The organism is Streptomyces sp. NPDC090499, from assembly GCF_044769305.1.
GTDB lineage: Bacteria > Actinomycetota > Actinomycetes > Streptomycetales > Streptomycetaceae > Streptomyces.
Map to the genome: position 1 here is coordinate 1,050,456 of NZ_JBIVXP010000001.1, position 57,671 is coordinate 1,108,126.

General features: G+C 67.2%; 56 protein-coding genes and 1 pseudogene (2 of these 57 cut by a window edge). 7 read left to right on the forward strand and 50 right to left on the reverse strand.

Annotated elements, in window-relative coordinates:
• On the reverse strand, nt 1-39 hold the beginning of the coding sequence (locus ACIQVL_RS04865; protein ID WP_403474372.1) for an oxidoreductase. Its footprint begins 885 nt before the window's first position; the window shows 39 of its 924 coding nt (coding positions 1-39); its start codon is at nt 37-39; its stop codon lies beyond the left edge, outside the window.
• 143 nt (nt 40-182) lie between these two features.
• A complete protein-coding gene (locus tag ACIQVL_RS04870; RefSeq protein WP_403427930.1) occupies nt 183-656 on the reverse strand; it encodes a VOC family protein in 474 nt (157 codons plus the stop codon).
• A gap of 73 nt (nt 657-729) precedes the next feature.
• Between ACIQVL_RS04870 and ACIQVL_RS04875 the strand changes: the two genes are divergently transcribed.
• Nucleotides 730-1,332, forward strand: coding sequence for a TetR family transcriptional regulator (locus tag ACIQVL_RS04875; protein WP_403474373.1), 603 nt, complete (start codon nt 730-732; stop codon nt 1,330-1,332).
• A 996-nt stretch (nt 1,333-2,328) separates the two neighbouring features.
• Here ACIQVL_RS04875 and ACIQVL_RS04880 read toward each other — a convergent pair.
• The 24 genes and pseudogenes from ACIQVL_RS04880 to ACIQVL_RS04995 form a co-directional block, all read right to left on the reverse strand.
• On the reverse strand, nt 2,329-2,859 hold the full coding sequence (locus ACIQVL_RS04880; RefSeq protein WP_403474374.1) for a hypothetical protein: 531 nt from the start codon (nt 2,857-2,859) through the stop codon (nt 2,329-2,331).
• Between the two features lie 59 nt (nt 2,860-2,918).
• The gene (locus tag ACIQVL_RS04885; protein WP_403474375.1) at nt 2,919-4,028 is read right to left on the reverse strand and encodes a DUF4192 domain-containing protein; all 1,110 of its coding nucleotides are present in this window, start codon (nt 4,026-4,028) and stop codon (nt 2,919-2,921) included.
• Complete coding sequence (locus ACIQVL_RS04890; protein WP_403474377.1) at nt 4,025-4,567, reverse strand: hypothetical protein; 543 nt, start codon at nt 4,565-4,567, stop codon at nt 4,025-4,027. Before ACIQVL_RS04890 ends, ACIQVL_RS04885 begins: the two co-directional genes overlap by 4 nt.
• Nucleotides 4,564-5,598: an N-6 DNA methylase gene (locus ACIQVL_RS04895; protein ID WP_403474378.1), complete on the reverse strand. Its 1,035-nt coding sequence runs from the start codon at nt 5,596-5,598 to the stop codon at nt 4,564-4,566. Before ACIQVL_RS04895 ends, ACIQVL_RS04890 begins: the two co-directional genes overlap by 4 nt.
• 84 nt (nt 5,599-5,682) lie before the next feature.
• A complete protein-coding gene (locus ACIQVL_RS04900) occupies nt 5,683-5,973 on the reverse strand; it encodes a hypothetical protein (protein ID WP_403474380.1) in 291 nt (96 codons plus the stop codon).
• Between the two features lie 64 nt (nt 5,974-6,037).
• Nucleotides 6,038-6,664 (reverse strand): hypothetical protein, encoded by a 627-nt coding sequence (locus ACIQVL_RS04905; RefSeq protein ID WP_403474381.1) that lies wholly within the window; start codon nt 6,662-6,664, stop codon nt 6,038-6,040.
• Nucleotides 6,665-6,947: 283 nt separating this feature from the next.
• Nucleotides 6,948-7,577: a hypothetical protein gene (locus ACIQVL_RS04910; RefSeq protein WP_403474382.1), complete on the reverse strand. Its 630-nt coding sequence runs from the start codon at nt 7,575-7,577 to the stop codon at nt 6,948-6,950.
• A 74-nt stretch (nt 7,578-7,651) separates the two neighbouring features.
• Entirely contained in the window at nt 7,652-7,930 is a 279-nt protein-coding gene (locus ACIQVL_RS04915; protein ID WP_403474383.1) for a hypothetical protein, read from the reverse strand.
• Between the two features lie 373 nt (nt 7,931-8,303).
• On the reverse strand, nt 8,304-8,636 hold the full coding sequence (locus ACIQVL_RS04920; RefSeq protein ID WP_403474384.1) for an HU family DNA-binding protein: 333 nt from the start codon (nt 8,634-8,636) through the stop codon (nt 8,304-8,306).
• A 185-nt stretch (nt 8,637-8,821) separates the two neighbouring features.
• Nucleotides 8,822-9,232 (reverse strand): hypothetical protein, encoded by a 411-nt coding sequence (locus tag ACIQVL_RS04925; protein WP_403474385.1) that lies wholly within the window; start codon nt 9,230-9,232, stop codon nt 8,822-8,824.
• Between the two features lie 20 nt (nt 9,233-9,252).
• On the reverse strand, nt 9,253-9,954 hold the full coding sequence (locus ACIQVL_RS04930; RefSeq protein ID WP_403474386.1) for a hypothetical protein: 702 nt from the start codon (nt 9,952-9,954) through the stop codon (nt 9,253-9,255).
• A 25-nt stretch (nt 9,955-9,979) separates the two neighbouring features.
• Nucleotides 9,980-11,482, reverse strand: a complete 1,503-nt coding sequence (locus tag ACIQVL_RS04935) for a DNA cytosine methyltransferase (protein WP_403474387.1) — start codon at nt 11,480-11,482, stop codon at nt 9,980-9,982.
• Between the two features lie 181 nt (nt 11,483-11,663).
• On the reverse strand, nt 11,664-12,056 hold the full coding sequence (locus ACIQVL_RS04940) for a hypothetical protein (protein WP_403474388.1): 393 nt from the start codon (nt 12,054-12,056) through the stop codon (nt 11,664-11,666).
• On the reverse strand, nt 12,056-12,451 hold the full coding sequence (locus ACIQVL_RS04945; RefSeq protein ID WP_403474389.1) for a hypothetical protein: 396 nt from the start codon (nt 12,449-12,451) through the stop codon (nt 12,056-12,058). The genes ACIQVL_RS04940 and ACIQVL_RS04945 overlap by 1 nt, the downstream gene beginning before the upstream one ends.
• A gap of 85 nt (nt 12,452-12,536) precedes the next feature.
• Nucleotides 12,537-13,151: a hypothetical protein gene (locus ACIQVL_RS04950; protein WP_403474390.1), complete on the reverse strand. Its 615-nt coding sequence runs from the start codon at nt 13,149-13,151 to the stop codon at nt 12,537-12,539.
• 98 nt (nt 13,152-13,249) lie between these two features.
• Nucleotides 13,250-13,519 carry a hypothetical protein gene (locus ACIQVL_RS04955; RefSeq protein WP_403474391.1) on the reverse strand — a complete coding sequence of 90 codons (270 nt, stop codon included), beginning with the start codon at nt 13,517-13,519 and terminating at the stop codon, nt 13,250-13,252.
• 98 nt (nt 13,520-13,617) lie between these two features.
• Nucleotides 13,618-14,541, reverse strand: coding sequence for a helix-turn-helix domain-containing protein (locus ACIQVL_RS04960; protein WP_403474393.1), 924 nt, complete (start codon nt 14,539-14,541; stop codon nt 13,618-13,620).
• An 87-nt stretch (nt 14,542-14,628) separates the two neighbouring features.
• On the reverse strand, nt 14,629-15,762 hold the full coding sequence (locus tag ACIQVL_RS04965) for a PD-(D/E)XK nuclease family protein (protein WP_403474394.1): 1,134 nt from the start codon (nt 15,760-15,762) through the stop codon (nt 14,629-14,631).
• Nucleotides 15,759-16,346 (reverse strand): hypothetical protein, encoded by a 588-nt coding sequence (locus ACIQVL_RS04970; RefSeq protein WP_403474395.1) that lies wholly within the window; start codon nt 16,344-16,346, stop codon nt 15,759-15,761. Before ACIQVL_RS04970 ends, ACIQVL_RS04965 begins: the two co-directional genes overlap by 4 nt.
• A gap of 17 nt (nt 16,347-16,363) precedes the next feature.
• Nucleotides 16,364-17,329 (reverse strand): recombinase RecT, encoded by a 966-nt coding sequence (locus ACIQVL_RS04975; RefSeq protein WP_403474397.1) that lies wholly within the window; start codon nt 17,327-17,329, stop codon nt 16,364-16,366.
• Between the two features lie 27 nt (nt 17,330-17,356).
• Nucleotides 17,357-17,701, reverse strand: coding sequence for a hypothetical protein (locus ACIQVL_RS04980; protein WP_403474398.1), 345 nt, complete (start codon nt 17,699-17,701; stop codon nt 17,357-17,359).
• 395 nt (nt 17,702-18,096) lie between these two features.
• Nucleotides 18,097-18,666 carry a hypothetical protein gene (locus ACIQVL_RS04985; RefSeq protein WP_403474399.1) on the reverse strand — a complete coding sequence of 190 codons (570 nt, stop codon included), beginning with the start codon at nt 18,664-18,666 and terminating at the stop codon, nt 18,097-18,099.
• Nucleotides 18,667-18,887: 221 nt separating this feature from the next.
• A complete protein-coding gene (locus ACIQVL_RS04990) occupies nt 18,888-19,133 on the reverse strand; it encodes a hypothetical protein (protein WP_403474400.1) in 246 nt (81 codons plus the stop codon).
• A 310-nt stretch (nt 19,134-19,443) separates the two neighbouring features.
• Nucleotides 19,444-20,352: pseudogene (locus ACIQVL_RS04995) on the reverse strand (peptidoglycan-binding protein); the annotation flags it as partial.
• 817 nt (nt 20,353-21,169) lie between these two features.
• Here ACIQVL_RS04995 and ACIQVL_RS05000 point away from each other — a divergent pair.
• A complete protein-coding gene (locus tag ACIQVL_RS05000; protein WP_403474401.1) occupies nt 21,170-22,786 on the forward strand; it encodes a hypothetical protein in 1,617 nt (538 codons plus the stop codon).
• Nucleotides 22,787-22,834: 48 nt separating this feature from the next.
• Here the strand turns inward: ACIQVL_RS05000 and ACIQVL_RS05005 are convergent, their stop codons facing one another.
• The 24 genes from ACIQVL_RS05005 to ACIQVL_RS05120 all read right to left on the reverse strand — a co-directional run bounded on the left by ACIQVL_RS05005 (nt 22,835) and on the right by ACIQVL_RS05120 (nt 47,043).
• Nucleotides 22,835-23,275, reverse strand: a complete 441-nt coding sequence (locus tag ACIQVL_RS05005; RefSeq protein WP_403474403.1) for a hypothetical protein — start codon at nt 23,273-23,275, stop codon at nt 22,835-22,837.
• A complete protein-coding gene (locus ACIQVL_RS05010; protein WP_403474404.1) occupies nt 23,276-24,382 on the reverse strand; it encodes a hypothetical protein in 1,107 nt (368 codons plus the stop codon). It abuts the gene before it with no gap.
• Nucleotides 24,382-25,119: a hypothetical protein gene (locus ACIQVL_RS05015; protein ID WP_403474405.1), complete on the reverse strand. Its 738-nt coding sequence runs from the start codon at nt 25,117-25,119 to the stop codon at nt 24,382-24,384. Before ACIQVL_RS05015 ends, ACIQVL_RS05010 begins: the two co-directional genes overlap by 1 nt.
• Nucleotides 25,120-25,319: 200 nt before the next feature.
• Nucleotides 25,320-26,255 (reverse strand): hypothetical protein, encoded by a 936-nt coding sequence (locus ACIQVL_RS05020; RefSeq protein ID WP_403474406.1) that lies wholly within the window; start codon nt 26,253-26,255, stop codon nt 25,320-25,322.
• On the reverse strand, nt 26,255-30,523 hold the full coding sequence (locus ACIQVL_RS05025) for a phage tail tape measure protein (RefSeq protein ID WP_403474407.1): 4,269 nt from the start codon (nt 30,521-30,523) through the stop codon (nt 26,255-26,257). The genes ACIQVL_RS05020 and ACIQVL_RS05025 overlap by 1 nt, the downstream gene beginning before the upstream one ends.
• 35 nt (nt 30,524-30,558) lie before the next feature.
• Nucleotides 30,559-30,957, reverse strand: coding sequence for a hypothetical protein (locus ACIQVL_RS05030; RefSeq protein ID WP_403474408.1), 399 nt, complete (start codon nt 30,955-30,957; stop codon nt 30,559-30,561).
• A complete protein-coding gene (locus ACIQVL_RS05035) occupies nt 30,900-31,457 on the reverse strand; it encodes a hypothetical protein (RefSeq protein ID WP_403474409.1) in 558 nt (185 codons plus the stop codon). Before ACIQVL_RS05035 ends, ACIQVL_RS05030 begins: the two co-directional genes overlap by 58 nt.
• Nucleotides 31,458-31,459: 2 nt before the next feature.
• Nucleotides 31,460-32,131: a hypothetical protein gene (locus tag ACIQVL_RS05040; protein WP_403474411.1), complete on the reverse strand. Its 672-nt coding sequence runs from the start codon at nt 32,129-32,131 to the stop codon at nt 31,460-31,462.
• A 129-nt stretch (nt 32,132-32,260) separates the two neighbouring features.
• A complete protein-coding gene (locus ACIQVL_RS05045; protein ID WP_403474412.1) occupies nt 32,261-32,704 on the reverse strand; it encodes a hypothetical protein in 444 nt (147 codons plus the stop codon).
• Complete coding sequence (locus ACIQVL_RS05050; protein ID WP_403474413.1) at nt 32,701-33,129, reverse strand: HK97 gp10 family phage protein; 429 nt, start codon at nt 33,127-33,129, stop codon at nt 32,701-32,703. The genes ACIQVL_RS05045 and ACIQVL_RS05050 overlap by 4 nt, the downstream gene beginning before the upstream one ends.
• Nucleotides 33,129-33,560, reverse strand: coding sequence for a DUF6093 family protein (locus tag ACIQVL_RS05055; protein ID WP_403474414.1), 432 nt, complete (start codon nt 33,558-33,560; stop codon nt 33,129-33,131). Before ACIQVL_RS05055 ends, ACIQVL_RS05050 begins: the two co-directional genes overlap by 1 nt.
• Complete coding sequence (locus tag ACIQVL_RS05060) at nt 33,550-33,927, reverse strand: hypothetical protein (RefSeq protein ID WP_403474416.1); 378 nt, start codon at nt 33,925-33,927, stop codon at nt 33,550-33,552. Before ACIQVL_RS05060 ends, ACIQVL_RS05055 begins: the two co-directional genes overlap by 11 nt.
• Nucleotides 33,928-34,039: 112 nt before the next feature.
• A complete protein-coding gene (locus tag ACIQVL_RS05065) occupies nt 34,040-34,375 on the reverse strand; it encodes a hypothetical protein (RefSeq protein ID WP_403474417.1) in 336 nt (111 codons plus the stop codon).
• A 360-nt stretch (nt 34,376-34,735) separates the two neighbouring features.
• A complete protein-coding gene (locus ACIQVL_RS05070; protein WP_403474418.1) occupies nt 34,736-35,785 on the reverse strand; it encodes a major capsid protein in 1,050 nt (349 codons plus the stop codon).
• 12 nt (nt 35,786-35,797) lie between these two features.
• Nucleotides 35,798-36,214: a head decoration protein gene (locus ACIQVL_RS05075; RefSeq protein WP_403474419.1), complete on the reverse strand. Its 417-nt coding sequence runs from the start codon at nt 36,212-36,214 to the stop codon at nt 35,798-35,800.
• A 105-nt stretch (nt 36,215-36,319) separates the two neighbouring features.
• A complete protein-coding gene (locus ACIQVL_RS05080; protein ID WP_403474420.1) occupies nt 36,320-37,024 on the reverse strand; it encodes a hypothetical protein in 705 nt (234 codons plus the stop codon).
• 100 nt (nt 37,025-37,124) lie between these two features.
• Nucleotides 37,125-37,361 carry a hypothetical protein gene (locus tag ACIQVL_RS05085; protein WP_403474421.1) on the reverse strand — a complete coding sequence of 79 codons (237 nt, stop codon included), beginning with the start codon at nt 37,359-37,361 and terminating at the stop codon, nt 37,125-37,127.
• Nucleotides 37,362-37,544: 183 nt separating this feature from the next.
• Nucleotides 37,545-39,248, reverse strand: coding sequence for a hypothetical protein (locus ACIQVL_RS05090; protein WP_403474423.1), 1,704 nt, complete (start codon nt 39,246-39,248; stop codon nt 37,545-37,547).
• A gap of 144 nt (nt 39,249-39,392) precedes the next feature.
• Nucleotides 39,393-40,241 carry a hypothetical protein gene (locus ACIQVL_RS05095; protein WP_403474424.1) on the reverse strand — a complete coding sequence of 283 codons (849 nt, stop codon included), beginning with the start codon at nt 40,239-40,241 and terminating at the stop codon, nt 39,393-39,395.
• Between the two features lie 705 nt (nt 40,242-40,946).
• Nucleotides 40,947-42,413, reverse strand: a complete 1,467-nt coding sequence (locus ACIQVL_RS05100) for a terminase large subunit domain-containing protein (protein WP_403474425.1) — start codon at nt 42,411-42,413, stop codon at nt 40,947-40,949.
• A gap of 23 nt (nt 42,414-42,436) precedes the next feature.
• The gene (locus ACIQVL_RS05105) at nt 42,437-42,970 is read right to left on the reverse strand and encodes a hypothetical protein (protein ID WP_403474426.1); all 534 of its coding nucleotides are present in this window, start codon (nt 42,968-42,970) and stop codon (nt 42,437-42,439) included.
• 26 nt (nt 42,971-42,996) lie between these two features.
• Nucleotides 42,997-43,899 carry a ParB N-terminal domain-containing protein gene (locus tag ACIQVL_RS05110; protein ID WP_403474427.1) on the reverse strand — a complete coding sequence of 301 codons (903 nt, stop codon included), beginning with the start codon at nt 43,897-43,899 and terminating at the stop codon, nt 42,997-42,999.
• A 2-nt stretch (nt 43,900-43,901) separates the two neighbouring features.
• A complete protein-coding gene (locus tag ACIQVL_RS05115; protein WP_403474428.1) occupies nt 43,902-45,236 on the reverse strand; it encodes a hypothetical protein in 1,335 nt (444 codons plus the stop codon).
• A gap of 1,291 nt (nt 45,237-46,527) precedes the next feature.
• Complete coding sequence (locus ACIQVL_RS05120) at nt 46,528-47,043, reverse strand: VUT family protein (RefSeq protein ID WP_403474429.1); 516 nt, start codon at nt 47,041-47,043, stop codon at nt 46,528-46,530.
• 545 nt (nt 47,044-47,588) lie between these two features.
• On the opposite strand from ACIQVL_RS05120, the gene dpdE reads away from it, so the two are divergent.
• The 5 genes in view from dpdE to ACIQVL_RS05145 are tightly spaced (each overlapping or abutting the next) and all read left to right on the forward strand, a layout consistent with a single transcriptional unit that may run on beyond the window.
• Nucleotides 47,589-50,870 carry a protein DpdE gene (gene dpdE, locus ACIQVL_RS05125; protein WP_403474430.1) on the forward strand — a complete coding sequence of 1,094 codons (3,282 nt, stop codon included), beginning with the start codon at nt 47,589-47,591 and terminating at the stop codon, nt 50,868-50,870.
• A complete protein-coding gene (gene dpdF / locus ACIQVL_RS05130; RefSeq protein ID WP_403474431.1) occupies nt 50,860-53,457 on the forward strand; it encodes a protein DpdF in 2,598 nt (865 codons plus the stop codon). Before dpdE ends, dpdF begins: the two co-directional genes overlap by 11 nt.
• A complete protein-coding gene (gene dpdG, locus ACIQVL_RS05135; RefSeq protein WP_403474432.1) occupies nt 53,457-54,389 on the forward strand; it encodes a protein DpdG in 933 nt (310 codons plus the stop codon). Before dpdF ends, dpdG begins: the two co-directional genes overlap by 1 nt.
• Nucleotides 54,382-57,483, forward strand: coding sequence for a protein DpdH (dpdH, locus tag ACIQVL_RS05140; RefSeq protein ID WP_403474433.1), 3,102 nt, complete (start codon nt 54,382-54,384; stop codon nt 57,481-57,483). Before dpdG ends, dpdH begins: the two co-directional genes overlap by 8 nt.
• A protein-coding gene (locus ACIQVL_RS05145; RefSeq protein ID WP_403474434.1) for a hypothetical protein crosses the window boundary here: on the forward strand, nt 57,480-57,671 show its 5' portion. Its footprint extends 495 nt past the window's final position; only the first 192 of its 687 coding nucleotides appear in the window; its start codon is at nt 57,480-57,482; its stop codon lies off the right edge, out of view. The genes dpdH and ACIQVL_RS05145 overlap by 4 nt, the downstream gene beginning before the upstream one ends.

Here is a 57,671-nt window from a genome sequence, read left to right on the forward strand (position 1 = left end):
TCCGGACATGTCGGGGACTTGGGCTGCGGTCCATTTCACGGTTCGAGCCTTCCGGTGGTACGAAGGGCCGGATTGTTCCCGGTGGGATGTTGCTGTCGTGGTGGGGAGAGCGGCCGACAGGAGGGCCCGGGAGTCGGGCGATCTTCCAAGGGGCTGGGGCCCTCCTGTCGCCGGTGCTGCTGTCAGCCGACCTGGCTGTAGCGGGCGGCGGCCTCTGCGAAGTCGCCCGGAACCTCGATCAGCTCCAGCAGGGCGCCGGGCACGAGCCCCTGCGCGTACACCATCCGGCTGCCGTACGGCATCGGCGCGTCGACCAGCAGCTTCGCCGTGGGGGCGACGGCCAGGTGCTCCTCGATCGAGTCGACATTGAAGGCCAGGTGGTGCAGGCCCTCACCGAATTCCTTCAGGAACTGCGTGTACGGCGAGGGGGCACTGCCCACGGGCTCGATGATCTCCAACTCGGTGTTGCCGAGCCCGAGGAAGTGGTAGCGGGCGCTGAAGGCGCCGTGCTCGCTGCCATCGACCTGGTTGTCGAGGGTCAACTCGATGGCGGGGCGGATCTCCTCAAGTCCGTAGCGGTCTTGCAGGTCCTTCACGGCGGTGCGGGCGTCGTGCACGATCTGGCCGATGTGCAGCAGGGGCGGCAGCTTCGACATGGCGACTGCTTCCTTTCCATTGCGAGACTCCGTCTCTTCATGAGACCCAGTCTCACAACTACAGTATGGAGTCATGACCGAGTCGTCAACGCCGCTCCAGCCCCGCTTGCGCCAAGCCATGCGGGCCGAGGTCGCCCGCGTCGCAACGGCCCTGTTCGCCACGCGCGGCTTCGAGAACGTCACGGTGCCCGAGGTCGCCGCAGCCGCCGGCGTATCGCGCGCCACCTTCTTCCGCTATTTCGGCAGCAAGGAGGACGCGGTCCTCGCCGCACTCGAGGGATACGGCGCGAGGATCGCCGAAGCCCTGGCCGCTCGACCGGCAGGCGAAGACGCGTGGACAGCACTGCGGTGCGCCTTCGCCGTGATCACCGACGCTCGCAACGAGGACCCCGAAGGCGGGCTCGCGCTGGCCCGTCTGATCGAGTCGACGCCCTCGCTGCGGACGCGCGAGACGGAGAAGTACCGCCACTGGCAGGAAACACTCAGTGGCGTACTGGCCGAACGGCTCGGCCGCGGCAAGGACGACTTCGAGACGGTGCTACGAGCCGCGGCCGCCCTGACCGCTCTGGAGCTGGCCACCAGACGCTGGGCACAGAACGACGGGGCCGACGACCTGGGCACCCTCATCGACCAGGCGTTCCTGGTCATGCACGCACCCGCACCGGACCTGCTCTGACGTAACGGATTGCACGTCCTCGGTCTCGGGCACGCCAGGTGCCGCGCAGCGGCATCACACCTCGCTGATCACCGGCACCCGTCCGCCCACAGACGCCCGGCGCCGACAACAGACGATGTGGTGCCTTGCCTGCTCGCCCCTCCGCCTTCCGGGTTCTCCTGGCTTGAGCTTGGCGCAGAAGGATCGAGGTCTGCTCCCGCGCACCACCGACGGGTTGATCAGCGGGGTCACCAGGGCACCGACGGCAGCCGCACCTGACCGCCATGGCCGACCTTTCGCGCGGTTCGGCCATCGCGCTCTCACCGGTGCCGACGTCGCTCCGCGATGGCGGGAGCCGGAGGCACGCAGCGCGATGGCGAGCCGGGTCGTTTCGGTACAGGCCATCCGCATGGCGCCGACGCGGCCGCTTCCGATTCCCTACGCCCCATCAGCGTCCCAACTACCGCCGTCGGCCGCCTACCAGACCGTCCGTTCCAGCCCGCGAAAGCAACCGCACCAGGCATGACCACGGGCCAACGGAGCACCAACTGCGGATCACCACACCGCCGTTGAACTCACGAGCAGCGGATTCAAACCGTTGCCCCAAAGTCCTGAATCCACACCTCTGATGAGACGTCTCCACAGGTCACAGACCTGCACTGGTGGGGCGGGTGGGACTCGAACCCACGGCCGACGGATTATGAGTCCTTTGAGGTTGTTCCGACCTCGCAACGTTCCCGACTTGATCTTCCTGTTTTTGCAGGTCAGAAGGTTAGAGGCCGCTTGATCTTGCCTCGTCCTTCCTGGTCTTTCCGGGTCCTTCCGTCCACTGGGCGTCCACTACGAGGCCGTGTCGCGGCATTCCGCAGCGGTTCCGGCAGCGCGTCAAGGACAACGATGCAGGCAGTGGCGCACTGTGACGAGGGGTTCGAAGTATCGAGCAGCGGATTTCCTTACCGGCGCAAGCGGTAATTTCCCTCTTCGCCCGAGGGTCGAGCCATGCGGCATTTTCGCAGGTCAGCCGCTTTTCTCCAGACTACCTTCTGTTGCGCGAGGGGTCCTCGTTCCCCCGTCTACGGCTCCGAGGTCGCGGACCGCTGCTACCTCGGCGTCCAGCTTCTGGCGAGCCTGCTCCAAGCGAGCACGATGCTTCCGCAGGGCGTTTCGCGTGTTCGCAAGAGTCCTTGCCTGCCGTGTTTCCAGGTCCGTGAGGCGGGCGATCTGCCGTTCGTGGTGGGCGATCTCCTCGGATCGGATGACAGCTGTGGGTCGGTGAGGCCCTGTTTTCCGAGCAGTGCCAGGCTTCTTGTTCAGTTGTACCTGCGCGAAGGCGAGGAACTCGTTGCGGGGTATGTACTTCGCGCGCCCGGCGCCGATGCCCATCAACAGCGCAGTCTTCGGGAAGTTGGCATGGCGTTGGGCCCAGTTACTGACGGTGGAGCGTGTGACCCCTACGAGGTCGGCTGCGGCGGAGAGGTGGACCAACTCGTCTTCGCGGCCTTGGAATTCGGGGCGGAGCCAGACGACAGGTTCTGCTGGTGTGGTCATGCCGGTCTCTCTGTTCGGCGCGACCCCCGGTGGGTGCCGGGGGCCGCGGGGGTGGTCGGTCAGGTGTGGGTGGTGTCGGTCTGGGCGCGGGCGTGACGCTCGGTCTTCGCGTTTCGCGCGATGGGCAGGAGGCTGGCGGCGTCGGCTCCGTCGTTGATGGCGTTGTGGAGGGCGTCTGCGAGTTCGTCGTTGGGGTCGAGAGTCAAGGCGTGCTTGAGGGCGTAGCGGGCGGTGGGGAGGTCGTCCTGTCGCCAGGCGACCGCGGCGAGGAGGGTGAGTGCGGGAATGGCCGCGGTCTCGTACGGGGGGATGGCGTGGCGGGCGAGGAAGGCCCATAGACGCCGGGTGTGGGGCAAGTCGTCGTCCTCGATGTGTTCGAGGCCGTGGTCTCGGGCCCATTCGTCATTGAGGCCGTGGATGAGTCGGGCGGTGACGTCGTGGGCGAGTTCGGTGGCGCCGACGCGGAAGTCGTCTATCGCGGTTTCCAACAGGGCGTGAGTGGCCTGCAGGACGGTTCCGTCGTCGGAGGGGCTGGCGCAGTACTGGGCCCAGGCCGCGCCTTCGTTGTCGAGGGCCCGGCGCAGGCCGGCGGCGTCTTCCGGCTCTGCCGGCTGGAACTCTTGGGTGATCTCGCTGGTGCGGCGGCCGAGAGTCCAGCCGTGGCGAGCGAGTTGAGCGGCGACGCTGGTGGGGTCGTCGGGGCTGGGGAGCGGTTCGCCTTCGCAGCATCCGGGGAGGTGGCACTCGTATGCCCACCAGCGGTTGTCCACGAGGGCGATGGTCGACATGACGGGGGCTCGGCCGAGGTCGTCGAAGGCGTCGACGAAGTAGTCGGCCAGGGGCCGCAGAGCCTCGGCGGTCTCCTCGGCGCTCTGTCCGGGGCGCGGGGTGCGGCAGAGGAAGACAACGATGTCCAGGATGTCGTGGCGGCCGTGCTCGTGTGTGACGTGGTGGAAGTCGCTCGCGAGGGAGACGGCTACGGCTTGCCAGGTGGCGGGGTCGTCGGGGAGCGGCAGGGTCATGGTCGGTCCGGTGCCGGTCGCGGTGTCGAGGCGGCCGTGGAGGGCGATGCAGTCCTCCGGTTGGTGGCCGACGAGGAACGGCAGGAGCTGGGCGAATTCGGCGGGGCCGTCGACCTTGATGCGGGGGTGGGGGTTTGGCGTGGTCACTTCTGGGTGTCTTCCTTCTTGGTGGGGTGGGTTTGCCGAGGCTGGGTGTTGGCTTCTGGGTCGGGTCCGTACGCGAGGGCGCGGATGCGTTTGGGCTTGGTGGTGAGGGAGCGGATGAGTCCGTCGCGCAGGACGGTGTCGAGGGCTGCGGTGATGTCCTCGGTGTGCCGGACGGGAACGGTGCGGTGCCAGGAACGGCCGGGCTGAAGGCGCGCGTCGTTGGCGGCCTGGGCCTCGGCTTCCTCGTTTGCGGTGCCGGCGGGGACGGGTGGCAGGTGCGGGCCTGCGGTGATCCAGGTCTGGATGATCAGGTTGCTGCCCTGGAGGCGCAGGCCGATGCGGTGGCCTTCTGGATGGGTGTAGGTGGCGGTGCGGTCGGGACTGTCGGTGTCCTCCTTGGTCCAGGGCGGTTCGAGGTCCGGCGCGAGGTCGCCGAGCGGGTGGTCGAGGCCGGTGGGTGGCGGCTGGGCGAAGGCGGGGCGGCGCCTGCCCTGGGTGGGGGTGGCGCGCGGTCGTGCGAGGTCGTCTTCGTCGCTCACGCAGCGGTCGTCTCCTTGCCGGACGTGAGGTCGTCCAGGAGCCGGACGGCGCGGCGGGTGGCGACGATGCTGGTGGCGGTGTCCAGGTACCTGTCGCGGTCCGCGAAGGAGTCCTTGGCTTCGGCGAGCGTCTTGGCGTGGCCGCCGTCCTCGAGGGCGAGGGAGTCTGCGCAGCCGATGAAGCACTGGGGACCGAGGTCCCAGATGATGGCGTTGACGGCTGCGCAGGCTGCGGCGAGGGCGTCGATGTCGTTGCCGTACCAGTGGTAGTCGTGCGGGTTGAGGCCGAGGTCGCGCAGCCGTTGGGCGACGGAGCGGAGCATGGTGCCGGAGCCGACGGCGGGTTCGCGGATGGCCAGGTCTGGCTGGGCGAAGTCCTCGTCGACGAGCATGCGAGCCAGCAGGTCGGTGACGCCCGGCGGCGTGTGGTACTCGCCTCGCCACTTCTTGTCGCTCTTGTGGCGTAGTCCGGTCAGCAGCGGGCTGAGGACGTCGGTCTCGGCGCGCATGTACGGGTCGTCGTGGCCAGTGAGGTCCAACAAGCCCTGGTTGAGGGCGCGGTGGGTGACTGCCTGTACGGCACGGAGCTGCCGGGGGTCGGGGTCGGGGTTCCACGCCCAGTCGTGCAGTCGCACGGCGCGGTCGATCAGGTCGGGGCGCTTGATCCAGTAACCGAGGTAGATCTCCTTGAAGATTTGGGGCAGTTCATGCGGCTCGCGGCTCATGATCCAGTCGGCGAGTCCGTTGCCGGCCTCAGGGGGCTGGCGTAGGAGTGCGAGGGCGGCGACGGTGCCGAGAGGGACGTCGATGCTGCTGCCGCCGTGGCTCTGGTACCAGGCGTCGATGACGTTCTCGGCGATCTTCCGGGCGTGCTCGTGGGGGTCGCGCGGGGCGAGAGCCTTGCGCCAGGTGGCCTTCGCGGGGCGTACGGCGGCTTTGGACTTGGGCGGGGCTTTCTTCGCCCAGCTCGGTACGGGGCGGGCTGCGGCTGGTGCTGCGGCCCGCGGCAGGAATATGTCGTCGTCAGGCACGGGGGCTCCTCGGGGTGCGCGCATGGCGCCGCCCCGGTGCGCGGGGCGCTGCCGGGGCGGCGTGGGCAAGTGCGGTGCCGGGGTTCAGTCGGCCTGGAGTTTGGTGGCCAGGCCGCGTATCTCGACAGCGGCGGCCGCCTCGGGGTGGCCGGTGTGGCGTAGGCCGGTGGCCAGGAACATCAGGGCCAGTTCGTCGATGTCCATGTCGGTGGTGAGTTCGTCGAAGCTGCGATGGCGCAGGCAGGCGGGGCGGTGTGCGTAGCCCGCGTGCAGGGTCGTCTCGATCTCCTTGAGGACGTCGGTGGCCTGTTCTTCGGTGAGGCCGAGGAGAGAGGACCAGGCGTTGAGTGTTTCGTTGTCGACCGGGAGCTTCACGGTGCTGGTGGCCTTTCTGGAGGGGCCGTTGCCCGCCCGGTGTGCGGGCGGGCAACGGGCGTGGTCAGGAGGGGAAGGGGTTGCTCCGGTGGTCGGGGTGGACGACGGCCCACATTCCTGCGGGATGGGGTTCGGTGATGACGCCCCATCCGGCCCAGCGCATGACGGCGAGGTAGCCGAGCGGTCCGCCGGCGAAGCCGGTGCGGTCCTCGCAGTCGGGGTCGGGCGCGATGAAGATCCATCCGGGCAGCTCCGCGGAGGCGGGAAGGACCTGGAAGCCAGGGCGGAGTTCGTGGATGCCGTCGGTGACGACGGGCGGCAGGCCGGCGGCGTCGAGGACGCGGATCGCCTGCTGGATGTGGGGGTGATCGTGGTACTCGGGGAGGGTGCCGACACCCTTCCGGATGACCTGTCGGGGCGGCTTGGTGCCCTCGCTGGCGTGGTAGATGTCCATGAGGAGCAGCGCGTCTTCGATGCGTCCGGCGTAGCGCAGGGCGAGGTTGGCGACGACGGCGACAACGTGGCGGTCGCCGCCCATGAGGCGCCGGAATTGCTCGTCGTTCAGGTCCTGGAATCGGTTGGCGCGTATGACCGCGTGGGAGCGGGATGCCGTGCGCAGAGCACGGGCGACATATTCGGGTTCTGTGCCGATGTGCTGGGCGAGGATCTGAATTCCTCGGGTGTACGTCATGCGATGGTCTCCAAGAGGACGCTTGCGCGTATGGCTGCACCCCCGACCATGAGGCCGAGGGTGCAGTGGTGGTTCAGAGGGTGGTCAGCGGCGTCGGCCGCATCCAGCGTGGCCGCAACCGCCGCAGAATCCCCCGCGGTTGCACTCGCACGGGCAGCCGTTCATTTCCTCACCCTTTCCATTCGGGCATTTCCCGAATTCCTTACTTATATCTTAATGGCATATACCCCAAAAGCAAGGTCCACTCTTTTATATCCGCTTTTAATTTCCGCAATTCAATTCCTTAATTTGCGGATACCGGGATGAGGTCAGGCCAGCGCACCGCCTCCAGAGCCCGGCGGTGAGTGTCGGGGACCGGCACGGTGGGGTAACCGAGCCAGTCGAGACCCATCGCGGCGAGGATCGCGGCGTCGGCCTGGTCGTAGCGGCCCGGTCCCTCGCAGTCGACGCCATAGCGTTCGACGGCCACGTTGCGCACCATGCCCTTGGCCACGCGGGACCGCTGCTGGCGGGGGAGGTGCTGCGCCGGGTTGGCGCGTCCGGTGGCGTAGATGGTGCGGTGGTGGGGGTTGGCCACGGCGTACGGGACGTGCTGGCGCCACAGGTACTGCGTGACCAGCCACCACAGTCCCGCCAGTTCGTGATGGCCGGCCTGTCCGCCTTGCGCGTACGCGGCGCCCTCGACGACCACCAGGTCCGCCCCGTCCTCGAGGTACACGGCGATGGCGGCGAGCAGCCAGTCGAGCCGCTCGTGGCTGCGCCGCCTGCCGGGCCGCGCTGCAAACGCCCAGTCCGCTCCCGCGACCCCGGTCGAGGTCAGCGACAGGTCGAGGCCGATCACGCGCGGCTGCCACTCCCCTTCGGTCTGCACGCTGGGCAGGGTGATCGGGGCGCTCTGGGTCTCGGCCGTCACGTCGTGCCCCCGGCGCACTGGATCATCGCGGCCGGGGGGCGGGCCGCAACTGTCGGCGTGTTCGCCGTGGCTGTTCACCGCTTGGCCTCCGTGGCGGCCAGGCGCTTGGTGATCATCCGGTCGGCACCCAGGGTGGCGACGTCCTTCTGCCTGGCGATCCATTGGCCGGAGTCACCTTCGTCCGGCCCCCGCAGGTACCAGCCGGAGTCGCGGTAGCCGTCCTTCGGGTTCTTCTTGCAGTAGGCCAGCTCCCACCAGCCCTCGCGCCAGCGCCACAGGCGCCGGGGGTCGTTGTCGGGCAGCCAGCCTGCGCGTTCGACCAGGTTCTGGAAGCGCGCCAGGTCGATGCGCATCAGAGCGTGGTCACGGACAACGTCCTGTTCGGGTCGAGCCGAGGCGCCTGGTCGTTGGCCCAACCGGTGGCTCAGCCGGGCCACTTCGTCCAACCGCTCGGCCGACTGCATGGCGTGACGGTGGGCGCGATGGCGCGCAGAGCTCCACGCCGAGCGGTAACGATGCAGGCGGTCGAGTGCGACGTCGAGCTGATCGCGCGACCGGTCGCGCTGGTGGGCGACGCGGCGCAGGACGGTGGCGGCGCCGGCGGCGGAGTGAGCTTCAAGCCACTGGGCGGTGGCTTCTATTTCGGTTCCCACAGGGTGGTTCATCAAGGTCCTTCGGGTGGCTGCCGCCCCGGCGCTAACCGGGGCGGCAGCGTGGCGTGCGGGGCTATGGGCGAGGCGTCTTAGGGGCCTTCTTGATGCAGTTGCCGGACTCGGGCATGTCCGTGCGGCCGTCCACCAGGTCCTGGAAGCGCACGCCGGGGCGGAACTTCACGACGCGCAAGGCGTCGACCGTCACCGTTTCGCCGGTCTGCGGGTTGCGCGCGCGGCGCTGGGGGCGCTGGCGCGAGAGGAGGGTGCCGAAGCCGGTGACCGAGACCGGGTCGTTTGCGGCGACGGCGCGCACCATGACGTCGAGGACGGTCTCCACGGCCTCGGTCGGCGTGAGGTGGGGGCCGCTCTTGTCGGCGACGGCTTTGATGAGCTGGGCCTTGTTCATGGGACTTCCTTCACTTCATGGGCAGGGCTGGGCAGTTGGGGCGCCAGGCGGGTGGGGCGAAAAGTGCCGCGCCAGGCGGGTGGCAGGGGGTTGAGTCCGGCGCCCACGTCCTCCTCGCCGACTCCGGTCTCGGTGTTCGGTCCGCAAGGATCCGCATTCGTCAACATCTGCTCCACTCTTGTGACCTATCTATCGGGTGTGGTGCGTCGCTTTGCCCGCCGGTTGGCCTGGGCGATGCGTGCGGCTTCCCGGCACAGGGCGCAGGCGGGTTCGCGGCGACGGTTGTGGGCGCGGGCGCCTGACTCGGTGCCGTGGATGATGGGCGAGCCGCCTTCCGCGAGTTCGGCGGGGTCGGCGTTCTCGCAGGTGGCGCGGATCTGGCCGTTAAACCACAGGCGGCCGCCGCAGACACCGTCGAACAGTGAATGGCGCGGCAGGACGAGGCTGATGCACTCGGCCCGAAACGGACACCGCTGGCAGACCGCCAGCAGGGCCCGCATCTCGGGTGTCCTGAGCACCTGTTCGGAGATGTCGTCGGGGGTGAACCGCTCGTCCCCGCCGCACGGTGCCTCGCGGACCCACCCCGGGCCGCTCATCACGTGTCGCTCCCGGGCGGCTACGAGGTCGGCGGCAACGGCAACAGGAGCCTACGACCACCAGAGTCGTGGTCGGCCGGTACGAGCTGCCTCTGGGCCCGTGCCGGGAGCGCGAGGAGCTGGGCGACCATCTGGTTTAGGGTCTCGTCGCTCTTCCGCGGCCAGCGCGGGCAGACCAGGTTGTCGGCGCCGTCGTCGGTGATGCCTTCGACCACCTCGATGATCTGGCCTCCGGCACGGTGGCTGTCGATGACGGCCGCGGTGGCCTCGGGGTGGTGCTCGCGCACCAGCTCGGCGATACGCGTCGGCCGGTCGGGCGGCGGAAGTTCGACCAGCCAGAGGTTGCCCTCGCTGGCGCTGTTGCGCCGGACCGTGGCCCATGCCGGGGAGTCGTAGGGCTCCAGGGCGGTCTGGACGTCGGCTTCGATCTCAGCGGCGAGCTCGGCGAGACGATGTTCCTCGTCACCCCTTTCCCACAACCAGGGCAGGCCGCTGAGCGGGCTCGTCTGCTCGCCGAGCACGCCGAGCAGGCCTACATCCCGGGCCTGGCCGTCGTAAGCGAAGCCGACATACGCGGCCTCGGGGCAGGCGGCGCGGATCTGCGCCGTGATGTGGTCGAGCACGGTCACGCAGTACGCCTTCTGGATGCGCCGCCGCACGGCATCCAGATGTTCGCGCTGCCGAGCCAAAACGCCCAACGGATCGGATATGGCGGGGGTCATGATTGTTCTCCTTCTTCAGGGGTTGTCAGGCCAGGACGGGCATGAGGCATTCGCCGAAGTGGCGGGCGACGCTGACGGTCACGGCCTGGCCGGCCTGCATGGTCACTTCGGCCTTCGTGCCGACAGGCTCGAAGTCCTCGGGGAACCGCTGGGCCGAGAGCTGCTCGCGTGGCTGGATCATGCGGAAGTAGCAGTCCTCGATGGCGGGCGCGTTGCGCACCACGGCCGCCGAGTCGCGGGTGGTCATGGTGTGCATGGGCTCGCCGGCGGTCTTGGGCGCGTTGCCCTTGCGGTAGGGAATGACGAGCGTGTTGCGCTCGCGCTCCCGTACGGCGCCGTCCGGTACGACGAGGCCGTGGTGGCGGGCAGTAGCCAGGGTGCTGATCGGGTTGGACACCGGGGCGGCGTCGCAGTTGTTGCGGAACTCCACGATGAACGGGGCCGGATCGAGCGTGACCAGGGCTTCGCTCTCGCGCGTGGTGCGGGTGCGCATCGGCCCGTCGACCGGGTAGGCGGTGTCGTTCCAGGAGCCTCCGGCCGGTACGAGCAGGGCTTCGCCCTGCTTGCCCGTCCGTGTGGGCAGGGGGCGTTCGTGCGGGGCGAAGGCCCGATCGGTGCCGTCCTTGCCGTGGGTGAGGGTCAGGACGCTGGGTTCGAAGGGGTACTTCGCCCGTCCGGCTTCGATGCGCCGCATCGTGTTCGCCACCAGCGGCCGCTTACGGTCGCCGATCCGTGTGCCGATGTCGTGCCAGAGGATGATGTCCGAGGCCGGGCGCACGTACGGCTCGACCAGGGCATGGCCACAGCCGGTGTTGGGGCAGCGGTAGTCGTACTGCTGGCCGTACTTGCCGACCTTGACCTTCGGGTTGCGCCAGCTCTGGCGGGCCTTGATGTTACGCCCGCACGAGAAGCAGTACGCGAACGGCCGTGGGGCCAGATCCGGGCGGCGCACGCTCTTGAGCGTGAACACGATGTACACCCGGTCGCGCCACTGGGCTGCGTAGGGGTTGGTGTCGGAGCCGATGTGCGCGGAGGAGACGGAGACGATCTGGACGCGGTAGCCCAGCTTCCTCATGGACCTGATCCATTCGGGGAAGAACGGCCAGTCCGTGACGAACTCCACGACGTTCTCGACCACGACGCAGGGGAACTTCTTCACCGCCGCCGCGCCCAGCACGCACCACGCTGTGGCGCGGGTCATCTCGAAGGCTTCCGGCGGCAATTCGCGCCACTGCTCCTCTTCCTCGAAGAGGGCTTCCTGCGCGGGGTCCGGCGGGCGCCTGCGGCCGCCGGCTGGGCTGATCTCCGTGCAGATGACCGAGGCCCACAGGATCTCCGCCATCGGCAGCCAGCGCATGGGGTAGTTGCGCAGGTCGGCCACCCGCCCGGTGGCGCCGGGAAGGTTGCGCTCGAAGGTATCGATGGCGGTGGTCCAGTGGTTTATGCCGAGGAGAATGTCGAATCCGGCCTCCTTCAAGCCGAGGGCGTCTCCGCCTGCTCCGCAGAGCAGGGATATGGCACGGGGCAATGGGGTTGGTCTCCGGTGAGTGGGGCCGCCCGGCCCGGCGGTCGGGCCGGGCGGCCGTTGGTTCAGGACTGATCAGGAGCGCGCAGCGCGCGGTGGTGGCGGGTGTCCTCGACGCCGAGAGCGGTGAACGCCGCCAGGCCGAGGAGCAGGAGGCCGAGGAGCCAGATCACCGCCGCGCTCCTTACCGGGCATCGCGCCAGATGGAGACGTACGCGCCGACTTCCTCCGCGAGCGGTTCCAACGACATGTCGCCGGGCGGTTCGCCCTCGCCGGTCGTGGTGTCGTAGATGATCTTGGCGGTGCCGTGCGTCTGGTCGATGTGCTCGGCCTTCCAGCCGCCGATCTCGCTACGGTCGTCGTGCCAGGGCAGTGACGTGCGGCCTGCGATCGCCACGAACTGCTCGCCGTCGTCCGTGAGTGGGACGATGATGTTGAGCTCGTTGCCGGGCCAGTCCACGCCGACGTCCGTGCAGTGCTGTTCGAGGGCCTCGATAACATCCGCGTACAGGGCACGGGCTTTGGACTCATCGGCCTGGCGCAGGAGCCGCGCGGCACTGAGGTAGTGGAGGGCCATCACGCGCCCTCCGCATTCGGGTCCGCGTCATCGTCCGGGGCGGGGCCGGAGGTGTGATCGGCGCAGACAAGGGACAGCGGCTCGCCATCCACGGGAAGGTCCAGATCCACGTCCTGCTGCTTGCCGCACAGCAGGCACGGCAGGCCGACGGTGCGGATCATGCGCAGTGCCTTGAGGGGCGTGTTGGAGGGAAGGTGCAGCGGCTCTGCCTGGCCGTCGAGGGCGAGGACGACGAGGGCGAGGTCGGCTGTGACCTGAATCTGGGCGGTGCTGGTCACTGCCAGCGGGCTGCTCGGTGCGTCGGTGAACGCGAACAGGTCGCCGGGCTGCAGTTCGTGTGCGCGCACGGGACGGGTGAAGCTAAGGGTGACCACTGCGTGGGCGTGGTGGTTCATACGGCTGTGCTCATTTCGCTGAGGAGAAAGGGGCGTGGTGTCGGCGTGGGCCGTCTCGCGCGCGGCGCGGGGACGGCGCGGCTGGTCAGTCATGGCTGCGGGTGACGCGGACGGCGACGAGGTAGCCGTCTTTCTCGAACACTGCGAGTGGATAGCCATCGGGCTCGGGCCGCTCCCACGCGCGCTGATAGCCCTCGACGGTTGTCAGGTGCTGGCACCACTCGAAGTAGCGGGCCACCGCCATGCCCGGGGTCTCGCTCGCTCCGCCTTGCTGGGTGGTGAGGCCGTAGGGCGCGCAGTACGTGGCCGAGGTGACAAGCCGGAACGGGGGCTTGGGGGCGTTCAGCGCGTCGATGCGGGCGAACAGCGGAATGAGGTGGGTCGTGTGCTGGCTCTGCGGGCCGCCCGGTGCGGAGTCGTACAGGACGGTGTGCCGCGAGGGGTTGTCGACGTCCCGGCGTATGACGCGCCAGCCAGTCACCTCGGCTGCGTCCACGGGCACCTCGTGCTCGGTGGCGATGCACACTTCGGTGCCGTCCCCAAGGTTGGCGCGGATGAAGAACTTGTCGTTGACGTCGACGTCGGTGATCCAGCCGAGGTGGCGCAGCGGTGTGATGACGTGCCAGTAGCCGTTGAACAGGCGGTTCCACAGCGGGTCGGTTCGTCGGTCGTGGTCGGGCAGTGTCGCAATGGTGGTCATTCGGGTCTCCAAGAGGGGGTGTTGCAGACGGACCTTTAAAAGGTCACTTTTTCTGTAGGCGTGGCACCTATCTGAGGCGCGAAGCCAAAGGTGGCCGGCTACAGGATGGGCAGGGCTTCCACCCTCCACATCCGCCCATCTCTCGTGACGACGTAGCCGACGGGGCGGTTGTGGCGGCGCAGGATGACAGCCGCGCCCTGCTCGCTGGCGCTGAGTGAGCGCGTCAGCTGATACACGCCGACTCCAGCGCACTCGATGGAGCAGAACTGCCCCTCGCCGAGGACGGGGGCGGCGGGGTGGCCGTGGATGACGTCGGCTACGACGGCGTACGCCGCTCCGGCGAGCTCGTGGTCCGTGATGGCGTTCATGGCCTCTCCAAGAGGATCGGGTTCGAAGGGGTTCGAACTGTTACTTATATCTTATTCGCATACCTGGTGGCGTCAATGATGGCGATCTTTGACACCGCCTATGTGTCAAGGGAGTTGGTCCGTTGCGTGCGGCCCATGCGGGCGAGTTCGCGAGTCCGCTGGCGGGCCATTTCCAGCGCCACGGGATCGCTCTGTGCCACGCGGCGCTCCTGTTCGGCGAAGAACTCCCTCAGCCACTCCTGCTGGGCGATGCGCTCCCGCTCGGCGGCCTCGCGCCGCTCCTGCTCGCGACGCACGCGCGGGTTGGTGCCGCACCCGCGGCAGTTGGCAGCGGGTTGCGGATGCTTCGTGCAGCCGGACGGCGACCGCTCCTCGGCAGGCTCGTCCGCCCCCAGCCCCTCCCCCGCCGCAGGGGGAGGGGGGTGAGGAAGGCTAGAGGAAGAAGGAGGAAGAGAAGGGGTTGCCGTGGGGCAACCCTCTCGGTTGCCCTGGGGCAACCCATTGGGTTGCCGTCGGGCAACCCTCCCCTCGCCCCCTCCAGGGTTGCCGTGGGGCAACCCTCCCTGTTCCGGTACCGCGGTCGACGCCGCGCGTGCCTGCTCACGAGCCGACACATCTTGCTGTGTGCGTGCTGCGGCCGGCGGCTTGGGCCGCGGCTCCGACCGCTCCCGGGCCAGCCGAGGGTTCCTCGGCGCCCGCTGGACGGCGCGCCGCCGTTCGAGCAGCTCCTCGGTCGACGGGATCGGCGGCACGCCGTAGGGGAAGACGCGGTACTCCGCGCGGCGTCCCGCCCGGCCGATTTCGGTCCGCTCCACCAGGCCGAGGCCGACCAGTTCCGTGACGACCCTGATGACCTGTTTCTCGTGCACGCCGGCCCAGGCCATCATCCGGTCCAGGCCCGGGCGGGCCAGGCGGGTCTGGTCGTCGGCGGAGTCTGCGATCTTCATAAGGACGAGCTTCTGCGTCTTGTTGATCACCTCCTTGGGCAGGTACGCCGCCACCACCATCAACTGGATGCTCACCGGCACCTCTCCGTGTCGCGTCCGGGTTCGGGCCGCACTGGGGCAGGGGCAGGACCTTGCGCGGTCCTGCCCCTGCCGGGGCGCGGGTCAGAGTTTCTTGCGCGCGGTGACGTTGATGCTCACCGCAGTGCGCCGCTCGCGATCCAGGCGCTGGGGAACGGGGATACCGGCCTCCTGCAGCTGCACCTTCATCGCCGCGACGTCGGGTGCCATGGGGACCGGCAGCCGGGCCTGCCGGAAGAGCGCGACCATGGCGTCGACGTTGTCGAGCTTGGCCGGGTTGCCGCCGCTCCAGGACAGGACGTTGTCGCCGTACACGCCCTCCGCAGATCCGTCGAGCTGGGCGCGCAGTTCCTTCAGCCGGTCCTTGAGCGGCTTGATCTGCTCCGACACCTCGACGTACTCGGTCAGCGCCTGCTCCCGCTCGGCGTCGTCGCGGATGAGCAGGCTCTGCGGACGCTTGCCGGCGACATGCGGCCCCCAACAAGCCGTCTTGAACGGGCAGTTGTCGCAGACTGCCGACAGGCCCGGGCCGGGAAACGTGCGCGGCAGGTCCTCGGGTCTCTCGGCGGCGCGTATCTGCTCGACCCACCAGCGCGCCCCGCTGGCCCGCTCGGCGGTGAAGGGCATCTCCTGGACGTGGTCCTCGCCCGAGTCGCGGTTGATGAACCGGAAACGGATGCGGCCCACGGGCAGCGGTCCGAGACGGGCGAGCTGCCGCTGGCCATCGATGTCGGCGAAGCCCTGGCTGCGCAACAAGTCGGCGTACAGCAGGACTTGGCGAAGCTCGGCCTCGCTGGCCCCGTGCCGGACGATGCTGTCCCACTGGAAGGTGCTCTTGGTCTTGATGTCCTCCACGGTCACCTCCTCGGCGGGGAGACTCGGGCGTAGTCGTTTCGGCAGCCGCAGGGCGGTTGCGCCATCGAGTTGGACGGCGTCGATATGCCCGCGGATCGTGTCGTCCTCGACGCGGTGTTCGATGATCCAGCCGTATTCCTTGCGGACCGCATCGAGCGCGCCCTCGTGCAGCCAGGTGCCCAGGATCGCTTTGCGCTTGTCCCCGCCGTCGGTCGGCGTGCGGCCGTGCAGGAGGTATCCGGCGCGCCGCGCACACACAGTGTCGCTGGCCCCGATCTTTGTCTGCCGGGAGCGAGGGCGGCGAGCGTCGGCCGCGTGCGCCGCAGGCCACAGGCTGACGGGCCGCTCCTGGACGAGGGTCACGGGCGCTCTCCCGTCCGGCGGAGGGGTGCGGCCGCTGCGGACCGCGGCCAGACGGTCCGGCAGAACACGTCCAGTGCCTTTTGGATGACGCCGAGGAACTGCTGGCCTCCGTCAAGGGCCCGTCCGACGGCGGGCCCGGCGCTGCCGTCGGATTGCCGGTCAGCGGTCACGAGATACTGCTGGCCGTACCGGTCCACGGCGTGGAGCCACCGCTGTTCGATCCGCCCGGGGATGTCCTTGATACTCGGAGTCGAGCCTCCGGCTATGCGGCGCAGGGCTTCGTCCGCCTCAGGACTGGTGCCAGGGGTGATGGCGAACCCCTCAACGCGCAAAGCCAGGGCGACCGTGTCTGCCTCGGCAGCGATCGTTTTGGTCCGGGTCGCACGCGCTGAGGCGACGATCACCTCGTTGGGAGAGAAGAACTCCCACAACAGCGGCGATATGGGCAGTGGCCGAACGCTCAGCCCGGTGTCGCCATGGCGCTTGATGACGAGGAGTTCTGGCATCTCGTCCCAGCCGGTGCGCGCCGACAGGTGTGCCCGGGCTGCGGTCAGGATCTGGGTTTGCAGGTCGGTGCTGTTCATGGTTTTCCCCCCGTGGTTCACGACGTGGCCGACGACGTGCGGGCCGCGGTCGTCTTCTTGGTGACAGTGCGTTTGCGGCGCGTAGCAGGCTTGTCGTCTGCCGCCGGTTCGCTCGGCTCGTTCTTGGGTCGGGTCTGGGTGCGCTTGCGAGGCAAGGCAGGCATTTCCTGCGCCGGAGTGCCGTCGCCGGACTGGGCGGCATCGCTTTCCGACTCGCCCGTCTTGAGACCCGCAGACTCGCGCAGGCGGCGTGTGGCCTCATCGGACGCCCCGGCCACGACCTCGGCGTCGGCCTGCGCCATCTCCTCGTCCACGTACACGCCGGACAGATCCTGCGGGGCAGCCATCCGCAAGGAGCCGGCCTCGGCGCACTTGCGCAGCATGTGGGAGCCCATCTGGCGCCACATCTTGGCGACGACGTACTTGCTCTGCTTGGCATCCCAGTACTCGGGAGCGAACTCGCTCCAGCGGGCGATGAACGGGAACCGGCTCGCTCCCCGAAGGACGGTGACCTTCACGGCGGCCGGCGGGACCGGTGCCAGCCACACGTCGTGGGCGGTGCCGTCGGCGTCGTAGTAGACGGTGTCCTCGTACGAGATGCGCTCCCCCGTCCGCTCGGCCGCCCGGTGGGCGATCGTGCGGAAGCCGTCGATGCCGGTCTGGATGGTCCAGTTGACCGGGTTGTCCTCGCGGTCCTCACCTTTGTTCTTGCGGCCGATCATGTAGATCTGGCGGGCGAACGGGTCGAGTCCGGAGCGCACGCAGTAGTGGAAGAACACCGCCAACTGCGCACGGGGGGCGTGCTGGAGGCCGGGGCTGATCAGCGCAAGGGCGGACACCTGGCGCTCGTTGAACTCGGTCTGGTCTGCGCGCAGCACGACGGCGCTCTGGGTGACGGTGCGTCCGGGCAGCGTCTCAGTGCTGGTCGGGACAGGGACAGATGATGCGGCGTCGCCGCCCTGTTGCTCTGTCGGTTGGTTCATGGGGCGTTGGTCTCCAAGAGGGTTGGTTCAGTCCGTACGCAGAGCGCGGACCTCGAACGCGGGCCCCCACTCGGGGTGGTGCTCGATGAGCAGCCGGACGTAGCGGGAGCGGAAGTTGTTGTTGAGGCGGAACTCGTCGCCTTCGGTGGCTGTGGCATAGCGCCAGCGCAGGACCTCGAAGAGCATCCCGATGCCGACGCGGGCGGCGCCGCGCCTGAGGTAGTCGGCCGTCAGGGTCTCCAGCGCGCGCAACACCCAGGGGTTGAGGTGGTGGAACGCCTCGAACTGCGCCTGGATCGTGGCCGCTTGGCCGTCCGGGTGCCGGACGGTGTGGATCACCAAGCCCGGAATCTCGTCCTGGACGCCCTCCATGCCCACCACCTTTGCAACGACTCCAGTAGTGGAACCTATCTTGAGGGGTGAATGTCGGATGATCAACCCCGCTTTGGCGAGCGCCACTTCAGTCCGCCACACTCCCACCGAAATATCGACCGCGACTGGGGCTTCCACACGGAACTCTCGATCTCCACTGACGTCAGAAGAGTCCGCGAGCGTGCGAACGACGGGACGGGGGCGGATTTCTCCGGCGCGCAGCACGGCGGGTCGCGCCCGGCCAGCAAGACCTCCTTTGCCAGCACGGTGGCGACACTGCCACCGGAGGGGGTGTGCGTGAACTGCATGCGTACCTCCAATGCGAATGGACCCCTTTGAAGGGATATGCATATATCTTATTCGCATTCGAGATGTATGTACAGTATTCACGCAGGTCAGAGGCCCTTTCGTGCGTGCCGCCCCCGCGTCAGAACCTTCGAGCCAGGACCCTCGTACGTGCCGTCGCGGAGGGCGGCAGCGACTGTCTCGTCGACCTCCCAGGTGAGGCTGCGTGCACTCGCGCGCAGTCCGGAAGCCGCATCCAGCACCGTGTCTAGCAGCCACAGCCCCGACCCGGACAGTACCCAGTCCTCTTTAGGGAAGTTCCCCGCCGCAATGCGCATGGCCAGAGTGCCCTGCGACGGGAGACGGAACAGCTCGATGGTCTCCTGCTGGCCGACGATCGGGGGCAGCTGATCGCGGGAGTCGGCTTCCCAACCCGCCCCCTGCTCAGTGATGAGCCGTTCCTTGTACCGGACGTCCAGCGTCTTCGGCCTGGGGGTGGTCGTTCCGAAACGGCAGGCGAAACCGAGCGGCCAGTAGCGCACCCCTGAGACCACGATGGCGGTCTCCGGGTCCAGAACACCACGACTGGGGGACAGCCACTGCGACACCATCTGCGCCTCGACCCCGTACAGGGCAGCGAACTCCTGGTACCCCACCAGATACGGCTTGAGCCGATGCATCGCCCGTCCTCCGCAGTCTTCTCGCACGCCCAGGGAAGATTAACCGCGCCACGACTCCGACCTGTCTCGGCGGACGCTGCTATCGTGGCCAATGGTCTTCCAAGAGGCCCAATGGCCCCCGTCTCGACGGGGGCCATGCCATTTCTCGCCGCCGCGCGGACGTCGCCGCCCCGCGGCCGACACGGCTCGGGCAAACGCTGTTGCGACGAGGATGCGCTGTCTCAGCCCCAGAGCATTCCGAGCATCGTCAGCGCCACTGCGGTGACGGACGTCAGCACGGCAATGGTCGGCAATGGCCACCTCCCCCTCTCCAGAGCGGCGACACGTTGCTCCAGGTCCTCAACCGCCTTGTCGGTCTGGTCGCTTCGCTGCACGAGCAGTGCCAACTGGCCGTCAATCCGGGCAAGGCCGACTTCCAGCGCGCTGCGCAGTTCGGCCAGGGCGAGCGCGATCTCTCCCTCCGGCATGGAAACCTCCCGGTCAGTACTTGGGGGTGGCCGGGTCGTGCCGGCCCGGCAGCCACGAGGCCGTGCCGGTGCGGCCGAGCACCGTACCCAGGGTGGACTTCAGCGCCGACAGGCCTGCAGGGAGCGCGGATATGGCGGCAGCCTGCCACGCCGACAGCGACACCAGATCGGTGGTCGAGGACGCGGCCATCAGACCCAGGAGCGACTGGACGTAGGTGGCGACAGTGCGCTCCGCGATGTCGGCAAGAGCCTGCGGCACGGGATCGGTCTCCTTCTCGGGCTGGGTCGTCTTTGATTCGGTCGTGCTGGCCTGGTGCGGGACACGCAGCGTCTTCCACGTCGCCTGGCCCGGGATCCCATCGGCGTCAGAACCGCGGTAACCGCGCTTGATCTGATAGGCGGCATACGAGCGACGGTGCGCGTCGTTCCACACCGGCCCTGCAGGAGTGTCGTAGGAATCGCACCCCTCGGCGATCAGCCGCTTCCCCATGGCCTCGATCACCGGTGAGGACCGGCCGGCGTGGAAGAAACGCGTGCCGGGATAGGCGGCGTACTGAGCGACCGGCTTCGTAGTGGGCTTCGGCTTCGGCTTGGGGGCAGGCTTGGGCTTGTCCGGTGCGTTGCCGTCGTCCTTCAGGTGTCGGGCGACGCGCTCGCGGAAGTCGTCCATGTCGATGCCGCCCGGGTCGGGCTTGCCGGGTTGCCACTCCTTGTGGCCGATGACGCTGTGCTCGTTCCAGCCGTGCGCGCGGCAGACGGCCGCGGCGGCGCGGGCCATCGCGTCCAACTGCGCGGCAGGCCACTTCTGATGGCCGGTGTTGACGCACTCGAAACCATAGAAGTGCCGGTTGCCGTCGGTGTCGGCCTCGTTGTCGCGCGGCAGGCTCTTCCTCTCCGCGATGACCGCGAGCAGCACGTCAGTGTCGCCCATGCCGGCATGGTTGGTGCGGCCGTAGCCAACCAAGTGGATCGTCCCCGACCGGTCGATCACACCGTGGCAAAGCGGTCCGGGAAGGTCTTGGTAGCCGACCCGGCACAGTTCCACCATGTCGGCTTCGGACGAGTACGGACCTGTGTGATGGATCATGACCCCGTTCACGGGGCCCCAGTTGCCGTGGGTGTTGCGGTTGTGCGTACGCCAGGTGCTGTGCTCGACGACACCGAGGCCCGCGTGCTTCAGCGCGGACAGAAACCTGTCCGCGCTCAACGGAGTTGCCACGCTCGCTTCGCCTTCTCCCCTGCGCCGTAAGGCAGTCGGCCGGGCCCCTGTCGATAACGGGGCCGGTCCCTCGGGAGTTGGCTGCGAAGCACGGGATGGAGGGTCACCCAGACGTCATCGTATCGGGGAGATCCTCAACCGCAGCGCCCTTGCCTGTGGATAAAGCCCTCATGCGATCAACAGGCGGGCTGCGGTATCGCGGCGTATTGAAGCGCGGGGCCTGTGGATAACTCAGGCCTACGTTCCGGTCACTACCGCTCCGGCCCCACCCCGCTCCAGTCAATCCACGGTGAATCCGCGACGTTGACGACGCTAGGCCGGCCGAGAGTCTCACCGTCCACGGGCGTGCGTCGTCCGGCCGTCGATGACAGTGGGTGCACGATCACCCGGATCCGTCCGGCCGTGGCTTCAGGTTCATCCGGTGCGCGCAGCGGTGAGATCGGGATGAGGAAAGCGGACACCTGCGCACGGAGTCCCGGATACTCCTCCCCCGGCATGGGCAGCAAAGCGGTATTCGGCGTCACTACAAAGGGGGACTCGGGTGGCGGACGATGACGACCCGCCGACAGGGTGGGACGAGGGCGAGTGCCAAATGTGGGAGGCCTACCGGTGTGGCGAGTGGTGCGAGGGTGTGCCGGAGGTGCGAGGAGAGGCCGTACGTCGACTGCTGCTAGTCGCTCCGCCCCCGCGCCCGGGCCATCTCGCTCGGCTCCGGCTGCGGGGCGTGCGGATACGGGGGGAGTTAGACCTATCTGAGGCAGTCGTACGAGGGGCTCTACGTCTGCAGCGGTGCCGTTTCGACGAGGCGCCGCGGCTGGTGGGCGCGCAGTTGGAGGCGCTGGAACTCGATGAGTGTCGGCTTCCCGGGCTGCGGGCGCATAGTGCGCGGTTCGCCCAGGAGTTCAAGGCCACCCGCTGCACCGTGCACGGCACACTGGACCTGCGCTCCCTGGCCGTGGGCACCCGTCTGTCCCTCGAAGGCACGAAGGTCCGCCCGGCGCCCGGGGAGGCCGCCATCAATGCCCAGTCCGTCGCCGTAGACGAATCCCTGTGGGCAGCCGACCTGGAATGCGCGGGCACCTTCTACCTCACCAATGCTCGCGTGCAGGACCTCCTCAATCTCCGGGGAGCGACGATCAGTACCCCCAGGGGAAACCTCCAGATGTCCGAACTCACGGTCGGCGGCGGCCTGTACATGGGGCGTGGCTTCTCCTGCACCGGAACGGTCAACCTCTGCGGGGCCTCTATTGGCGCCTCGGTGGAGCTCCTCGACGCTACCCTCACCGGCCCGGGCCTGGACGCGGGCGACTACGCCCTCCACCTGGGCTGTGCCCAGATCGGCGGCGACATCCAGGCCGAGCGCGGACTCGTCGTCGACGGTCCCATCACCCTTGCCGACACCTCCATACGCGGGAGTATCGTCCTCAAGGGCGCCCGCCTGAATTACCCTTCGGGTACGGCACTCATGGCGGGCCGCGCGCACGTCGGCGGCGACCTCGACTGCCGGGGCGGCTTGTCCGCGCACGGCACGGTCGACCTGTGCGACGCCCGGATCGGCGGGTCGGTCCTGTTCGACGGCGCCGAACTGAAGGCCCCGAGCGGCGGCACGACCGCGCTGACCGCCAACGGCATCGACGTCGGCGGCGTGGTGCAACTCGGCCAAGGCCTCACCGCCTACGGCAAGATCGCGATCAGCAGCGCCGTCATCCGCAGCATCTTGTCCTTCAACGGGGCGATCCTGGACGCGGCCGGAGCCGAAGAGGCTCTTGTCTGCCGCGGTACGACGGCGGCGCAACTGTATTTGCAGTTCCGAGAGATACCCAGGGGCCTCATCGCACTCGCCCGAACCAAGGTGGCGCTGATCCGGGACGACCCCACCACCTGGCCCACGTCCCTCAGGCTGGACGGCACCGTCTACGACATCCTTCGCCCTCCCCTCCCCGCCGAGGAACGCCTCCCCTGGCTCGGCCGGGACCCGATGGGGTTCGCGCCCCAGCCATACGAGCAACTCGCCACCGTCTACCAGCGGCAGGGTTGGGACGCCGCCGCCCGGACCGTCCTCGTCGCCAAGCAGCGCAGTCTGCGGCCCACCCTCGCGTTCCCCGCCCGGCTGTGGAGCCTCCTGCAGGACGCGACGGTCGGCTACGGGTACCGCCCACTGCGGGCCGTGTGGCTGCTGGTGTGTCTCCTGGTCGTCGGATCCGCGCTCTTCGCAGCCCGGCCCCCCGAACCCGTGGGCGGTGGCCCGTATCCGCGCTTTCAACCGGTCATCTACACCCTGGATCTCCTGCTGCCACTGGTCGATCTGGGCCAGGAGCGGGCGTACGAGCCGTCCGGGGCCATGCAGTGGGTGGGAATCGTCCTCATCGGGACGGGCTGGCTGTTGGCGACCACCGTCGCAGCCGGTGCCGGCCGAGTCCTACGGAGAACCTGATTGCGCGCGTAGGAGGCGACTGCTGCGTTCGCCTCTGGGGTAAGTGGACTACCCCGCGTCGTCACCATCAACTCGGCACGAGGCGCTGTCGAGGCTGAGCCAGGTGGCTTTCACACTGCCGCCGTCCTGGACCCGCAAGGTGATCTGGCCCTCGGGATCGATGTCGAGGTGGAGTTCCCGGCGTGCAGCGTCGGAGGCGACGTCAACGGTGCGGGGCGCGGCGGGCCAGAAGCCCTCGGGCAGGATGGCGATAACCGCTTCGTCCACCGCCCGGTGGCCCGGCAGACCGATCCGTCCGCTGAACTCCAGTGTGTTCCACGGGTTGGCGCGGATCTGTGGCGGCTGTGCAGTGTCGGGGACTGCTGTGTTGCCGCTAAGTGGCAGGTCCCGCCACGGCGGGTACGGCGCCCTCCGGGCCCACTCCAGGAGTGCGACCCGCCGCTCCAGAGCGGCCATGCGACGTGCGAGTTCGGCGATCGTGTCCGGCATTTACGCCCCCTCCGTCTCGTCGCTGCTCACGTCCGGCTTGAGGGTGCGTTCCATCTGCAGCGTGACGCGTTCGGGGGTTTCGCCTTCGCCGGGGCGTACGGTCCAGCCTGTGATGCGGTTCCATCCGTCGTAGGCGGTGTGCGGCTCGTGCAGACGGATGCGGACATCGTCGCCGACGCGAAGCGCCTCGATGGGGGCTGCGGGATGATCAGTGATCTCCAGTTCGGTGAGCGTCGGCAGGATCTGCCGGGCCAGCCGTTCCCGGCGGGCGCGCTGCTTGAGCTTGGTGGCGTCCTTCTCGCTCGTCTCCAGCTTGTGTTCCAGGCGCAGTCGTCCGTTGCGGACGCCATCGAGCACGACCTTGCGCTTGCTGCCCTGGCCGGCGCCGAGGCCGATGACCCACTGGGCGTAGGAGTCAGCGTCCTTGATGACGTGGGGCTCGCCGGTCACGTTGGCGCCCGTGGCGAAGGTCAGGTCCTCGCGGCGCCGGCCGAGCCGGGGTGCGCCCAGGAGGATGCGCCGCTCGGCACGGCGCCCGCGCCAGGTGACGGTCTCGGTCCATTCGAGGCCGTCGTCGATGTCGGCCATCTCGTCCACGATCTCCCCTAGGTTGCGGGGGTCCGTCCTGGAGGTGGTGTAGGGGTCCTTGGCGGTGCCGGTCTTCGCCGTCGACTTCGTGTCGTCCACGACCACGCCGAGGTCGCCGTCGGGCTGTTGCTGGGCGTACGCCCAGACGTCGCGGATGACCTGGCACGGGTCGGCCTCGATGTAGGGGCCTCGGCCATCGAGGTTGCCGTGCAGGTCGAAGCGGCGGTGCAGGTAGCTGGTGAACCCAGAGGCCTCGATGGGGAGTTTGGCGCCCTCCGGTTCTGCCCGCCACAGCAGCCCTCCCCACGTGAGTCGCGCATTACGCTCGACGAGGATCACCGCGTCGCCGGCGTCGTCGAGCATGTCGCTGAGTGCACAGCGGAACGTCGGGTTGAGGGTCGCGTGGAACGAGCCCGGCCCGGACTTCTCCGGGCCGAACTCGACTTCGGTCAGCGGCAGGTTCCAGTGCAGGACCTCGCCAGTGGCCGCGCGGGCGAGGACGTAGCGGTAGTCGGCCATCACACCGGGCTTTCCGTGAACTGGACGTCGGCGGTCACCGTGGTGCCCTTGGCAACCGCAAGGTCGCCGTCGCCGTACTTGTCGATCTGGTTGATCTGCACGCCCAGGCGCTGGCGGGTGCCCCGGTAGGCGGGCGGCAGGGTGAAGGTGTCTGCGAGGGACACGCTGGCGCGGCGGGTGGTGGTGCCGTCGTCGTCGACCACGGTCGGCTCGGCGTTGTGCTCGCCAAGACGGGTGCGCAGCTCGGCGTAGATGTTGCCGGCCTCGGCGCGCAGGCCGGAGATGGTGACCACGACTGTGGCCCGGGTCGCCCAGTCAGGGATGTCCAGGTCCCAGGCGGCTTCCTTCGGCCAGTTCGCCCACTGGCCGTGCTCGGCGGGGACCTTCTCCGTGGTGCTCGGATGCACGGTGTGCAGGGTCCGCTCGGTACGAGGGTTCGCGAGCCGCCGAAGGTCGGTGATCATGTCGGCCGTGACCGCGGTGGTGTTGCGGGGCAGGGTGATGCGCGCCAGGGGGATGGCGGTCATCCCGCGCAGTACGGTCGCGTCCTGGTCCACGCCCTTGACGAGGTGGAAGTAGCCGATGTCCTGGGTGCGCGGGTCGCGTTCACCCTCGTACTCAGGGTCCTCGACGCGCAGGACGAGCAGGTCGGTGCGGGCGAACGGCCCGGTCGACGGAACGCCGACGATCGCGTCGCCGATGTTGCTCTGGGTGTAGGCGCCCTGCCACGGGCGCACCCCGTGGATGAGGGCCGATCCGTCGCCGACTCGGACCCCGGGTCCCGGCGCTTCCAGGGGCCGGACTTTGAGGTCGCCAGCTGCAGCGACACCCTGCCGGCCGCGCGCGAGATCGCGGATCATCAGGCGCATAGCGCGGGCGGAGTGGCGGCCGCCACGCACCGTCATCGGGGGCTGGACAAGGGTCACAAGTACTCCGTTCACAGGGCGGTGTAGGCCGACCGCCACGACACGCCCAGGCGCGCGGTGCCGGAGGGGTCCTCGCCGCTCCAGCCGATTTCGGAGCGGCCCCGGGGGATGTCGAAGAGGTCGAGACGGGAGGCGGGCGTGAGATCGTTCGCTACGTTGACCGTGCCGTTGCGCAGGGCCCAGCGGGTGCCGGGCCGGGTCTCCAACTCCACCCACTCACCGGCACGAAGCGACAGGCCGAGTTCGAGGACGCGGCGGGTGGCGGTGTTCCAGATCCGCGGGTTGGCGACCGGACCGTGAATGCGGAGGCTGGGCCAGGTCGACACATTGCCCTGGTTGGTGATCCACCCGGGCCGGTCGTCGGGGTCGGCGCTCTCACAGCCCACCAGCGCAGACAGGACCTGGTCCGAAGTGCAGTCCGTATCCTTGTGCCGCGCGGCCTGGTCCAGGCCCAGCGTGAGCTGCGACAGTTCGTCGTCGTACCAGCGCGGATCGAGACCGGCGAACTCGATGTCCAACGGGATCCACCCGTTGATCGCGGTCGCGGTGCTGGTGGCCTCCACCCGACGCAGCCGCCCGTACACGCGGCGGGTGCGGTGACCGGGCCAGCGGCCCCGCAGCACCGCCCGCCCCTCCGGCCGGGTCCGAACCGCGGGGTCGTCGACGGCGAGTTCCAGGCGGGCTAGCAAGTCGGCGGCCGCGGCCGGATCGCCGGGGGTCTTGATACCGGCCTCGAACCGCAGGGTGCGCGGCCCGTAGAAGTCCTGGCCGGGGTAGGTGCCGTCGCCCGTGGGGTTGTCCACGTCCTGTGGACGGGTAGGGGGTGCGCCGAGGCCATCGATGTCGCCGATCGGGATGCGGCTGCCGCGCCCGAGGACGACACCGCCGATCTCGAACTGCCACGGGGCCAGCTCGATGGGCGGGGACTGTTCTTCTCGTGTGGTCATCAAACTCTCCCGCCTCGTTGGGCGTTGCGCAGGTTGCGCATCATTTCGGTGCCGATCTGCTCGGGTGTGGCGGAGCTGTCGGTGACGGTGACAGGCATGGTGCCGATCAACGGTTGCTGCTCGCGGACGACGACGACCTGGACGCGCCCGCCCGCGCGGGCATCGACGACGCGGGTACGAGCGCGGTCGCTGCCGGTGCGGATGCCGAAGGCACGGACCACGCCCGCCATGACCTCCGAGCTGCGGGCCGCCTTGAACGAGCTGGCCAGAGCCGGGCTGTAGTCGCGGCTGCTGTGGCCTCGTACGCCGCCGTCGGCAAACCACTCGACCTGCCCGCCGAAGCGGTCGACGACGGTCTCGACGATGGCCTTGCTGCGTTCGCGCTTGGATGCGGCCAAAGGCACGTAGGCCTCGCCCCCTGTGGAGGGCTCCGCCCAGATGCGCCAGCTCCCGGCCGGGGCGATCTGCGCCACGTGCTGCTCACGGCCGCCGGGTCCGGTGACCCCTCCGTCGGCGTAGTAGTCGACGACGGCGCCATCGGCGTGCCGGTTGGCCTGCTTGCGCAGGTTTTCCGCCTGCCGTTCGAGGGCGTTAGCGGTTCCCCGACTGTCCGAGATGACCTGGTCGAGGATCGTGACGTGCCGGGTCGTGACCGTCAGCTGCTTGCCGCGCAGCGCGTCGATGCGGCGCTGGATCGAGTCCGCCGCCCTGCGAGGCCCGGAGGTCGGAACGGTGACCCTGACGTTCTTCGATCCGGGGACCTTCTCGACCCGAAAGCCCAGTGCCTCAAGTTCTTTGCGCGCTTGAGCTGTTGGTGCCCGCACGGTTATGGACTTGGCGCCCGGGGTGGTGCGCAGCTTGGCCTGGACGGCCTGAAGGCTTCTGATGGCGGCCGCGGTCGACGCGGACACCGGGATGTTCTTACTGTTCGGGGTCCGGCCTAGCGTGTCGATCAGGGTGTCGAGGTTCTTCTTCGCACCCTGGGTCGGGGCAGTGATCTTAATCTGCCGGGTGCCCGGGACCGTCTTGACCGTGAAGCCGAGCTCGCGGAGCTTCTGCTGTGCGCCGTCGCTGAGCGAGTCAACCTTGATCGTCTTGGCGTTGGGGAGCCGCTGGAACTCCGCCTGGACCGCGATCAGATTCGCGAGCGTGCTGTCCATGCCCTTGGTCTGCAGCAGCAGTGACACCTTGGACGGCAGCAGGCCGAGACTGTCGGCGACGCCCTGGGCCTGGGTGCGCGTCAGCCCGTAGCCCTGAGCGGCTTTGATCGCCTCGGTGCGGGCGCGGCTCATCTGCTCGCGGGCTTTGGCCAGTGCCGCCGGCAGGGTCTCGCCGTTACGCTGGGCCAGGTCGTACGTCGCCACGCTCGCGTCGGCCGCCGCATCCGACAGCGCGGTGAGCTGGGTGTAAAGCTGCTGGCCATTCCTCGTGGTGGTGTTGAGGGTCTTGTCCTCGTTGACGAGCTGCCTGCCGCCATAGCCCTGCTGGCGGTTGACGCCCGTGCTGCCCTCCTGCACGTCGAGTACCGCGGAGTTCACCTTGGCCTCGGCGGCCTGCAGGGAGATCTGCCCACCCGACAGCAGGTCGAGGGCACTCTTGAGAGAGCGCGTGCGGGTGTCGGCGTCGGCGGTTTCGTCGGCCAGCCCGCCGACCGCCGCCTTGAGCCGGTCGTAGGCGGAGGTGCCGTCGCCCGCGCCCCGAGTCGCCTGAGCCAGCTCCCGGGCGTTCTTGACCGACTCGGCCATCTCGCCCTTGACGCTGCTCAGCGCATCGGCGGCGTCCTTGTACTGCTGGCCGACGTCGGTGTAGTCGAGGACACTCGCCTTGCCACCGGCCACGTCCCTGTAGGCGCGGTGGGCGTTCGCCGTGGCCAGAAGCTGCTTTTGCAGCGACTCCAGTGAGGTGCCCTGGCCGAGGTAGGCGTCAGTCAGGGTCGCCAGCGGCACGCCGGCCCGGTCGAGGACCTTGGTGAGGTGGCCTTGACTGGTCTTGGTGTCCAGGAGGGTCTGGGCGGCCTGGTTGCGGACGTTGGCGTCGATCTGTCCGCCGGACTCGCGCAGCGCGGACGTGAGCGAGGAAACACGCTGCTGGTGTTCGGCGGCGGCCTGCGCGGCCTTCTGCTGCCGCGCGGCGAGCAGCCCCAGTCCGATCGACACGCCCGCCATGGCGACACCGAACGGGCCGCCGAGCGCGTTGGTGACGCCGCCGATCGCCGAGCGCAGCCCCGATCCAGCGGCCCGACCGATGCCGTTGAGGGTGCCGGTGAACGTGGTCCCAGCTCCAGTGGCGCTGCGGAACGCGCCGGTCATGGTGCCGAGGACGCCGACCCGGGCCTGGAGGGCTGCCCAAGCGGCCCCGTACCGGGACAGGGTGACGCCGGAGGCGGCGGCCAGGGACTGCTGCAGGCGCATCTGCTGATTGGCCGCGGCGAACCCTGAGCGGAACGGGCCGCTCACGGTGTTCGCGATGCCCGTCAGGGTCGGCTGCACGCGGCGGAACAAGAGCATCGCCAGGGCGGCGGACTGGATCGGGGCGGGCAGCGCGCCGAACGCGCTGACCAGACCGCCCACGAGGTGACCGATCGGCACCAGGACCAGGGACAGTCCGGAGACCGCGTCCATGGCCACGTTGGCGACAGTGGCGATGATGTCGAGCGTTCCGGCCGCCGCCCCGCCCTCGTCGCCGAGGCCGGATATGGCCTTGAGGAGAGGTTCGGCTCCGTCGGCGGCGTTGTCCAGGACATCGCCCAGGGTGCTTGCCGCGTTGAGCAGCAGGTTGAGGCCGGTGGCCAGGGAGTGCTCGCCGATGTCCTTCAGCGGCCCGATGAGCTTCTGGGCGTCATCGATGAGCGAGCCGATCCCGCTCTTCGTGGACTCCTTCAAATCCGGGCCGTACAGAGTGGCGATGTCGCGGCCGTAAGCGAGCGCGGTGGTCAGGTACGGGGTGGCGCCGGACAGGCCGCGGGTGAGCAGCCGGGTCACCCACTCCAGCCCCGGGGCCATCCCCTCGTACAGGGCGATGCCGGTCTGCCTGGCCTGGATGCGCAGCTGCGTCATCGCACCGGCGAGGCCCTGCCCGCGGGAGGCGGTGATGGAGGCGGCCGAACCGGTCTGCTGGAGGGCCATCGACAGGGCGTCAAAGCTCTCGGTGCCCTGGTGGGCGAGCGCGACCGCGCCGCTGAGGGCGGGTTTACCGAAGGCGCGGGTCACCGCAGCGGTGAAGTCCTGCCCGGACATGGTGTGTTCGGCCTTCGACAGGCCGTCGATCACCGTGCGCAGACCCCTGAATCGGCCCTGGGCGTCCCAGGCCTCGATGCCGAGGTCCCGTAGGGCCTTGCGCATGATGGGGGTCGGGGCCGCCAGGTTGGCGAAGAGCCCGCGCAGGCTCGTGCCGGCGGTCTGGCCGAGGATGCCGCTCTTGCCGAGCATGCCGACGGCGGCCGCGGTGTCCTGCAGGCTGACGCCGAGCGCGTTGGCGACCGGGCCCGCGTACCGCATCGAGTAGTAGATGTCGGTGATGGACCCGGACGCGTTGTTCGCGGTCGCCGCGAGGGTGTCCGCAGCCTTGGAGGCCTGGTCGGCGCCAAGGCCGAACTGGTCCATGATGTCGCCCAGGTAGCGGGCGGAGGTGGCGGCGTTGACATCGGCTGCGGAAGCAAGCTGAAGGGATGCGCGTACGGCGTCGATGGCCTGATCCGCGCGAAATCCCGCTCTGCTGAGCTCGACCATGCCCTCGGCTGCATCGGCCGAGGTCGCGGACGGCAGGGTCAGGTCGTTGCCAAGTTCCTGCGCGACCGCAGCGGCCCGCTTCATCTGTCCGGCAGTCGCGTCGGTCACCGCGCGGAAGAGGTTCATCTGCCGCTGGTAGCGGTTGCCCTCCTCGATGACCTCGCCAGTGCCGAGGAAGAAGGCCCCGCCGGCGAGCATGTTGGTGGCGGACAGGCTGCGCCGCCCGGCCCCGGCGGTGGCCCGCTGGAGCCGGGACATCGACCGGGTGCCATCGTCGCCGGCCGCCCGCAGGGCCGTCCGGGCGACTCCGGCGCGGGCGGTGATCCGGTCCAACTCGCCCACGGCCGCACGGGAGGAGCGGTTGAGCGCGGCAAACTGTGCTGCGAGTCGTGCCCCGTTGGCGTCCAGCCGTGCCAGCGTGCGGTTGGCGGCGTCGGTCCGGTCGGCGAGGGTCCGCATCTGGCCGGAGGCAGCACGGGTTCCCGCGATCAGGTCGCGGACCTCGGCGCGCATCGCGACCGTGAGGGTGAACCCGGCCACCGCGGGCGGCCTCCTTTACAGGTTGGTGGGTTGGATCAGGGGCGTGGTTCGTGCTGGTCGCGGGGCAGGAGCTGGATCTTCACGCCGTAGCCGGAGCGGTCGGCCGGGACGCGGTCGCGTTCCTGCTCGATCAGCTCGCAGCCGGGGCAGCGCAGCGTGTCGGTGACGTAGGCGTGGGGGTCACCGCCGCGTTCGTCGTCCCACTCCTCCAGGCGGGTGTGGCACTCGGGGCACACCGACCGCTGCCACTGCGCCCACGCCAGCGCCTTGGCCCGGTCCAGTTCCGTCCACCGGCCATCGCCGCCCAGGAACTGCGAGTGCGGGATGCGGTATCGCTCGCACAGCTCCAGCTCGGCCCGCAGCTGCGAGTCCCAGCTCAGCCTTTTCCCAGCTCCACCCGGCTTTCCTGCTGAACGGACCAGGCCGCCTCCCACAGCAACCCGGCATCCGGCGCCGACCACGTGGACAGCAGCTCGGCCGCCTCGTCCCGGCTCATGCCGTCGAACGACGCAGCCGCGATCAGCGCGGGAGGGAAGGTGTCGGGGTTGAACACCGATCCCTCTTCGGCCTGTTGCTCGGTCGGCGGATGCTGGGTGATCAGCTCCTCCAAGACCGGGCGCGGCAGAGCGAGGAAGGTGAGGAAGTCAGAAGCGTCGTTCAGCGCGGCACGCGCTGCCTCGAGCGCGGTCGCAGCCTCACCTGCTTGCTGGATAGCCCGCTCGTCGTCGGGGTTCGCCTCGGCGAGGAATCCGGCCCGCCGCGCAGCCTGCTCAGCGTCCTCGAACCGCTGTCTGAGCTGATCGTCGTCGCAGATGCGGAGCTTGTTTTGCGGCCGAGCGCGGTGGCGCAGACGTTCCATCCTGGCTGCCCACGCCCCCTCCGCCGCCGACGCGCGGGGCGGGGACGGGCGCTTGACCGGTGCGGTGCGCGACACGATCAGTCCTCGAAGTGCTCGTGGACGAAGCTTCGCAGCACCGTGACGTCGGTGTGCTCACCGTCGCGCGGGTGCTCATGACCACCGTGGTCGTGGTCGTGCCGGTCGTGGGCGTGGTCGTCGTCGCAGTCCTCGATCGGCGTGGGCAGCGGATGCGGGGCGATAGTCTCGGGCACCGGCGCATCGAGAGACGGCTCGTCGATGATGGTGAAGTCGACCTTGAACTTGGCCGCTTCGTTCCCGGTCGAGTACGTCGCGGCGCGGGTGGCGACCTGCGCCGGGAACACGTCGACCGAACGCGAGCCAGGGATATCGCCCTTACGGAGGAAGACGACGTAGCCCTTGGCACCCTTGGGCAGCTGCTGCTCGATTGCGTCGGAGAACCGGTCCTCATAGAAGGTCAGCGAGCTGCTGTCGGCCTTGTCGTTGCCCGGGATGGAGGAATTGAACGTGCTCCCCATGTCCGGGGTCTCGATCGGCTCGTTCTCCAGCGCCCAGCCCTCGATGTCGCTGACGGCCTTGGTCAGGTCGAACCGGTTGGGCTCGGAGAGCTCAGTGCGGCTGGGCCGCTCGTGGTTGTTGACCTTCTTGAGCCAGTAGATCTTGGAGATGCCGCGGCGGAGGAATCGCGTCTGGGTGGCCGGCTTGTTCGTGGACGGCTTCGTCAGGGACACAGGTCCGCTCCCACTTCTGGGGCAGCGTCCCGTGCCGAGGCCCTGCCCCTTGAGATTCAAAGGGGGTTCGCCTGGCCTGGGCCGAGCGTCCGCGCGGGCCTCCGCGGTGAGGGTGAAGAATGCGATTCTTCAGGCGGGTGTCACGGTGATCGTGAATCGCTGTACGTAGGACACGATAACGCCTGCCGCCGACACCGACGGCTCCCCGCCTGCGTCGTACGTCAACTCTCGGTCTATAACACGCACTTCGGGAACCCGAAGGTCATGAAGCCAACGGCCGTCGCTGCGGCCGACGACGCTGGCGCGTACGCGGTCGGCCAGCCACTGAACCTGGTCGCCCCGCTCACCGACCGAGGTGACCTGGTAGGACCAGGCGGCGTCCGCGTGCCAGTCCCACAGGGGCGGCCCGGAGAACGCGGCGGGCAGCGCGTCGAGGATCGTGTAGGGAGCCAGGGCGGGTTCCCATCCCGATTTCCCCTGGATCAGGGGAAGTTCACCGAGGCCGCAGGGCCGTCCGGTGGCCTGCTCGACCAAGTCGGCCAGCGCGCGGGTTACCGGCAAACGCGCGATCACGGCAACACCCCGTCCGCCAGGGCCTGGATGAACTCCGGCTCGGTTCGGCGGTAGGCGGGCTCGACGTGGGGAAAGGGCGGCTGCCGGTAGTGACGGCCGAGGCTGTCCACGCCGACGAAGCCGTACTCCAGCCTTCTGGCCTGCGGGGCGTCGGAGAATACCTCGGCGGTGACCATGCCACTCCCGCTGCGCATCCTGACGTCCCACGAGGCGCGGTACTGCCCAGTGATCACATTCGGGCCGGGCCGCCCGCTGGTGTTGCGCTGGATCCGGACCCGCAACAGCATCGCGTGATGCCGCGTGATCGTACGCGTACGAGCGCGGGTGGCCGGACCCATCCGCGCCAGCGCCGCAGCCAGCGCGATCGGGTCACGGAATGCAGTCGCGTCTGGGTGAGCGTTGGGGTGTTCGTTCAACAAGGCCATCAGTCGACCACCTCGACCCGCACGATGCGCACCACGCTGTAAGTGCCCACGGCCTCGTCGGAGACCCGGAACCGGCGGCCGACCAGATGAGGATCGCGGGGGCCCTTGGCTCGGACAGATCCGGCGACCCGGATCACGTCGTCGCGCCGCAGCACGGGAGCATCGACGGGCAGCACAGCTTGGTATTCGGTGACCGGCGGCTCGACAGCGACCGATCCGCCGACCGGTCGGGTGATCGCGGGGCGCCCATAGGGCATCACCGCGCCGAGCCCGTCCCAGATCAATTCCTGGTCCGGCGCGGGTGGCACAAGCTTGCCGGTGGTCTCGTCGAGCACTTCGTCCGTACGGCCTGCGCTATCGCGCCAGGCCTCCAGCTTGTCGTCCAGGATGCGGCCGACGACCCGGCGCACACCCTCCACGTCAAAGGCCACGAGCCCACTCCCCGAGCTGCACGAGCATCGCCTTCGTCAGCGAGAACGGCTCCGTGCCGAGGTCAGAGCGGGCCAATGCCGCATCCTCCAGTGCCTCCGGGTCGATCGCGTCGAGGAAGACGGCAGCCGCCAGACCTGGGTCGGGCACGTCGGCCACTGACACGCGAGCAAACCCAGACCACTGGGTGTCGCTCCGGTCAGCCACGTGCAGCAAGATCTCCGGCCGATCTCCGGCGAAGTGGCTGACGGAGTACGCCTTGACGGCACTCGGTTCAATGCGGGTGCCGTCGATCTCGATGTCGGCCCGGCCGCCCTGCGCCGTGATCTGTATGCGCCGGGCGACGGTCGTACCATTCGTCTGATCCATTCAGCCGACGCTAAGGCAGTTGTCGGACAGCACCAGGGAGCGCGTCGAATCACGATCAATTGGCGGATTTCGCTGCAGCTGACTGCGCCCGTGCATGACAAACGGCCCTCAGCTACCGGTAATGACGCGTGGGAGCCAGCCACGTCATCCCCATCATCGCCTCCGTCGCGTCGTCTTCCCCAGGCGGATCATCCGGGGCGGGGGCCTGGCGGACTTGTTCGATCTGTCGCTCAATACCGCGCAGGTTTTCCTGAAGATCCATGGTCACCACACCATCGACGGTGACCTTCAACGGATCGGCTAGCAGCTTGGCGCGTCGCTCGCCCAGGACCTCAAGCGCAACCGCGCGCGCCAAGCGCAGCCGAAAGAAGCGGCGCTCCAGGTCGGCTGGGTCAGTGTCCGGACCGAGCTGCGCCAACAGCCACGACCGCTGGAACTCGTCCACCATTCAACTTCCCTCGCAGTAATGCACGGTGCGGAGCCGCACAGGGATGAGCGGGCCCCGCACCGTGCGCATGGGCGAATTACGCGGATGACGATCGCGTCCGGCGGGACTGCGTCTTCTTGGCGCCCCCGCCGGTCTGCCCTGGTTCTGGTCCGGAGCCGTCGGCTTCCACACCTGGGCCCTGCTCGGTGGACGGCGTCGACTCGATGCGGTCTTGGGACGGTGGGCCTTCCCAGGCGGCGGGGTTCGTCACCAGCGAGGCGATGTCCGGTACCGGGCTGTCTCCCGGCAGAAGGATCAAGTCCTCATGGGTAGCCGGATCCTTCACATACACGGCGGCTTTCAGCCGCCCGCTTCCCGCCATCAGAGGACCTTCGCCACGATGTGCGCGTCCGGGGTGTGCATGACCGGCATGCCGACGGCAGCGCCCTTGGTCCAGATCTGTACGGGGTCGTCCTGGACTCCGCGGGTGATGATCAGGCCAGGTGCTTCCTCGCGGACGATCTCCGGGTTCGACCCGCGTGAGAGCACCAGGGCCTCGGCCGTCACCCCGTACAGAGTCTGCGCCCATTTCTCACGCTCCGGCGGCACCAGGATCCACAGGTCCTCGGGCAGCACCTTGCGGGGCTTGCCATCTACCCGGACCTGCGCCTTGTAGAAGTGGATCGGCGGCAGCGAGTAGTTGCCACGCACCACGTTGATCTGCTGCGGCGTGAGCGTCGCCGATGGCGTCGCTGACGGACTCACCGACCCGTAGTAGGCGGCCCGATAGGCGTTGTTCGCCGCCAGGAACGAAGAGGCCTTCCGGCTGGTGACCACCAACTCGGGTTCCGGAGCACCGATATCGTCCAGGTACTGAATCCACCGCAACTCGTCCGCGATCGGATCGGATTCCGGGTCCCACCACGGCCGCGCCGCGACAGGCATGTTCTCGGCGGGAACGTTCCAGTCGACTTCCAGCGTCAGGCCATTCTCCTGCCGCAGCGAGAACTTGCCGTCCGCCAGGACGTCGCCGGCCGCGAGTTCCATCCGGGACCGGATGGCCTCCACGTGCCGTTCCACGTCGTCGTAGAGCAGGTCGATCAGCCGGTCCTGGTCCGAGCCGTGGGATGCCTCCAGCAGGATCTGTTCCTGCTCGCCGACGACGAGCTTCTGTCCCAGCGCGGGCAGCGCGCCCTCGCGGGAGGTCTGCCACGCCTCGCGGGTCGCAAACGGCACGGAGGCGTTGAACGCTCGGTACTTGGCCACGTTGACGTACCGGCCAGAGTCCTTCGTACGCCACTTCACCTCCCGCATCTCGACGGTCGGGAAGATCGTCTGAGTGAGCAGGAAGTCCTTCGGGGACGGGATCGCGCGGGCGAACGCCGTCAGGTCCATGACCGAGACGTCCTTGAGCAGGTCCTGAATCGTCACAGCGCCCCCCGCTCACACAAAGCGGATCTGCGCGGCCCGCGGGTGCCACGCCAGCTGGGACACGTCGAGGCCGCCCGGGACCTTCGACACCTTCACCGCGCCGTGCCACAGCAGCGCGGCCGGCACCCTCGTCTGCCCCGGCGCGAACGGCGCCTCGGCGATCACGAAGCCGCGCAGGATCTGGCGGCCGCACTGCGCTTCCGGATCGTACGGCCCGTACAGGCCCGACTCGGCTACCTTGCCGACCGGCACACCGGACAGCACCCGGCCGTACGGGTCGCAGCCGTCGCCGCACACGTAGTGCACGCCTTCGGTGAACAGGTTCAGGTCGATAGTGATGGTGTCGACAGAGTCGGTGCCGTGCAGGGACGCCAGCCACTCGCGATTGGCGGTCGTGTACTCGGACTTCGAAACGGGCTGGATGGACATGTGGGGTCTCCATGGACGCTGCGGTCAGATTCCGCACACCGCCCACGGAGGCGATGCCGTCCACGAAGTCGAAAGGGGCGTGGTCCCCACAATCAGTGCCCGGCGCTACTGGGCACCTGAGCCGCTGAACTCGGGTATCAAGCCCCTTCGTTTGGCCACCTCCAGCCCGGCCGCGCCGGGCCTGGACACCGCGGTCGTGCGGGTCGGACCCCGCCCGGCCGGTGCACCCGCCGGAGCCGCCGGCACAGCAGTGCGAAGCTCGCCAAACAGCTCCGGACGGCGGATCCGCAGGGCTTCAGCCGCCGACTGGATCTGTGCCTCGTCCGCGTCCTCCTCGTCCACGGCCAGCAGACGCTCCGCGTCCACCAGGTCGTCGCCCACCGCGCCGAGCGCCACCAGAGCAGCGCGGCGAAGCGCCGCCCGCTCCCGCTCGGTGGCCAACTCCTCCCGACGTGCGGCCTGCAACTCCCTGTCCTGGGCAGCCTTTTCCCGGCGCTCCACCTCCGACAGCGCGGCCCGCTGGGCCCCCCGCTGCGCGGTCACGAACTCGGTAAGCGCCTTAGGGGAGTCAAACCCGAGCGTGACCAACAGCCGCTTGACTGCGGCTCGTTCACCCTGCGCCTTTTCCCGGGTGAGCATCTTGCCCAACCGATCCTGAGTGACCGTGACCTGCGGCTCCTGACCAGTCTCGGCTGTGTCATCGAACTGGTCGTTGCTCTCGTCCTCCGACGAGGCGCCGAGAATCGGGTAGATCGGCCGCCCATCACGGCGGAAGCCAACAGGGCGGCGAGATAGCAGGGGCCGGACCATACATCTCCTCCAGAGCGCGCCCCCGCGCTGAAGATCAGTGTAGCCATATCCACCGACGCCGAACCGGAGAGCCGACTCCCCGACATCTCCGCTTGATCGGCTATGCGACGCCTTCTGCCGATGCAGCGTGGCGAACGGCCTTCTTCACGTCCGTCTCGACGGAGACCCGGACCTTGCCCTCCGCGTTCACGCACTCTGTCACCTTGGCCTGAAACGTTGCGGCAGTGTCGAACCAGGGCCTCCCCTCCGCACTGTAGGGCGTGCTCTTGACGGCGTCCTGAGCCTCCAGGGCAGTACGCTCCACGTTGATCAGGTCATCGAACGAAATAGCGGCCACATCGGAGCGTTCGACGTCTAGGCACGACAAACACCCAGTCGACACTGGTGGGCATCAAGACCCGGCCCCGGCCACTGGCCAGTACCGGACCAGGTGGGTTGGTTGGGAACAAGGTCCTGTGAGAGATCAGCTCGCCCAGGACCGGCGGACATTCACTCTCCTGTCGTAGCCGCACTCAGGCTGCTAGGCCGCCGCTGGGGCATCATCCCGATCCTGGTCCTCGCCTGCGTCCTTGTCGCGCCCGCGCCGAGCAGCGTTGTCTGCGATCCGAATCGCTGCATCCTGCTCCGTCCTCGCCCGGATCCGCGTCACCTCCTGCGAGGCGTCTTCGATCGGATACCCGGCCTTCACGAGCATCGCCACCGCGGTCTCCAACGACAGAACCCCTGCCCCGTACGCAGTGACAACCTCGTCCAGGACCGCGGCCCGGTCCGTCGGCGTGTGCGGAGCCCACACCAGTCGTGTTGGCAGCGACTCCCCAGCCGACCATCCCTCTGCCCGTCCAGCCTGGTACAGCCGCTGCACCATCTTGAACAGCAGCCGGTACTTGTGCTCCCTGGCCAGTCGCATCATGCCGATCAACGCGTCCAGCGGTCCCAATGCCAGCTTCAAGGCATACCCGGATGGAACCTCGGTGGCGTCCAGCGTGCCGAGCCCGGCTGCCGTCACCCGGGAGTTAGACGCAATCCGCTCCAGCAAGTGGTCTACTCGTGCCCGCAACTCGGCCAGCTGCGGCGACGTGTCCAACGCGTCCATCCGCCCCGTCTCGCCGAGCTGCCAGACCGCACCGGCTTTCACCTGCAGCTCCAACGGCTGGCCCGTCGCCCGGTCCACCGGCAGCCGTGCACCGGCCAGCCCAATGATCGGCGTGCCAGTCGTCGCCGAGGCTGCCGAACTGTCCGAGTCCGTCGCCGCGAGTTCGTCGAGTGCCTGCAATACCCGCGCGAGCACCGACCGTCCCCAGTGTTCCCCACCGTCCGGGATCGTGTTCGCGATGTGCACGATCGGCACGAAGTCGATCATCAGGTCCAGCCGGTTCAACTCCGTACCGTCCGGCCGTACCCGGTACGCGGCCTTGCTCATCGGCAGCCGATCCAGCGTCTCGCCGTTCTTCAGGTCCTCCAGCAGCCACTCCGCATCGGTCAGGTAGCACGTCACACTGGAAGTCCGGCCAGGCTCCCACGGGTACTGACGCGTCCCGGCCTCGTCTCCTTCTTCGCCGTGCCCGGCGATGGGGCCCAGTTCGTAGGTGACCCGCCGCACACGGGCCTTCAACCCGGCGTCGTCGTCCGCCGGCAGTTCCCACGCCAGATGCACCCGACTCGGGAAGTCGTCATCCTCGTCGGCCCACTGCGGGAAGAAGAACCCCGGGTCGTAGACCCGCAGCGTCGGCCGCTGCTTCTGCGGGTTCCACGCCAGCACCATTACGCTGTCGCCTAGGAGGACCGCCGCGCGTTCTGCCTGCTGTACACGGAGCGTCAGCAACTCCTTGTCCGCCCACGTTCTCAGACGTTCCTGCACCACGGCGGCCTCCGCCGCGCCAGGCGTCGGCGTCTGGTCGTCGGCGTGCTCCGCCCCCTCGACCGCGACTTTCTGTTCCGAGCCCAGGAGGTAACCGAGCGCGGTGTCCACGAGGTTGGCTGCGTCGCCCAACTCCCTCCGCTCGAACGCTCCCGCATCGCCGCAGGCTGCCGCAAGCTGCCCGGCTTGGTTGTTGTCGTAGGACGCGAGGACCTTGTACGCGGCCAGTCGCCGCAACTCATGCGGCGGCACCCACGTCCTGGCCAGCTCCGGAAACGCGCGGTTCCCCGGACGGCCAGCATCTGCCATCACCGGCTTGTAGTTCAGCCACGACCAGGCATCGATCAAGAATTGGCGCAGGCCCATACAGGACCGTTCCCTCCGTTGACAGCCCCACGCCGATTGATCAGCCTAACCGTCCCTCGGAACTCCCAGATGAAATACCTCGACGTCTCCAACGGGAGTGACGCACCCAACCAGCGGGCCAGTTCGGATTCGTGTGCCTTCGTATCAAGCCGGAGGCTGCGCCCTGTATCGGTCGAGTGCTGCGGCTCGTTCGTGATACGGCAAACGGGACAGGCGACAGACGAGCGTCCACATGGACCGTTCCTCTTCTAGTGTTGCTGGGAGCGCAAAGCCGAGCGACTCTGCGAGTGGCTTGCGCCCCAGGTTGACCAGCGCCCTGACCGCAGCTGCCCACTCGTCAGTTGCGCTCACGGCAGCCCTGTACCAGAGCGGTATCAGACCAGCAAGGCAGATGGCGGCCAGCGCCTGGGGAACGATGGCAGTGCGTGTTGAGGTCGTCGACAAAACGACGACGCCCGAGAGAGCCACAGCGCCGTGACCGTAGAGGAGCGCCACGAAGAAGTCGACTCGGGTACGAGCCAGTTCGACTTGGCGCCTGATGGAGTCGGGCGCTGCGCCGGTTAGCTCGTGCCAAACCACCTGAGTGTCGAGCCGGTACCTGTCGTAGCCATACTCTTCGAGCCGGCGAATGGCGTTGCCGAGTCGTGTCGGGGCAACCTGATCGTCATTTACAGGATAGCGGGCGAGTTGCTCCTGCAGCATGGCTCGCTGTGCAGCCGTCCGGATCCGGTCTCGTCCTGCTAGCCGGGAGGTTCTTGAATTGCCGCGGCGTTGAGCCAGCTGTGCAGCCTCCTCGGGGCGCAGCGAGCCTTCCTGTTCACGACGCTCCAGTCGCATCACGGCGATTCGATCACCTAGATCACATTTCAGCTGCTTTTGACGAGCACACCCGTATTGATAGAGACGTCTCGGCCACAGCGCGTAGCCTTCAAGGACTCGGTACAGAGTGTTTTGCAGAGCGTGGAGGATCAAGCCGACCAGGATCGACCCCACCAAGAGTCCTACGGACGCGCTCACGCCTCTTGTCGGCCATATGCGAGCGATGCGGCTGACGTGACGCACTCCAGGGGCGATGATCAGCCAGAAGAGCATGAGGTTGACGGCGGTTGGCATGATCCAGCCAACAAGTAGGGCCCAAGCACCCCCCCAGAACCCCTTTGGCGATGTCACCCACGCCGAGAGCCCCTTTCCCGGCAGGGACTCGGCCTCATTCGTCTTCCCAGTCGTCGTCGCCCAAAGGGGGTCCCGGCGGTGTGCTGCTGGGCGGACCACCAGGCCCTGGGTCCTTTGGCAGTTGGCTTTGGGACGTTCTCCAAGCGCGGATCGCCCGGCCCCATGACTCGAGGAACGTCGGAAGCTGATCCAACAGGGCCGAGATAACGAATGTCGCAACGCCGACGCCACCGACGACAGCGAGTGCGACAACGGTCCCAAGCGTCACTCCGTCCACGGTTCCCCCATCCTCGCCGGTGAGGGTGAGCCCCCTCCGCGCGAGACCGTATCTGACGTCGAAGACCCATCTCCCCCACATTCGAGCACCGGGACGGCGCTACTCGATAACGATCAGTCGATCACCGGGAAGGCGCGCCTTTCGCCCGTTTCTTGACCTCTTGGACACGGGGCTCGTACGTCTCGCTCACCCACAGCGAAGCAGCTCTCGCACCTGACACGCGGCGCTTATAGAACGTCTCCTTGTCATCACCGACGCCCGCTCAGCCGCTGATCATCCCCACCACGCGGCGGAGGCATCGCCGGGTCGAGAAACAGGTCCCACAGCGCCCACACCGCGCTGTCGAGCAGGTCCGGCGAGTCCTCTGTCTCTCCCTGGCCGACGAACGTCGTCATCTGCTCCTCCAGTTCCGCGAACACTCGCGCCGACCCCACGTGATGCACCCGCACCTGCTCGTACAGTTGCGCCGCCGGGGCAGCCCGCGCCCGCTTTCCCCGCGTGGCGTGAACGATGCGCCAGTTCACCGTCGGGTCCACCTGCTCCAACAGCGCGGGCAGATAGTCACCACCGTTGTTGGCCTCGATGACCACACAGTCCGCGCGGTGCTCGTGATAGAGCTTCGCTGCCCGCTTCATCGCCTGCGTCGGCGTGTACCGACCCTGCTCGCAGTGCAGCAGATACCCGCGGGGCCGATCGTCCCCGAACATCGACTCCACCGGAAAGCCCCGGCCCGCCACCGTGAACGCCGTCATGTCCGCGTTCTCATGGGACTTCGTGGCCGGGTCTACAGCCACCACCACCCGCTGAAAGTCCGGCAGGTGCTCAGGTCGAGGGCGGAAGCCCTCGACCTCCAGCATCCACCCCTTCCACAGCGCGCCCTCCACGTCTTCGAGCAACTCGCCCGACAGCTCCTGCCGGCCCAGGCGGGTGCCGGCGTACTCCTCCTCCAACTCCTCCCGCGCTGCTGCCGACAGGTTCGCGTCGTTCTCCCGCATGTGCCCGCGGGTCAGCACCACCCGCGGCGGCACTCCACCTTCCTGATGGGCCTTGTCATGGGCACGGCCGCGCTCGACCAGCCGCTTCACGTGCGGGAGCGGCTTCGGGGTCGTGGAGATGACGACCTGCGGGGTGTCTGCCTCGCGCAGACAGAACCACAACATGTCGTAGACCTCTTGCGCGGTATACCGCGACCAGGCCGCGTACTCGTCGCACCACGCCTTATCGAAGGCCCAGCCGCGCAGGTTGTCCGGCGTCTCCGCCCCGAACCCACGGATCAGCGTGCCGTTCGTCAATTTGAGCGTCGTCTCACCGAGCGACGAGTTGTACTTCGCCACGTCCTCCGGCGGGATCACCGACAGCAGCCCGGACTTTGGGGACTCGAAGCAGATGTCCCGCACCAGCGTGGCGTTCTTCGCGACCACTGCGATCTGCAGCCCCGGCGTCCGTGCCCACCGACGCACCGCCTCCGCCGCCGTCCGCGACTTTCCCCAACCACGACCGGTGAGCAGCATCCACACTGTCCACAACCACAGCGGCTGACGCTGCGCGGCACGGGCGTGGTGATGCAGCCATCCCTTATGGGGCAGCCCGTCACAGTCCGGAACCTCGCATGCCCACCGCCGCGCCGCCAGCTCATCGGCTCGGATCAACTCCCGTATCTCCTCCTTGAGCCGTTCGTCGCTCATCACCGACGGGTCAGCGAAGTCTTCGATCATCCGGCGCTTGCCCCGCCCCCGGGTCACTGCGGGTCCTCCGACAGACGACGCTCCAACTCCTTGCGCAGCTGACTCATCCGGGCTCGGCGCTCCTCGTCCGTCAAAGCAGACATATCTGCCCCCTGGTCCCGGTCCTCGACGGTTCCGCTCGTCGGTGCTTCACCCACGGCTCGGCGCTCGATCTCGGCCGCGACCTGGAGGTACCGCAACAGTTCCGACGGCGACAACTCCCTAGGGTCCAGCGTCTGGAGCCGTGCCACTGCCTTGCTCTGCACGGCCTGTGCCAACTTTGCGTGCCTGCGGGCGATTTCGCGGCGCGCCTGCGCTTGCTCTGTGAGGAACAGCCGGTCCTGTTCCCGGTCGTACGCCATCGCCCGCACAACCCATGCGAACTGCCGCGACCACCGGCCAACCAGCGTGCGGGATTTATCCAACTCCCGTGCCACCTTCGTGACACTCCGCGACGGGCCTAGATCGCGGTACATGGCGAACGCCTCGAACGCCTGGACCGACTCCCCGCTCTGCCGCTCCCAGGACTCCACGGTGCCCTCGGTCACCGCTCACCTCCTGGCCAACGGCCGTCCTAGTCCTGCTGTGCGACCAGGACGTCAAGTGCCCGCCACGGCTCGTCGGCCGGCACAGCGCCGTCCTTCACCAGTCGGTCGATGGCCGCCCGTACGACGGCCGCCGTCTCCACTGGTACGACCCGCGCACCGAACACGGTCTCCAGCGGTGCCGTCCCCTTCCGGGTCGGCTCCCCAGAGGTCTCGTCGAACCAGCCCTCAGCCAGATCACCCACGTGCCGCTCGAACACGGTGAGGATCACGCCGAGCGCCGTCGCACTGTTGCCGATCTTGTACGCGGCCCGAGAGGTTTCCAGCGCATCGAGCACCGGCTCGTACTGCTCTAGCCCGGCAACCCATCGCTGATCCGCGGTCGCCGTCGCACGAGCGGCATCGAAGGCGGCTTCCGCCCGCTCCAGTTCGTCGGGCAAGAACATGAACTGGACGCTGGCGAAGTCAAGGTTCGCCTCGCCTAGAGAGGCGACGTCCACCTTCTCCAGGAGGTCCAGCACCTTGTCGTCCAAGCCTGTGTACTGCCGCCACTCCACCGACTCCAGCTCGTCGTACAGCTCCTTGAGGATGGCCGGATCATCCTGGCCTGCGATCGCGTTGTGCGAGAGTTGGAGCGCGATCTGCCGCTGGCGGGGGAGTGGCTCGTCGATCTGCATCCACCAGATCTCCGTCAGGCCAGCCTCGATCGCAGCAAGTGTGCGGTGATTGCCTGACATCACGACCAGCCGCCCCGACTCAGCGTCGTTCCATACCAGAGGCGTCGAGGTCAGGCAGCCGTCGCGCTCGATGTTCGCGACGAGCCGCCGGAACTGCTCATGCGGCAGGAACCGTGCGTTGACATCGAGGAGCGTCAGCGTGCGCGGATCACCCTGCACCATCTGCGGCGGGGCAAGGCGGTTGAGGTCTTCCATGGTCAGACTCCCGTCTGCATCGTCGGGGCGCCCCACCGCTTCGCCCACACCTCCAGGGCCTCCGCCAGCGTGTGCTGGCCCATGGCCCCCTGGTACTGGAGCTGGAACTTCCAGCCTTCTTCGTTCGACGGGCTGCGCTTGTTCAGCCGCAGCAGCCCGCGGTACTTCATCGACACCGGGTTGTTGCTGAACGCCGTGGTCGCCACCCTCCGGATCCGCCGCGAGAACGCCCGCTGGCAGAGCAACTGCGCTTCGCTGGAGGTGGCGGCGAGGACTATCAGCTTCGACAACCGTGGGTAGTCGGTCGGCGCGACTGCGAAGTCCGAGAGCACGTACGCCTCGTCCGGCGTGAACGTGCTGGGCGTCATGGCGAACACGCCGAGCAGCCGCCCGCCACCGTCACGAACCGCGACGGCCAGGTTCGCCGCACCTGGGGTGATCTTCGGATTGAGGTATCTGGAGCGGAGGGCGTTGAACTGGCCGGGCTTCAGAAGCGACAACGTGAGCGGGCCGACCAATTCGTCATTCTCACGCAGGCGGGGAGCCTTCACCGGATCGATCGGCTGGCGCGGGGCGACGATGCGGGTCCGAGCTTTGCTGGCGTACACGTAGAAGGGAGCCGCACGCGGCGTCGTCTTGATCACGCCTCGGAGGTACGGGTGCAGCTCCGGCACGTCGTGGTTGGAGGCCGTCAGCCAGTACGGTCGGTTCGTTATTGCGCCGAGCACATCGACCAGGTCCGTGTCCGACAGCGGTTTGTATTGAGGCGCGTCCCAGGTGAAGTGAGCCTCCAGCGGCTCGTACAGCTTCTCGTACCCGCCGCCGTAGAAGGGAGGGAAGCTGCATACCGGAGCGTCGCGTGGCACCTTCTGAAGCCAGGTGCGGACGTCTTCGACTTCATAGGAAGCGAGCTCCACGTCCGCGCGTGACAGCCGTTCGACCGTTTCCGTGTGCTTGGACGTCCACTGATCACGGTAGGAGCGAACCGTCCGTTCGTGCCAGAGCCCTTCGCGGCCGACGCTCGCGAGAAACCGAGTACCGAGCATCATCGTGGCGACCGTGCCGACACCATCGTCCAGCGAGTCACCCAGCCAGCCCAGTTGGTCCGCGCTCTCGTCGCACAGACGGATTCCCACTGGCTGGCCGGTGAGCCACCGGCCGATGGCGGTGGTGTAGATGGACACGTCCGATGAGTGGAGAGTGAAACCCATGCCGGCCAGTGATCGTTCGATAGTGAAATTGCCGCAGCAAGGCACGTAGACAGGTCCTCTGGGCCAACCGGCCGCTGTCTCACGGACGATGGCTCGCATGGGGCCTGGGATCGTGCCCTGGAACATCTCGCCTCCTGGGTGCGCGGCTGCACTGGACGGCAACGCCCGTCCCAACGAGTGGCCGGCCGGCCGCCCGGAATTTAGCACGAGAAGTGCCACGTCAATTTCAATAGTGTCACCTACCTTGCTGTGCGGCTCGATGGCGTCCCGCCGGGTGGTGCAGCCGATCAACGGACCGGAACGCGCAGGTCACGCCGGGGACTTCGACCGGACGGGTACTCCCGGCGCCTGACCGGGGCACTTCGCGTGCCGCATCTGCGCAGAGATCATCGCGATGCGGGTACCGGAGGGCAAAGCGCATGATCGCTTGCACCACCTCGCGGGACGCGACCTGCGGCTCCATCCCCAGTCGAGGCTGCAACGTGATCGGCAACCTGGGTCATTCGCACCGCGGCTGCGCCGAGATGTCCGATCGCCACCTACGCGCATGGTCGTGGGCGGCCGAGCGCGATACCCCGATGACCTCGCTCGGCCGCGAGCGGATTCGGCATCACTTGAGCCGAGGGAGAGGAGCGCACCCGACGACGTGCTCAGTTCGTGCGGACGGATCGCAGGCGAACACGGGCAGTTAGGCCTCAAGGCTGCGAGACAGGTATCCCGCAGCCTTGATCACATCAGCCGCGCCTACCAGGGCCAGTGACCCCAGCCCAACAGGCCGGCACCGACCGACACCGCCGTCACGATTACGGGCGAGACGTACACAGCGAAGACCGTGCGGCCTCCGACCTGCAGCCGCACGTCGCCGCGCCGCATAGGCGCGGGCGCCGACGGCAGCGTCGGCCAGGCGTCGCCCCCCGGCTCGCCGGCAGGTGACTGCTGACTGGAACCTGTGTCATGGTGGGTACTCACCAGTTGTCCTTTCGCATGCTTCGCAGCCGCCGCCTCCCTGGCCTCGGAAACCTGAAGACGGTGATGCGACACTCGGTGCCCCCGGGGTCGAGAGGACACAAAAGGGCCCCACCAGCACCTAGGCGTGGTGGGGCCCTCATTGATGGGACGACCGTATCGGAGGCGGTGCGAGCGAGGCAAGTTGACCGTGCGACACCTGTCGTTGCCTCATATGACCACGCCTTGACGGACGTTCGGGTGCCCAACCCCTTCCATGACCTGCCCGTGCGCGGAAAGAGTTGACGATCCCTCACTTCCCGAACTGACTCACCTTCGCCCCCATGCGCCCGCCGATGGGGTCGGCGTTCTCGACGGCCAGTGGCATCGGGGTCTGGACCCCGGCGGGTCGGAGCTCATCCCGGCGGCAGAGGAAGAGGCGCCTCGAATCCTGGCCAGCCTGACGGGCGGCTCAGGCCGTCACTTGCTTGCGACGTCGAACCAGGGCCAGAACGCCGATCGCGGCGAGGGTCATCCACCCCTTGCCGAGGATCTGGCCAGGCAAGTAGTCGAAGGAGCCAAAAGCCAACTTAAGGAAGAGGAGGCTGTCTGCGAGCAGGCCGACCGCGTTCGAGGCGAGCATCGCGAGCAACAGGCCGCGCTTCCGAAGGGGTTCGTAGACGACGAAGTCCATGGTCTCGGCGACCGCGAAGGCGGCGGCTGATGCGCCGGCGAGTGCAGGGTCAGCGAGGAAGTACGACAGGATCGTGCCGACGGCTATGGCTGCGAGAACAGCGCCGCGGCCGGCGGATTCACGCGCGAGGTCACGAAGGACCAAAGCGAGGCCCACCATGTAGACCCCAGCAGGGGCGGCGTAGCCGAACCCGACGGGGACGGCTCCGAAGTGGGTGACGGCGAGGTTGGCCGCGGGGATAGTGGCGATGTAGGCGACGAGGGTCGCGATACCGGCAGGGGCGGGGAGTTTCACGTTCTTCTTTCTGTGTCGGTGAAGCGGTCGTTGCGCCGATACCACGCCGCGGACGGACAGCGAGGCGAGCGCCCAGACAGTACAGCCCAGGCCGCTGACACTGCGTACCGGGCCTGGAGCCCAGGACTTTGGCCGAGATCGAGTGCACTGCCAGAGGCATATGCACGTTCAACCTCATGTCGCGGGCGGCACCTACACGCCGACGCCGCCTTGAACTGGCGCAGGTCACGCGGCCCGTTCCTCCCGGCAGCAAGATCGAAGCAGTGTGCGCCGCACGACTGCGCAGCTGAGCTTGCCTCGTGGAGGAAGGTTGCATTTCAGTCGTATTTTCTGGCCCGTTGCATCTCGCAAGACAGGCTCGATCATGTCTTTTGCGTAGATTGGCCCGCTATGTCGCATCGAGGTAAGGCCGTCAGGGGTGCACTCATTCTCTGTTTTCGAATGCGCATGCGATTTTCAGCAATAGTCTGTCGCCCGTGTTGTCAGTGGGGGCGCCTAAGCTCGTGTCAGTTGTTAAACGAGCAGGTGGGGGGGCGAGCAGAAGAATGTCTTCGGGCTTCGCGGTTGGGCACCTCGTCGAGTTCCAGGGCGGTCCTGGGATCGGGCGAGTGGGCGCGGTCACCGACGGCTTGCTGCGGGTGGACTTCTTCGAGTCCATGGCCGAGCCCAGGATTGAAACCCAGGCCGTCTCCGAGGCTGCCTGCCGACGCGTCCGGCTGAAACCCGAAACACGCGTATTTCGCCACAACTCCAGCACTGGCGAGTGGATGGCCGGCCGTGTAGTGCGCCACGACCACGAGGGCTATTTCGTTCGCTTCCCGAACTCCGACTACGACATGCCAGTCCCCGAGGCCGAGCTCCACGTGCGCTGGAACAGGCCAGTACGCGACCCCCTCCAGGTTCTGGTGTCCGGAGGCAACGAATCCGGTCACCTTTACAACGCGCGAATCCCGATGCTGCACGACCTGGTCGCCCAGCGTGCCGCCAGCGCCAGCACCCCCGCATTTCTCGCAGCTGCTGCCGAGATCTACCCGCACCAGGTCCGTGCCGCGCTTACCGTGCTGTCCGACCCGGTCCAGCGGTACCTCCTCGCCGACGAAGTCGGACTCGGCAAGACGATCCAGACCGGCTACGTGGTTCTGCAGACGCTGATCGACAACCCCCAGGCGCGCGTGGTCATCCTCACCCCCGACTCCCTACGCCGGCAGTGGGTAGCAGAGTTGCGCACGAAGTTCTTCACCGATGACTTCCCTCGCCGCGTCAAGATCGCCTCGCACGATTCCCCTGAGAAGTGGGAGCAGCACCGTGGCAGTGACCTCGTCGTAGTCGACGAGGCTCACCAGCTGGTGCAAGATCGAGACGACACGGACCCTACCTATCGGGCCCTCTGCGATCTCGTGCACTCCGCATCAAAGGTCCTACTGCTTTCCGCTACACCCGTGACCTCCAGCCACACCACACACCTGGGTCTCCTGCATCTCCTAGAGCCAAACGTGTACAAGTGGAGCGAGAGGGAGGCTTTCGAGGAGCGGTATAACCACCGTGCGGAGTTGGCCAGTCACGTCCTGAGCCTCGACGCGGAGTTCTACCAACTGTTGCCGTCCACGGTTGACATCGTCAGAGCGGCGCTGCCCCAAGAGGACAGCAGGTTCGCGGCTCTTGCCGACCAAGTACTCAGCCTCCTCGACGCCGAGGGAAACCTCCGCGACGAGAACGGGATGCAGGAACTCTCGGCGCGCGTCGCTGAACTTCGTGCGCACATCAGCGAGACGTACCGGCTGCACCGCCGTGTCATCAGGCACCGCAGATCGCACGTGCTGAAGCAGAACGATGACTCGTCGGCCGTGCAGTACGAAGTACGCGGCCGCGCCAGGCCGAAGATACTGACTTCGAACTCGTACACCCCAACAGCGGACAGCCTCCTGGAATGGCAAACGCAGTTGTGGGGGCATCTCCTTGACGACGAACGTGTGAGCGAGCGCGGCGAGTACGCCCTCGCCCTAGCAGTGCTGGCCTCCCGCCTTGGCGGCATATCCGCTGACTACCTGGATGCGCTGCGATGGCGGGTCCGTGGTGACGAGGACGCGGCAGGGCGCGCCGGTCTGAGCGCCCGCGAGCGCGGCCACCTTTCGAGCCCCCGAGTGGCACCTCACGAGGTCAAAATCCTGGAAGACCTTGAGTCGCAGATCGCTGACGAGCATCACGCAAGTGAAGTCGACGACCTCATTGAGGCCCTGCTGCCGGCCTTGCGTAAGCGCACACACATCATCGTCTTCTGTGGCCCAGGCGCACTCGCTTCAACGCTGACCCAGCGTCTTCGCACGCGCTTCCCCCAGGTCGGTCTCTTCGAGCACACACACAACTCGGGTCCCGATGCCTCCGAAGTCGCGATCACTGCGTGGCGGAAGCACACCTCAACGGCTGCGGTTCTCATTGCGGACGACTCTGCTGAGGACGGGCTGAATCTTCAGACTGCCCAGGTTGTCATCCACGTGCGGCTCCCCTGGTCGCCCAATCAGCTCGAGCAGCGGCTCGGCCGCACTGATCGCTACGTCGAGTCTCGGCAGCAGCGCAGCAAGCCAACACAGTTCGTGCTCACAGACGCCGAATCGCACACCGAGGCCTGGCTGTCGCTGCTCATCGAGGGATACGGCATTTTTGATGGGTCGGTGTCCACGCTCCAAGACGCCATCGCGCTGAGCCAGGCCAATGTCTGGGCGGAAGCACTCGAGCACGGGCCGGAGGGGCTGACTGGCTTCACTGAGAGTGTCCGGGAGGTACTCCAGAACGCTCGCGATGAGATCGACATGATGGACACCCTTGAGGGGATCTTCGACACATCACCCGACGACATCGACTTCGCCGAAAAGCTCGCAACGTTCGAGGTCGGCTGGGAATCCACACGCGAGGCCATGCTCGGCTATACCGGTCGGAATGGTTCCGACGGGGTGAAGCTCCACCACGTCGAGCGCAAGATCAACGACTGTCTGTGTGAGGTCTTCAATCTCAAGTCCCGCACCCTCATCTCACCTCACCTCTACGACGGCAAGAACCTGACAGAAGACACAGCCAAGGGCACCTTCAGCCGTTCAGCAGCACTCAAGGCCCCCGGCACGCGTCTCTTCCGTATCGGGAACCCACTCGTCGACACACTCGCAAATGTGGTCTGGTACGACGACCGCGGCCAGGCCACAGCGTTCTGGCGTGCGGATGTCAGTCACCGAGGGGAGCCGGAGCCGTATTTCGGCTTCGACTACCTCGTCGAAGCCGACATCTCCCCGGCGCTCGAACTCGCGACGCAGTACGTGAAGAACCCCAAGGATGCGCGAGTGGCATTGAGGCGCCAAGCGGAGCAGTTGCTTCCTCCCTTCACACTGAAAGTGTGGGTGCCGGCCGGAGCAAGCGAGGCCCTGACTGACGAAGCCACACAGGCCCTCGGGCTGGCCGTCCCCTACGGCGCATCGGACCACAACTACAACTCGGGAAACATTCACGAGTTGCTGGAGCTCTTCGACGGACGGCCCGGCTACGAATCAGCAGCACGATCCGCAGAAGCTGTCTCCCGAGCAGAGCTCAAGCGCGTGAAGCACCTGGCCGACAAGTGCGAGCGCGCCCAACGCCGGGGACGAGAGCGCCTCGCGGTCGCCAGAGCACAGGCTGATGCCCGGCAGGCGGCTGGTCGGCTCCTGGGGGACGCCGAGAGCTACCTGCGCGATGTCGCCATCACCGACGCTCTGGTGCAGGGGCTCACCGACCCGACGATCCAGCTCGTGTCAGCAACGTGCATCGTCAAGACGGGGTTCAGGAGGATCCGTCGTGGCGACTGACAGTTGGACTGGAGCCAAGGCGCTCTTCGATCACCTGTCGAAGCGTCAAGGTCAGCAGTTCCCGGAATTTCCAGGAGCGAAGGGGACGCTGCGCAGGCTCCGAGATGCTCTGGTCAGTGGATCCAGCGGATGGCGAGACATCGCTTCACTGACCCGGCAGATCCTGCTCGAGGCCCAAGCGCGAGAAAACACATCGGGTTTCACGGTTCCACTCCTCCCTCAACTGCCCACTCGTGACCAGTGGGAGGAGATGCGGTGTCAGACCGCGCTTCGCGATGGCGGCTCAAACGTGTGGGTCACTGCGCTGCCGTGGCATCCACGCGTCTCTGACGACGCATCCCGCACTGCAGCCGAAGAGGATCTTCGCCAGGTATACCTCGGCGAGGACTCGCCACACCGGCGGAAATTGGAGTCGTATCCCGCCGACCCGTTCTTCACGGCGGCGCTGGGTGATGATCACGGTCTATACGTGTCAACCGGCCAACGCCAAGCCGCCAGGGCAATCGCGCTTGCCGAACCGGGGAGCACCACGATCATCTGCTTGCCTACCGGGCACGGAAAGACCGCAGTAGCGATCGCCCCTGCGCTGCTGGCGAGTGCGAGCAGCGGTGTATCCGTGATCGTCGTGCCTACGAGCGTACTCGCAGCGGATCTTGAACGGCGTGCGTTCGAGATCCTTGACCTGTACGGACACCACAGCCCCACTCGCCGGTATGCGTACACCAGTGGGCTACCCGAAGAAGATCGACAGCAGATGCGTGACGACATCGCTGCGGGTCGACAGCGGCTGCTGTTCACTTCCCCCGAAGCTCTTATGCAGAGCTTGAAGGTGCCCCTGGAGGATGCCGCCGAGGCCGGACTGCTCAACTACTTCGTCATCGACGAGGCCCACCTCGTCGAGCAATGGGGTAACAGCTTCCGGACCGAGTTCCAGAGAATGTCGAGCCACCGCCGGACTTGGTTGAGCAAAGCCCCGGAGGGCCGGCAGCCAGTCACAGTTGCGATGAGCGCGACACTGACTGGGCAGCAGGTAGAAACGCTCGACACTCTGTTTGCCTCGCCGCAGCGGGCGAGGGTCGTTTGGGCTTCCCAGCTCCGTCACGAGCCGAGCTACTACGTCGACACCTTCCAAAGCGAAGCCGACCGGGAGGCCGCAGTTCTCGACGCCGTCTCCTACTTGCCGAAGCCGATGATCCTCTACACAACCAAGGTTGCGCATGCACAGGAGTGGGCGGACCGTCTTCGCGACCTTGGGCTTCGCCGAGTAGCTAGCGTGACCGGTGACTCCACCGATGCCGGACGTCGCGACGCTTTGGAAGGGTGGAGCGGCAGGACCACTGAAGGCGACACACAGACGCGCTACGACGTCGTGGTTGGTACTTCTGCCTTCGGCCTGGGCGTCGACCTTGATGACGTCAAGACGGTCGTGCACGCCTGCCTGCCGGAAACGGTGGACCGCTACTACCAAGAAGTTGGCCGGGCGGGCCGCAACGGAAGCCCCTCACTCGCGTATCTGGCCGCCACGCGCAAAGACGAAGGTATCGCCTCCAAGATGAGCGACGAGGCTGTCATCGGCGCCCTGCGGGCATGGCAGCGGTGGGAGGCAATGTTTCACAGCCGGGTCACCACCCAAGATCGTCACCGAGTGAGCCTGGATTCTTACCCTCCTGACATGAACGAGGGTTTCCAGCGGAACCGGCAATGGAACATTCGTATCCTAAACCTCATGGTGCGATCCGGGATGGTGGCCATCCACCCGCCACAGGCACCCTCAAAGGAGGTAGGTGAGTCAGACGTCTCATGGAAAGCTCGACTCGACCAGTTCTACGCGACGGCGGACGGCTACGCGGATGTAGAACTTCTCGACTCCGATGCCAGGAACAGCGAGAGCTTCCGGTCTCGCTTTGACGCCGAGCGCGGAAAACTGCTGCAAGGGCGCAGCTCGGCACTGCGTGAACTGAGAGCAGCTCTGCGGGGCAATCAGTGCATCGGGGATGTGCTCGGAGCGTATTACCGCATCCCGGATGGCGAGGGCTATCGGCGCACCGATATCACCTGCCGCGGCTGTCCTCACTGCAGGGCCACGGCCGAGCGGCTGTCCACGGGCTTCTACCGACTGGCTGGAGAGCCACGCCCTCCCCTACCCGCCCCACAGAGTCAAGGGCACCTTCCTCTGATGCGGTACTTCGGGGACCAGCGTTGCCTGAGCCTCTGGTGGCAAGACCCGGGCGACCATGCGTTCATTGCACGACTGGTGGAAAGCCTCGTCCGCCGCGGGATTCCCGTGGTCGGTGGGCCGGGCATGGATGCTCGCTTGAAGGGCCAACTACAGACGACAGCCCGCACTCGCACGGTGATCGTCGACGATGACGGCGCACTCCTGTCGGACTGGCATGGTCCGGTCATTTGGGTTGCGGAGTCGAGTGCCGTTGTTCCGGGGCCAGAGGTTGCCAGACGCTTCGGCTGGGACGCACCGACATACCTGATCCACCCCTGGGCGATGCAGCACCCGGAACGCGGAGGCACGCCACTCGTCGCAGTCCACGCGGCGAACCTATCGATCCGCCGTGCCTTGGAGGAACTCTGATGACTCTCCTGAACGTAGACGCAGCGATTCCGTCTCAGACATGGGCTCTGGTGCGTCTCCTCGCCTACTTGGGAAAGAGCATCCCCCTGGACGAGGCGCGCGCGCTGGCCAGTCCCCCCTCCTTGCGCTCAGAGGAAACGTCGACGAAGCAGCCCTTCGACTGCGCCATCAGCTCCCTCCAGACCCTGGAGTTGGTGCACGTTGACGATGACAGGCAGGAACTGTCCCTCGCCGGCAAGACCAGGTTGCTCACCGACAGCGATGACTTGGAGACCTACACTCGTCTCCTGCGTCGCGCCGTCCTCGAAGCCGACTTCAACACGGGACTGGGAGAGAGTAACGACGCAACTGGCCCCCGAGATCTGACTCGCGCTCTTGCCTGGCTCCTTGTTCACGACCCAATGGAGCAGCCGATTCACTGGGTCACCGCTCAGCGGCTCCTAGACGAGAGAGATGGGAAGGACCACAAGCTGCTGAAGGCCGAGGTCCATCCCATCTTCGCAAACGACACTCGGTGGTCCCGTTTTGGTTACTGGGCAACGGCCCTCGGACTCGCCGCTGCCCCCGTCCTCCGAACCGACGGCCGCACCCCGTTGGTCGCGGACTGCACCCCGGCCGTAAAGCAGACGGTGGCCGAGTCGTGGCACTCGGGACAGCGCGTCAGTGCTGTTGAAGCACTACAGGTTCTACGGGAGAACCTGCCAGTACTGCCCGGTGGCGCACACTCGCTCGCGGTAGGCATCCCCAGCCCCGGCGACAACGTGGCCGGCCCTGCTCTCTCGTTTGCACTCCTACGTGGCCATGACGAGAAGTGGATTCGCCTGGAGCACGATGACGACGCCCGGCAGATCCTGCTCTTGCACGATCCTGAACGCCCCGCCAGTCCTCGCCCCGTCAGCGACATTATGATCCTGGAGCCCACCCATGGCTGACTTCCGCGGGATGCTCTGCTGGGACCCAGCAGTAGCAGCCTCCACCATTAACACTGAGGCGGTCAGCCCCTCACGGTCAGTCTTCTTGGCCACCCACGCACCGCTGCGGATCAAGCGTGCTCGGATCATGGACGGGAAAGAACTCGTCATCGAGGGCGACCCGATCGACGAGTGGGCAGTGCTCAAGGACTTCATGGCGCTCCGCGCAGACAGTGGAGCCCTCGTCGTACCAGTTGTCGGTGACTCCGGCTCAGGCAAGTCGCATCTCGTCCGCTGGATCCGCGAGCAACTGGCTGCCATGAAGGAAGGGGCAGACCAGAGAGAGGTCATCTACCTCGAGAAGTCCAAGACCAGCCTCAAGGCTGTCGTCAGCACGCTCATCGCCAAAGCGGAGAGCAGCGACCTAGCTCAACTCAAAGAGGATATCAATAAGTTTACCGAGGATATCGACGAAGACTCTCTGGCGCGACGCATCCTCAACGAACTGAGTGAAGCACTTGAGTCCACTCCCCCTAATGCAGAGTCGAATCCGATGGCGCGCATGCTCGTCGGCCCCGGCAAACTTGCTGCGGTACTACTCGACCCTCACGTCCGCGCGGAACTGCTGGCACCCGGCAAGTTCGTTCCTGAACTGGCTCACCAACTCATTCACAATCGCCAGGACGGCCAGGCAGACCGTCCAGAAGGCTTCAGCGTCAGCGATCTCCCACTCGATATTCGTGACATCCGATCCGCGTCAGGAATGGCGCAACGGCTGCTCGGCACTATCAGCACCCGTGGCGATCTTCAAGTCATCGCGGTAGAGCTTCTCAACAGGCACCTGGAAGCCGCCATCAAGGGCGCCGCCAATCTTGGAGCAGGACGGCTCCTCGATGCGATGACTCAAGTGCGAGAGGAGTACCACCGGCAGGGCAAGGAAATCGTCCTGCTCATCGAGGACTTCGCTCTCATCCAAGGCGTACAGGGAGACCTTCTCGACGCCGTAGTGGAAGCAGCAAACCGTGAGGGCAAGACAACTCTCGCACCCATCCGAACGCTCATGGCGGTGACAACGGGGTACTTTGGGAAGCTGGATGAGACGGCCGCTACCCGGATTCAGGCCGGCACTGGCTTCGTCTACCACCTGGACGTTCCTTTCAGCCCAGAGGACACAGGACGTGCAGATATCGCCTCGTTCGTTGCCCGCTACCTCAATGCAGGGCGTGTAGGGCGCGAAGCCCTGGAGCGTGCGAGCGATGGCGATACTCCTAACGCATGCTTGAGTTGCTCTTTGCGAACTGAGTGTCATGAGGTGTTCGGAGCCACCTCAGACGAATACGGCCTGTACCCGTTCAACGAGTCAGCTCTAGTGAGAGCTGTTCATGGAACGGCGGACAAGAACAAGCCGTGGACCTTCAACCCTCGTGTCGTGCTGGGAAGCGTCGTGCGGCCGGTCCTCGTTGAACACGCTACGGCCATACAGCAGGGCGAGTTCCCTGACCCCATGTTCCGGGAGCGGTTCCGGCCCACCAAGCTGGACACATGGCTCAGCCGCGACGTGCTCGGTGTGGTAGCGGACAATGATCATGACCCCGCCTCTGCCGAGCGTCGGAAACTCGTCCTTGAGTTTTGGGGAGATGCTCCTGATGACGCCAACGACATCGACTCCACGATCTTGGAGGCATTCTCCCTAGAGCCACTGAGCGGTGGAGGAGGGCACGGCCACCCACCTGCTCCTACATCCGTGCCGAAACAGCCGGGCACCCAGGAGTCACAGCCCAAGGCGGGAGTAGGCAGCAAACGCGACGAACTCCCTGGGGAACTCCAGCGAGGTCTGGAGACGGTGGATGAGTGGCTCACCCGCGAGGGCGGACTGGATACGGCCACTGCAAACAGAATTCGGGGCGTGGTCTCAGCCGCGGTCATGCAGCGGTATCAATGGAACTCCCCTCTCATGCGGGAGGTCGGAACCACCGAACTGCGAAGAGCAGCCTGGCCGAACAAGGCAACCATCGTGTCCATCGAGGGCGCGAAGGAAAACTTGCCAGGAGTTGAGAATGCTCCCATCACGTTTTCTCGTCTCCCGAGGGACAGTTGGTTCTTCGACAGCCTGCTGAGGGCGGAGCGGAACCTCCCGGCGCGAGCCGAGGACATCCGACGGCTCGCGTACCTGGCCGAGAGGCACGGCCGAGATCTCACTGTACGGCTACAGCGGCACATGGAGATCACGGACGATCACCTCGTCGCGGGATTCCGGGCATCACTCCTTGGTGCGGCGCTGGCTGGCCAAGCATGGCCCGGAATGCCTGCTTCGCAACTAATGTCGGCTGCGCTCGACGACGGACAGGAATGGCACCGGGGAGACAGCGCCATCCGCGCAGCGAAATGGATGGACGTGCTCCAGGGGCACCTCAGAACTCGTCCCGAACTTGTGAAGCAACTCCGTGGCGCCGTCGGGATCGCCCAGGGCATCGGTGCCGTAAACATGGTTGATGCTGCACGTGCCCTTCCGCTGATCGACAGAGCAACCTCTTCGTGGAGTTGGGAGGTCGAGACGCTCGACATCCCGAAATGGGTGAGGCCTGCCGTCACCGGGTTCGCGTCTTTGGTGTCCCTCTTTGAGAACCAGCTCACAGATCACCACGAGTTGCTCAGCTCGATCCGAAGCCGACAGCCGCGCGGCACGACCGGCGCGCAGACCATGGCAGCGGTCCGCGACGTGCTCGGTGCCGCACGAGAAGTGGGACTGCCTCTGACAGCCGAACAGTCCCGGCGATTCGATGTTCTGCTTCAGCGTGCCCAGGACGCCGACTGGAAGGCCGTTTCTGCGCTCGAAGACGACTTGGCCAAGGCAGACGATGAAGGCCGCGATTCCTCAGCCCAGCAGCACGCTCGCGTGGTGGCTGCTGTGAAGGACCGTGGAAATTCGCTCGTCCTGATTCAGCAACTACTCGTCGCGGCCGACGAGTGGCTGGATGCGGCGCTTGCCAGCGCCGAGTCACGGTCAAGTGGCTCAGCAAGTGACAGCGCCGCGGAAGACGTGGGGCAGATCTGTGTGGAGTGGCAGGCGCTCACGGCTACTCCCTTCGCCGAAGATGACGGGGAGGACTCGTGACCGACTTGTCGGTGTATGACAAGGCCGTGCAGCTACAGAACCGTGCACGCCAAATCGCTGTCGGCGCAGTTGGGGAGAAGGAGGCCACGCGGGTCATCACCCGCACGAAGGAACTCCGTGTGGCTCTTGCCGAACTGAGAACGCAGGTTGAGTTGAACCGCACCTTGGCTCTGCTTGGGGCCGCGGAC

Coding starts and splice junctions, on each gene's coding strand:
- ACIQVL_RS05020 (WP_403474406.1), bottom strand. CDS start 26,255: ATGACCACACGAGAAGAACAGTCCCCGCCCATCGAGCTGGCCCCGTGG.
- dpdE (WP_403474430.1), top strand. CDS start 47,589: ATGTCTTCGGGCTTCGCGGTTGGGCACCTCGTCGAGTTCCAGGGCGGT.
- dpdH (WP_403474433.1), top strand. CDS start 54,382: ATGGCTGACTTCCGCGGGATGCTCTGCTGGGACCCAGCAGTAGCAGCC.
- ACIQVL_RS04985 (WP_403474399.1), bottom strand. CDS start 18,666: ATGCATCGGCTCAAGCCGTATCTGGTGGGGTACCAGGAGTTCGCTGCC.
- ACIQVL_RS04870 (WP_403427930.1), bottom strand. CDS start 656: ATGTCGAAGCTGCCGCCCCTGCTGCACATCGGCCAGATCGTGCACGAC.
- ACIQVL_RS05060 (WP_403474416.1), bottom strand. CDS start 33,927: ATGGATCAGACGAATGGTACGACCGTCGCCCGGCGCATACAGATCACG.
- ACIQVL_RS05115 (WP_403474428.1), bottom strand. CDS start 45,236: ATGTTCCAGGGCACGATCCCAGGCCCCATGCGAGCCATCGTCCGTGAG.
- ACIQVL_RS04945 (WP_403474389.1), bottom strand. CDS start 12,451: ATGAACCACCACGCCCACGCAGTGGTCACCCTTAGCTTCACCCGTCCC.
- ACIQVL_RS05050 (WP_403474413.1), bottom strand. CDS start 33,129: ATGGCCTTGTTGAACGAACACCCCAACGCTCACCCAGACGCGACTGCA.
- ACIQVL_RS05010 (WP_403474404.1), bottom strand. CDS start 24,382: ATGGCCGACTACCGCTACGTCCTCGCCCGCGCGGCCACTGGCGAGGTC.
- ACIQVL_RS04930 (WP_403474386.1), bottom strand. CDS start 9,954: ATGACCCCCGCCATATCCGATCCGTTGGGCGTTTTGGCTCGGCAGCGC.
- ACIQVL_RS04980 (WP_403474398.1), bottom strand. CDS start 17,701: ATGGAGGGCGTCCAGGACGAGATTCCGGGCTTGGTGATCCACACCGTC.
- ACIQVL_RS05005 (WP_403474403.1), bottom strand. CDS start 23,275: ATGCCGGACACGATCGCCGAACTCGCACGTCGCATGGCCGCTCTGGAG.
- ACIQVL_RS05090 (WP_403474423.1), bottom strand. CDS start 39,248: ATGGGCCTGCGCCAATTCTTGATCGATGCCTGGTCGTGGCTGAACTAC.
- ACIQVL_RS04915 (WP_403474383.1), bottom strand. CDS start 7,930: ATGCGCATCGACCTGGCGCGCTTCCAGAACCTGGTCGAACGCGCAGGC.
- ACIQVL_RS04955 (WP_403474391.1), bottom strand. CDS start 13,519: ATGAACGCCATCACGGACCACGAGCTCGCCGGAGCGGCGTACGCCGTC.
- ACIQVL_RS05065 (WP_403474417.1), bottom strand. CDS start 34,375: ATGGTGGACGAGTTCCAGCGGTCGTGGCTGTTGGCGCAGCTCGGTCCG.
- ACIQVL_RS04905 (WP_403474381.1), bottom strand. CDS start 6,664: ATGACGTACACCCGAGGAATTCAGATCCTCGCCCAGCACATCGGCACA.
- ACIQVL_RS04920 (WP_403474384.1), bottom strand. CDS start 8,636: ATGAACAAGGCCCAGCTCATCAAAGCCGTCGCCGACAAGAGCGGCCCC.
- ACIQVL_RS04880 (WP_403474374.1), bottom strand. CDS start 2,859: ATGACCACACCAGCAGAACCTGTCGTCTGGCTCCGCCCCGAATTCCAA.
- ACIQVL_RS04925 (WP_403474385.1), bottom strand. CDS start 9,232: ATGAGCGGCCCGGGGTGGGTCCGCGAGGCACCGTGCGGCGGGGACGAG.
- ACIQVL_RS05100 (WP_403474425.1), bottom strand. CDS start 42,413: ATGATCGAAGACTTCGCTGACCCGTCGGTGATGAGCGACGAACGGCTC.
- ACIQVL_RS04950 (WP_403474390.1), bottom strand. CDS start 13,151: ATGACCACCATTGCGACACTGCCCGACCACGACCGACGAACCGACCCG.
- ACIQVL_RS05080 (WP_403474420.1), bottom strand. CDS start 37,024: ATGGTCCGGCCCCTGCTATCTCGCCGCCCTGTTGGCTTCCGCCGTGAT.
- ACIQVL_RS05075 (WP_403474419.1), bottom strand. CDS start 36,214: ATGTCCATCCAGCCCGTTTCGAAGTCCGAGTACACGACCGCCAATCGC.
- ACIQVL_RS04975 (WP_403474397.1), bottom strand. CDS start 17,329: ATGAACCAACCGACAGAGCAACAGGGCGGCGACGCCGCATCATCTGTC.
- ACIQVL_RS04970 (WP_403474395.1), bottom strand. CDS start 16,346: ATGAACAGCACCGACCTGCAAACCCAGATCCTGACCGCAGCCCGGGCA.
- ACIQVL_RS05110 (WP_403474427.1), bottom strand. CDS start 43,899: ATGGAAGACCTCAACCGCCTTGCCCCGCCGCAGATGGTGCAGGGTGAT.
- dpdG (WP_403474432.1), top strand. CDS start 53,457: ATGACTCTCCTGAACGTAGACGCAGCGATTCCGTCTCAGACATGGGCT.
- ACIQVL_RS04875 (WP_403474373.1), top strand. CDS start 730: ATGACCGAGTCGTCAACGCCGCTCCAGCCCCGCTTGCGCCAAGCCATG.
- ACIQVL_RS04990 (WP_403474400.1), bottom strand. CDS start 19,133: ATGCCGGAGGGAGAGATCGCGCTCGCCCTGGCCGAACTGCGCAGCGCG.
- ACIQVL_RS04940 (WP_403474388.1), bottom strand. CDS start 12,056: ATGGCCCTCCACTACCTCAGTGCCGCGCGGCTCCTGCGCCAGGCCGAT.